This window comes from Methylovorus glucosotrophus (genome assembly GCF_009858335.1).
In the GTDB taxonomy this organism is placed as follows: Bacteria; Pseudomonadota; Gammaproteobacteria; order Burkholderiales; family Methylophilaceae; genus Methylovorus; species Methylovorus glucosotrophus.
The window spans coordinates 57,672-115,025 of record NZ_VMSE01000002.1; the positions used below are offsets into that span (position 1 = coordinate 57,672).

General features: G+C 57.2%; 51 protein-coding genes, 1 tRNA gene and 2 riboswitches (2 of these 54 running past the window's edge). Of the genes, 25 read left to right on the forward strand and 27 right to left on the reverse strand.

Annotation, left to right across the window (positions count from 1 at the left end; all coding sequences use genetic code 11):
- The 6 genes from FNL37_RS11235 to FNL37_RS11260 all read left to right on the forward strand — a co-directional run.
- Positions 1 to 64: the end of an energy transducer TonB gene (locus FNL37_RS11235; protein ID WP_159356243.1), read on the forward strand. It extends 788 nt beyond the left edge of the window; only the last 64 of its 852 coding nucleotides appear in the window; its start codon lies off the left edge, out of view; the stop codon is at positions 62 to 64.
- Between the two features lie 68 nt (positions 65 to 132).
- Entirely contained in the window at positions 133 to 843 is a 711-nt protein-coding gene (locus FNL37_RS11240) for a MotA/TolQ/ExbB proton channel family protein (protein WP_159356244.1), read from the forward strand.
- Complete coding sequence (locus FNL37_RS11245) at positions 843 to 1,250, forward strand: ExbD/TolR family protein (protein ID WP_013440940.1); 408 nt, start codon at positions 843 to 845, stop codon at positions 1,248 to 1,250. The genes FNL37_RS11240 and FNL37_RS11245 overlap by 1 nt, the downstream gene beginning before the upstream one ends.
- A gap of 13 nt (positions 1,251 to 1,263) precedes the next feature.
- A complete protein-coding gene (locus FNL37_RS11250) occupies positions 1,264 to 2,070 on the forward strand; it encodes an ABC transporter permease (protein ID WP_159356245.1) in 807 nt (268 codons plus the stop codon).
- A 13-nt stretch (positions 2,071 to 2,083) separates the two neighbouring features.
- A complete protein-coding gene (locus FNL37_RS11255) occupies positions 2,084 to 2,878 on the forward strand; it encodes an ABC transporter permease (RefSeq protein ID WP_159356246.1) in 795 nt (264 codons plus the stop codon).
- 40 nt (positions 2,879 to 2,918) lie between these two features.
- Entirely contained in the window at positions 2,919 to 3,950 is a 1,032-nt protein-coding gene (locus FNL37_RS11260) for an ABC transporter substrate-binding protein (RefSeq protein WP_159356247.1), read from the forward strand.
- 65 nt (positions 3,951 to 4,015) lie between these two features.
- On the opposite strand, the gene FNL37_RS11265 is transcribed toward FNL37_RS11260, so the two are convergent.
- The 5 genes from FNL37_RS11265 to FNL37_RS11285 all read right to left on the reverse strand — a co-directional run bounded on the left by FNL37_RS11265 (position 4,016) and on the right by FNL37_RS11285 (position 12,153).
- A complete protein-coding gene (locus FNL37_RS11265) occupies positions 4,016 to 4,657 on the reverse strand; it encodes a peroxiredoxin (RefSeq protein ID WP_159356248.1) in 642 nt (213 codons plus the stop codon).
- Positions 4,658 to 4,772: 115 nt separating this feature from the next.
- Positions 4,773 to 5,798 carry an ABC transporter substrate-binding protein gene (locus FNL37_RS11270; RefSeq protein WP_015829140.1) on the reverse strand — a complete coding sequence of 342 codons (1,026 nt, stop codon included), beginning with the start codon at positions 5,796 to 5,798 and terminating at the stop codon, positions 4,773 to 4,775.
- A 198-nt stretch (positions 5,799 to 5,996) separates the two neighbouring features.
- Complete coding sequence (locus FNL37_RS11275; RefSeq protein ID WP_159356249.1) at positions 5,997 to 7,856, reverse strand: ABC transporter ATP-binding protein; 1,860 nt, start codon at positions 7,854 to 7,856, stop codon at positions 5,997 to 5,999.
- Positions 7,849 to 9,633, reverse strand: a complete 1,785-nt coding sequence (locus FNL37_RS11280) for an ABC transporter ATP-binding protein (RefSeq protein WP_159356250.1) — start codon at positions 9,631 to 9,633, stop codon at positions 7,849 to 7,851. Before FNL37_RS11280 ends, FNL37_RS11275 begins: the two co-directional genes overlap by 8 nt.
- A 69-nt stretch (positions 9,634 to 9,702) precedes the next feature.
- Positions 9,703 to 12,153 carry a TonB-dependent receptor gene (locus FNL37_RS11285; protein ID WP_159356251.1) on the reverse strand — a complete coding sequence of 817 codons (2,451 nt, stop codon included), beginning with the start codon at positions 12,151 to 12,153 and terminating at the stop codon, positions 9,703 to 9,705.
- Positions 12,154 to 12,656: 503 nt separating this feature from the next.
- On the opposite strand from FNL37_RS11285, the gene FNL37_RS11290 reads away from it, so the two are divergent.
- From FNL37_RS11290 to FNL37_RS11310, 5 genes are all read left to right on the forward strand, one after another.
- Positions 12,657 to 13,349, forward strand: coding sequence for a class II aldolase/adducin family protein (locus tag FNL37_RS11290; protein WP_159356252.1), 693 nt, complete (start codon positions 12,657 to 12,659; stop codon positions 13,347 to 13,349).
- 62 nt (positions 13,350 to 13,411) lie between these two features.
- A complete protein-coding gene (locus FNL37_RS11295) occupies positions 13,412 to 14,011 on the forward strand; it encodes a nitroreductase family protein (RefSeq protein ID WP_159356253.1) in 600 nt (199 codons plus the stop codon).
- 221 nt (positions 14,012 to 14,232) lie between these two features.
- Complete coding sequence (locus FNL37_RS11300; protein WP_015829146.1) at positions 14,233 to 15,294, forward strand: LLM class flavin-dependent oxidoreductase; 1,062 nt, start codon at positions 14,233 to 14,235, stop codon at positions 15,292 to 15,294.
- Between the two features lie 10 nt (positions 15,295 to 15,304).
- Positions 15,305 to 16,477, forward strand: a complete 1,173-nt coding sequence (locus FNL37_RS11305) for an LLM class flavin-dependent oxidoreductase (protein ID WP_013440957.1) — start codon at positions 15,305 to 15,307, stop codon at positions 16,475 to 16,477.
- A 397-nt stretch (positions 16,478 to 16,874) separates the two neighbouring features.
- Positions 16,875 to 18,236 carry a sensor domain-containing protein gene (locus FNL37_RS11310; protein WP_159356254.1) on the forward strand — a complete coding sequence of 454 codons (1,362 nt, stop codon included), beginning with the start codon at positions 16,875 to 16,877 and terminating at the stop codon, positions 18,234 to 18,236.
- A 137-nt stretch (positions 18,237 to 18,373) separates the two neighbouring features.
- Here the strand turns inward: FNL37_RS11310 and FNL37_RS11315 are convergent.
- Positions 18,374 to 18,449, reverse strand: a tRNA-Phe gene (locus FNL37_RS11315).
- 151 nt (positions 18,450 to 18,600) lie between these two features.
- On the opposite strand from FNL37_RS11315, the gene cobT reads away from it, so the two are divergent.
- The 5 genes from cobT to FNL37_RS11340 all read left to right on the forward strand — a co-directional run bounded on the left by cobT (position 18,601) and on the right by FNL37_RS11340 (position 24,507).
- Positions 18,601 to 19,644, forward strand: coding sequence for a nicotinate-nucleotide--dimethylbenzimidazole phosphoribosyltransferase (gene cobT / locus FNL37_RS11320; RefSeq protein WP_159356255.1), 1,044 nt, complete (start codon positions 18,601 to 18,603; stop codon positions 19,642 to 19,644).
- 6 nt (positions 19,645 to 19,650) lie between these two features.
- On the forward strand, positions 19,651 to 20,412 hold the full coding sequence (gene cobS, locus FNL37_RS11325) for an adenosylcobinamide-GDP ribazoletransferase (protein WP_159356256.1): 762 nt from the start codon (positions 19,651 to 19,653) through the stop codon (positions 20,410 to 20,412).
- The gene (gene cobC / locus FNL37_RS11330; RefSeq protein WP_159356257.1) at positions 20,397 to 20,993 is read left to right on the forward strand and encodes an alpha-ribazole phosphatase; all 597 of its coding nucleotides are present in this window, start codon (positions 20,397 to 20,399) and stop codon (positions 20,991 to 20,993) included. The genes cobS and cobC overlap by 16 nt, the downstream gene beginning before the upstream one ends.
- A gap of 18 nt (positions 20,994 to 21,011) precedes the next feature.
- Entirely contained in the window at positions 21,012 to 22,514 is a 1,503-nt protein-coding gene (locus tag FNL37_RS11335) for a tetratricopeptide repeat protein (protein WP_159356258.1), read from the forward strand.
- Positions 22,515 to 22,581: 67 nt separating this feature from the next.
- Entirely contained in the window at positions 22,582 to 24,507 is a 1,926-nt protein-coding gene (locus FNL37_RS11340) for a tetratricopeptide repeat protein (RefSeq protein WP_159356259.1), read from the forward strand.
- A gap of 95 nt (positions 24,508 to 24,602) precedes the next feature.
- Here FNL37_RS11340 and cobD read toward each other — a convergent pair whose 3' ends face one another.
- The gene (gene cobD / locus FNL37_RS11345; protein WP_159356260.1) at positions 24,603 to 25,583 is read right to left on the reverse strand and encodes a threonine-phosphate decarboxylase CobD; all 981 of its coding nucleotides are present in this window, start codon (positions 25,581 to 25,583) and stop codon (positions 24,603 to 24,605) included.
- Positions 25,576 to 26,511 carry an adenosylcobinamide-phosphate synthase CbiB gene (gene cbiB / locus FNL37_RS11350; protein WP_159356261.1) on the reverse strand — a complete coding sequence of 312 codons (936 nt, stop codon included), beginning with the start codon at positions 26,509 to 26,511 and terminating at the stop codon, positions 25,576 to 25,578. Before cbiB ends, cobD begins: the two co-directional genes overlap by 8 nt.
- Before the next feature lie 14 nt (positions 26,512 to 26,525).
- Between cbiB and FNL37_RS11355 the strand changes: the two genes are divergently transcribed.
- The gene (locus tag FNL37_RS11355) at positions 26,526 to 27,998 is read left to right on the forward strand and encodes a cobyric acid synthase (RefSeq protein ID WP_159356262.1); all 1,473 of its coding nucleotides are present in this window, start codon (positions 26,526 to 26,528) and stop codon (positions 27,996 to 27,998) included.
- A 32-nt stretch (positions 27,999 to 28,030) separates the two neighbouring features.
- Here the strand turns inward: FNL37_RS11355 and FNL37_RS11360 are convergent, their stop codons facing one another.
- From FNL37_RS11360 to FNL37_RS11370, 3 genes are read right to left on the reverse strand one after another with little or no spacing between them, the layout of a single operon-like run.
- Positions 28,031 to 28,249, reverse strand: coding sequence for an RNA-binding S4 domain-containing protein (locus tag FNL37_RS11360; RefSeq protein ID WP_013440967.1), 219 nt, complete (start codon positions 28,247 to 28,249; stop codon positions 28,031 to 28,033).
- Between the two features lie 2 nt (positions 28,250 to 28,251).
- Positions 28,252 to 28,779, reverse strand: coding sequence for a bifunctional adenosylcobinamide kinase/adenosylcobinamide-phosphate guanylyltransferase (gene cobU, locus FNL37_RS11365; RefSeq protein ID WP_159356263.1), 528 nt, complete (start codon positions 28,777 to 28,779; stop codon positions 28,252 to 28,254).
- 2 nt (positions 28,780 to 28,781) lie between these two features.
- Complete coding sequence (locus FNL37_RS11370) at positions 28,782 to 29,591, reverse strand: cobalamin-binding protein (protein WP_159356264.1); 810 nt, start codon at positions 29,589 to 29,591, stop codon at positions 28,782 to 28,784.
- A 263-nt stretch (positions 29,592 to 29,854) separates the two neighbouring features.
- On the opposite strand from FNL37_RS11370, the gene FNL37_RS11375 reads away from it, so the two are divergent.
- Positions 29,855 to 30,391, forward strand: coding sequence for an RDD family protein (locus FNL37_RS11375; protein WP_159356265.1), 537 nt, complete (start codon positions 29,855 to 29,857; stop codon positions 30,389 to 30,391).
- An 18-nt stretch (positions 30,392 to 30,409) separates the two neighbouring features.
- Here FNL37_RS11375 and bluB read toward each other — a convergent pair whose 3' ends face one another.
- The 10 genes from bluB to FNL37_RS11425 all read right to left on the reverse strand — a co-directional run bounded on the left by bluB (position 30,410) and on the right by FNL37_RS11425 (position 43,659).
- Positions 30,410 to 31,060: a 5,6-dimethylbenzimidazole synthase gene (gene bluB, locus FNL37_RS11380; protein WP_159356266.1), complete on the reverse strand. Its 651-nt coding sequence runs from the start codon at positions 31,058 to 31,060 to the stop codon at positions 30,410 to 30,412.
- The gene (locus tag FNL37_RS11385; protein WP_211371968.1) at positions 31,057 to 31,440 is read right to left on the reverse strand and encodes a DUF2149 domain-containing protein; all 384 of its coding nucleotides are present in this window, start codon (positions 31,438 to 31,440) and stop codon (positions 31,057 to 31,059) included. The genes bluB and FNL37_RS11385 overlap by 4 nt, the downstream gene beginning before the upstream one ends.
- A 9-nt stretch (positions 31,441 to 31,449) precedes the next feature.
- Entirely contained in the window at positions 31,450 to 31,878 is a 429-nt protein-coding gene (locus tag FNL37_RS11390; RefSeq protein WP_015829172.1) for a MotA/TolQ/ExbB proton channel family protein, read from the reverse strand.
- Between the two features lie 99 nt (positions 31,879 to 31,977).
- The gene (locus FNL37_RS11395; RefSeq protein WP_159356267.1) at positions 31,978 to 36,324 is read right to left on the reverse strand and encodes a cobaltochelatase subunit CobN; all 4,347 of its coding nucleotides are present in this window, start codon (positions 36,322 to 36,324) and stop codon (positions 31,978 to 31,980) included.
- Positions 36,321 to 37,610, reverse strand: coding sequence for a cobyrinic acid a,c-diamide synthase CobB (locus FNL37_RS11400; RefSeq protein WP_159356268.1), 1,290 nt, complete (start codon positions 37,608 to 37,610; stop codon positions 36,321 to 36,323). Before FNL37_RS11400 ends, FNL37_RS11395 begins: the two co-directional genes overlap by 4 nt.
- Positions 37,604 to 38,215: a cob(I)yrinic acid a,c-diamide adenosyltransferase gene (gene cobO, locus FNL37_RS11405; protein WP_159356269.1), complete on the reverse strand. Its 612-nt coding sequence runs from the start codon at positions 38,213 to 38,215 to the stop codon at positions 37,604 to 37,606. The genes FNL37_RS11400 and cobO overlap by 7 nt, the downstream gene beginning before the upstream one ends.
- Positions 38,212 to 38,781, reverse strand: coding sequence for a hypothetical protein (locus FNL37_RS11410; protein WP_013440979.1), 570 nt, complete (start codon positions 38,779 to 38,781; stop codon positions 38,212 to 38,214). Before FNL37_RS11410 ends, cobO begins: the two co-directional genes overlap by 4 nt.
- A 120-nt stretch (positions 38,782 to 38,901) precedes the next feature.
- Positions 38,902 to 40,776 carry a TonB-dependent receptor domain-containing protein gene (locus FNL37_RS11415; RefSeq protein WP_159356270.1) on the reverse strand — a complete coding sequence of 625 codons (1,875 nt, stop codon included), beginning with the start codon at positions 40,774 to 40,776 and terminating at the stop codon, positions 38,902 to 38,904.
- Positions 40,777 to 40,883: 107 nt separating this feature from the next.
- Positions 40,884 to 41,089: riboswitch (cobalamin riboswitch) on the reverse strand.
- A 178-nt stretch (positions 41,090 to 41,267) separates the two neighbouring features.
- Positions 41,268 to 41,831 (reverse strand): hypothetical protein, encoded by a 564-nt coding sequence (locus tag FNL37_RS11420; protein WP_159356271.1) that lies wholly within the window; start codon positions 41,829 to 41,831, stop codon positions 41,268 to 41,270.
- 97 nt (positions 41,832 to 41,928) lie between these two features.
- Positions 41,929 to 43,659 (reverse strand): TonB-dependent receptor domain-containing protein, encoded by a 1,731-nt coding sequence (locus FNL37_RS11425; protein WP_159356272.1) that lies wholly within the window; start codon positions 43,657 to 43,659, stop codon positions 41,929 to 41,931.
- 282 nt (positions 43,660 to 43,941) lie between these two features.
- Positions 43,942 to 44,157: riboswitch (cobalamin riboswitch) on the reverse strand.
- 86 nt (positions 44,158 to 44,243) lie between these two features.
- Between FNL37_RS11425 and FNL37_RS11430 the strand changes: the two genes are divergently transcribed.
- Positions 44,244 to 44,474 carry a hypothetical protein gene (locus FNL37_RS11430; protein ID WP_013440983.1) on the forward strand — a complete coding sequence of 77 codons (231 nt, stop codon included), beginning with the start codon at positions 44,244 to 44,246 and terminating at the stop codon, positions 44,472 to 44,474.
- Positions 44,471 to 44,776: a cell division protein ZapA gene (locus FNL37_RS11435; protein ID WP_013440984.1), complete on the forward strand. Its 306-nt coding sequence runs from the start codon at positions 44,471 to 44,473 to the stop codon at positions 44,774 to 44,776. The genes FNL37_RS11430 and FNL37_RS11435 overlap by 4 nt, the downstream gene beginning before the upstream one ends.
- 292 nt (positions 44,777 to 45,068) lie before the next feature.
- On the opposite strand, the gene FNL37_RS11440 is transcribed toward FNL37_RS11435, so the two are convergent.
- Positions 45,069 to 45,428 carry a DUF2237 family protein gene (locus FNL37_RS11440; RefSeq protein WP_013440985.1) on the reverse strand — a complete coding sequence of 120 codons (360 nt, stop codon included), beginning with the start codon at positions 45,426 to 45,428 and terminating at the stop codon, positions 45,069 to 45,071.
- A 139-nt stretch (positions 45,429 to 45,567) separates the two neighbouring features.
- Between FNL37_RS11440 and FNL37_RS11445 the strand changes: the two genes are divergently transcribed.
- Positions 45,568 to 46,029, forward strand: coding sequence for an EVE domain-containing protein (locus FNL37_RS11445; protein ID WP_015829179.1), 462 nt, complete (start codon positions 45,568 to 45,570; stop codon positions 46,027 to 46,029).
- Between the two features lies 1 nt (position 46,030).
- Complete coding sequence (locus tag FNL37_RS11450; RefSeq protein WP_159356273.1) at positions 46,031 to 46,594, forward strand: pyridoxamine 5'-phosphate oxidase family protein; 564 nt, start codon at positions 46,031 to 46,033, stop codon at positions 46,592 to 46,594.
- 92 nt (positions 46,595 to 46,686) lie between these two features.
- Here the strand turns inward: FNL37_RS11450 and FNL37_RS11455 are convergent, their stop codons facing one another.
- Both FNL37_RS11455 and ilvA read right to left on the reverse strand, forming a co-directional pair.
- Entirely contained in the window at positions 46,687 to 47,757 is a 1,071-nt protein-coding gene (locus FNL37_RS11455; RefSeq protein WP_013440988.1) for a cytochrome D1 domain-containing protein, read from the reverse strand.
- A 237-nt stretch (positions 47,758 to 47,994) separates the two neighbouring features.
- Entirely contained in the window at positions 47,995 to 49,506 is a 1,512-nt protein-coding gene (gene ilvA / locus FNL37_RS11460) for a threonine ammonia-lyase, biosynthetic (protein WP_013440989.1), read from the reverse strand.
- Positions 49,507 to 49,574: 68 nt separating this feature from the next.
- Between ilvA and rpiA the strand changes: the two genes are divergently transcribed.
- The 3 genes from rpiA to ppx all read left to right on the forward strand — a co-directional run bounded on the left by rpiA (position 49,575) and on the right by ppx (position 52,743).
- The gene (rpiA, locus tag FNL37_RS11465) at positions 49,575 to 50,231 is read left to right on the forward strand and encodes a ribose-5-phosphate isomerase RpiA (protein ID WP_013440990.1); all 657 of its coding nucleotides are present in this window, start codon (positions 49,575 to 49,577) and stop codon (positions 50,229 to 50,231) included.
- Between the two features lie 181 nt (positions 50,232 to 50,412).
- The gene (gene phoU, locus FNL37_RS11470) at positions 50,413 to 51,120 is read left to right on the forward strand and encodes a phosphate signaling complex protein PhoU (RefSeq protein ID WP_013440991.1); all 708 of its coding nucleotides are present in this window, start codon (positions 50,413 to 50,415) and stop codon (positions 51,118 to 51,120) included.
- A 132-nt stretch (positions 51,121 to 51,252) separates the two neighbouring features.
- Positions 51,253 to 52,743 carry an exopolyphosphatase gene (ppx, locus tag FNL37_RS11475; protein ID WP_159356274.1) on the forward strand — a complete coding sequence of 497 codons (1,491 nt, stop codon included), beginning with the start codon at positions 51,253 to 51,255 and terminating at the stop codon, positions 52,741 to 52,743.
- A 129-nt stretch (positions 52,744 to 52,872) separates the two neighbouring features.
- On the opposite strand, the gene ppk1 is transcribed toward ppx, so the two are convergent.
- The 3 genes from ppk1 to FNL37_RS11490 form a co-directional block, all read right to left on the reverse strand.
- On the reverse strand, positions 52,873 to 54,957 hold the full coding sequence (gene ppk1, locus FNL37_RS11480; protein WP_159356275.1) for a polyphosphate kinase 1: 2,085 nt from the start codon (positions 54,955 to 54,957) through the stop codon (positions 52,873 to 52,875).
- 98 nt (positions 54,958 to 55,055) lie between these two features.
- Positions 55,056 to 55,328, reverse strand: a complete 273-nt coding sequence (locus FNL37_RS11485; RefSeq protein ID WP_015829185.1) for an oxidative damage protection protein — start codon at positions 55,326 to 55,328, stop codon at positions 55,056 to 55,058.
- A 139-nt stretch (positions 55,329 to 55,467) separates the two neighbouring features.
- A protein-coding gene (locus tag FNL37_RS11490) for a TonB-dependent receptor (protein ID WP_159356276.1) crosses the window boundary here: on the reverse strand, positions 55,468 to 57,354 show its 3' portion. Its footprint extends 183 nt past the window's final position; 1,887 of the gene's 2,070 nt are visible here — the last part of the coding sequence; the start codon falls outside the window, past its right edge; its stop codon occupies positions 55,468 to 55,470.

A 57,354-nucleotide genomic window follows, 5' to 3' on the forward strand; every position in this document is an offset into this window, starting at 1 on the left:
GCGCGGTAGCACCCCGGTGGATGGTTGGGCCACCGTGCCTATCGAATTCCGGCTGGCCAAGTAAGTTGGTCGCCAGGTTACGCATTTATTAAATATCGCTAAATTAAATATTGTTAAGTTAAGGAAATCATTATGGCAATCAGTTCATCAACCTCCCTCATCGTCGATAGTGTGCTTTGGACACTGGTCGCATTTTCTGTGGTCACTTGGACGCTGCTGGCGGTGAAAGGCGTACAGAATTTCCGCGCCGGCTATCAGAACAAACGTTACAAGAAGGCATTCTGGGCGGCGCCGGATTTACTCTCCGCGGCGGAAATCAACGACTTCAAAGGCCCAGCTGCCCGCGTGGCACAGGCAGGTTTCAATGCCCTGCGCGATGCCGATACCCCAAGGCAGCATGACCTGGAGCACAGCGGCGAGCGTCAGGACTTGCTGGAGCGGTCCTTGCGCCAGCAGATCCTGAAAGAGCGTCGCAGCCTGGAAAGCGGTCTGGCCATCCTCGCCAGCATTGGCAGCACCTCACCGTTCGTCGGCCTGTTTGGCACGGTGTGGGGCATCATGCACGCGCTGACCGATATCGGTCGTCTTGGCACCGCCAGCCTGGAAGTGGTGGCCGGCCCTATCGGTGAAGCACTGGTTGCTACGGGCCTGGGTATTGCGGTCGCCGTGCCTGCCGTGCTGGCCTATAACTTCTTTACCCGCCGCCTGAAGCTTGCAAGTGGCGATCTGGATGATTTCGCCGCTGACCTCATCAACCTGTCACGCAAGGTATCGTTCCGCAACAGCAACAAGCCCGACGTGGCATCGTCCGTGGTCAATATCAAGAAAGAGGCATTCGCATAATGGCATTCTCTACAAGTAACGACGCCGATGAGGTATTGAGCGAAATCAACATCACACCGCTGGTGGATGTGATGCTGGTGTTGCTGGTGGCTTTTATCGTCACCATTCCCGTGCTGAATAACGCGATTACGGTCAATCTGCCGAAAACCGCGCCGACCCAGCCTGCCGAGCAGAAAAAAGCCGTGAGCCTGAGTGTGGATGCCCAGGGCAAGGTGTTTATCGACAAGCGCGAGCTGGCGGTGGCTGATGTCGAGCGCGAGCTGAAAGCATTGCACGCTGCCGACCCAGACCTGAGCTTGCACCTGAGCTCGGACGAGTCGGTGAATTACGGCACGGTGGCCAAGGTCATGGCCGCGATTGAGCGGGCAGGCATTACCCGGCTTGCTGTATTAACCAACGCAGAATAGCGGGCGCAGGCAGATGAGTATCGGTATTCGGGCCGCCATTGGCCTTAATCGTGTGGCCGGGCGCGTGCATTATCGCAAGCTCAAGCTGGCAGCGTTTGTATCGCCCGTCCTGCTGGTGCTGCTATGGGGCTGGGTCAGTCACCTGCAGCTCATTTCCCCGCAGCTGCTGGCATCGCCACTGGAAGTCGCCAGTACCTTTCAGGAGCTGCTGGCATCCGGTGAGTTGCAGGAGCATCTCAGCAAAAGCCTGTCGCGGTTGGCTTTTGGTTACAGCCTGGGGGCATCGGCCGGGCTGCTGTTTGGCATCCTGATGGCCTTGTCCAAAAACGTGGGGGCGCTGTGCGCTCCGCTGTTTCATGGCATACGCCAGATTCCCACCATCGCGCTGATCCCGATTTTCATCCTGCTGCTAGGGGTGGATGAAAGCTTCAAGATTGCCATTGTCATCAAGGCCTCGTTCTTCACGGTGGCACTGGCTGCCTATGAAGCTACCCGTGGTGTCTCTGTTAACTACCTGGAAGTGGCGCGGGTATACAAGCTGCCCTGGACCACACTCTATGGCAAAGTCATTATCCCGGCGATTTTCCCGCCGGTGCTGACGGGGTTGCGCATTGCGTTTGCCCGCTCATGGACCGTGCTGGTGGCGGCCGAGCTGCTGGTGGCGGATAGTGGCCTTGGGCAGATGATGCAGATGGGGCGCGATATGTTCCGCCTGGATATTGTGCTGGTCGGCGTCGTGCTGACAGGCGTGATCGGTTTTTGCATAGATCGCAGTTTTAAATGGGGCGAAGCCCATCTGGTGCGCTGGCGCGTCGCCTGAGGAGTAGGTAGTCATGCGTTCAATTTCTTCTTTGTTTTCCCGGATAGGCCTGGGCCGTCGCGCGGTCGGCCTTATCCTGCCAATACTGCTGCTCCTGGGCTGGCAATATATGTCCACTCGCGGCGCCTCGTTTGCCTATGCTTTTTCGTCGCTGTCGCAAATGCAGGAAGCCCTGCGGGAGCTGATCGCCAGTGGTGACCTGCAGGTCAATCTGGCGGCGAGTTTGCAGCGGGCGCTGACCGGGCTCGCCATCGGTGGTTCGTTTGGCCTGGTGCTGGGGGTTTCCATGGCCAGTTCCCGCATCGTCGATACCTCGGTGGGGCCGCTTTACCATATCCTGCGTCAGGTGCCACTGATGGGGCTGGTGCCGGTATTCAGCCTGTGGCTGGGCAATGGCGATACCGCCAAGCTGTTTATCGTGTGCCTGTCGGCGTTTTTCCCGCTGGTGCTGGCCACTTATGAAAGCCTGCGCCAAGTGGATGGCAAATTTCTAGAAGTGGGTAATGTGCTCAGGTTGAGCCGAGTCCAGCAGTTCCGGCATATCCTGCTGCCCGCTGCTTTGCCCAATATTTTTACCGGCGTTTCGTTCGCGTTGGCCATGGCATGGCTGTCTACTATCGGCAGCGAGATTCTGTTCAATGCCGGGGCTGGACTGGGCAATCTGATGATGAATGCCGAAATGGCCTCGCGCATGGATATCTTGGTGGTCGTGACCATACTGATCGGCGTGGTCGGTTATCTGCTGACTTTTGTGCTGTATCGCATCACAGCCCATCTTTTCCGCTGGCGCAAAGTCGCTAACGAGTAACAAGCCCTTAACAACAGCACCATAACAACAATAATTCACCATGACACACACCACCGAGTTTACCTACACCCGCTCCCCTGTTCCGACGCCATTGGGGTTGGCGATACAACTGGGCCTGCTGGAGCGGGAATTTGCCGGGGATATTGCTCTTCGTTCCCTGATCGAGTCAGACAAACCCTCTGACCTGGTCTCGCACTTTGACCACCGGCTGCCCAATCTCTTTCGGCAGGGCGGCAATACCCCCGCCATCTGGGCCAAGGCCAATGGCAGCGACACCCGGGTGATCGGCATCAGCTGGACTGACGAATATCAGGCCATCATCACGCTGCCCGGTTCCGGCATACGCACGGCGCATGATCTCAAGGACCGCAAGGTTGGTATTCCCATCCACCAGATCGCCAGCGACTACAACCGCGCTGCCGCGCTGCGGGCTTTTTATGTGGCGCTGGAACAGGCGGGTCTCGGTCTGCGCGATATTGAAGTGGTTGAGCTGCCCGATTCGGCTTATATCACCGTGAATGATATTGATCGGCCCGGTGGCTGGGGCCATGCGCGACACGGCTATGTCAACGAGGTGTATGCCCTGGTGCGCGGCGAAGTGGATGCGATTTACGTCAAGGACGTGCGCGGCGCCGAAATCACCCATCTGCTGGGCGCGCATATTGTGTTCGACCTCGGCTTTCATCCTGACCCGTATATTCGCATCAGCAACTGTGCGCCGCGGCCCCTCACCGTCAATGCCGACACCATTGCCCAGCATCCGGATGTGGTGGAGCGTTTTTTACGGCAAGTCGTGACTGCCGGCCTGTGGGCAAAAAAGAACCGCGAAGAAAGCCTGCGCCTGATCGGCCATGAAACCGGCTGGTCGGAAGCCTGGCTTGATAAAGTACTGGGGCCTGACTTTCACCAGAATCTGGTGATCACGCTGAACCAGCAAGCCATCGACGGCCTCACCATCGCCAAGCAGTTCCTGCTGGAGCATCACTTCATCGAACAGGATATCGACATCGCTGTCTGGATTGACCCCCTGCCGCTGGAGCGGGCGCATGACAATGTACGAAGGATTGCCTGATGTGCAGAACCTTCGTAATAAAAAAGCCTGCAAATGCAGGCTTTTTTATTGGGTAATGGCTTGTATTACTTGTTGGGCTGTGGTGTCAGGCGCAGATAAGGTCTGACGGTTTTGAAACCTTTGGGGAACTTGGCTTTGAGGATATCCGGATCGGTGAGCGAAGGCACGATCACGACGTCTTCGCCGTCTTTCCAGTTAGCGGGGGTTGCCACGCTGTGGTATTCGGTCAGTTGCAGCGAATCGATCACGCGCAGGATTTCATCAAAGTTGCGGCCCGTGCTGGCGGGGTAGGTGATGGTGAGGCGGACCTTTTTGTGCGGGTCGATAACGAATACCGAGCGCACGGTGGTGGTGGCGCTGGCATTGGGGTGGATCAGGTCGTACAGGGTAGAGACCTTGCGATCGGCGTCGGCCAGGATAGGGAAGTTGACCGTGGTGCCCTGGGTTTCGTTGATGTCCTTGATCCAGCCATGGTGAGACGCTACCGGGTCAACGGAAAGCGCGAGCACTTTGACATTGCGCTTTTTGAATTCGTCGGCGAGCTTGGCGGTGGCACCGAGTTCGGTGGTGCACACTGGCGTGTAATCGGCCGGGTGCGAAAAGAGAATACCCCAGCTGTCGCCCAGCCATTCGTGGAATGAGATGGGGCCGATGCTGGAATCCTGGGTAAAGTCGGGGGCGGTGTCGCCCAATTTGAGAGAAGCCATGTATACCTCCTTGACGAGAATAGCCCACACCGGCCATCAGGCCAGCGCGGGCTAGTGAATGGAACGAATTAATGACAGTAATTCGATCTGGTACCGCGATCAAGCTGAGCCGTGATCATGCGGCTTTCTGCTTGCGGGTGCGCAACAGCTCATCCAGCGGACCAGGCGCGATCCAGTCTGCCACGTCAAAGTCAGCCTTGAGGTAGCCCCATTTGAACAGGAAATCCTTGTAGGCACTGAGGCCGGCAATGGAGAGATCGTCCAGCGAAGTACCTTGCTTGAGATGGATGTCGTTGCCATAGGCTTTGCGTACCCACTCGTCCGTGGAGTGCGATTCCTTGGCGATGTAGCTTACGGTGTCGGCTTCATGTGCGGCAGCCCAGTCGGCCACATCCAGAATCTTGCTCAGGAAACGCACTACCAGGTCGGGGCGCTCTTGCAACAGGGCGTTGTCGACGGTAATCGGACGTGGCGCGCTGTTGTTGGCACGGGCGATAGGATCAGGATGGTTGCGTACATCATAGAGCGTGGTGACGCCATGCTTGTGGGCTTCTTCTACGCCGCGCGCGCCTTTGACGTAAATGGCATCGACCTTGCCGGCTTTCAGGGCTTCAAACTCGGTGGCATAGGGCGTGTGGCTGGAGGTCCAGCCCACACCGGCGCCGCCCTGTGGCACGGGCAGGTCTACAAACTGGATATCGTCGGCGCTGAGGCCTGCAGCTTCAAGCGAGACGACAATGCCGCGCAGCGCGCTGGCGCGTTGGTGGTCGATGCTGATGTCGTTCAGTGGCAGTGCAATGCGCTTGCCTTTCAGCTCAGCCACGCTGGTGATGCCGGAGGTGGGCAGGGTAACCACCAGTTGCGCTTCATCCACCCAGTTAAGGCCGATGACGCGGGTGTCGGTGCCATTGGCACGTGCCCAGATGGCAGGCACGCTGCCGCCCTGGCGGAAGGAGTGCGGCAGGCGATGGTCGTAGTGAGACTCGCGCAAATCGGCGTCTGTCACTTCCTGCAGGGTTTTGATGGTGATGTGGTCGGGGGCGAATTCCTGGGCAAACCAGTTTTCACGCGCGGCCAAACCCAAAGGGGTAGGCACTGGGCAGCGTGTGTACCAGATGCTATCGATAGCGGTAACAGACATGAGAGCTCCTCGTGATAAAGATGCGTAGTTAAAAGATCAATTTAAATGCGTGACAGGTATTTGCAGTATCCATACCAGCACGTGACAGGCCTGCCGAAAAAATATTAGCCATTTAAATCAATAGCTTGGTTTGAATGGTCAGCGCATGCCGCTGTTGCAGTGACTCGCAGTCAACAGGCGGCATGGCAGTTCTGCTTCCTAGGCAACAGAGCGCAAGCTGTCAGGCTCGGGCACGGAGGCTTCTTCATACGCCTTGTACAGCTGGCTGTAGGCGCCACCCTTGGCGATGAGGGTGGTGTGGTTGCCGATCTCCTTCACTTCGCCATGCCAGATCACGGCAATGCGGTCGGCATCGCGAATCGTGGCGAGCCGGTGGGCAATGACGATGGCGGTGCGGCCTTCGCACAGGCGACGGAAAGCCACCTGCACGCGGCGTTCGGTATGAATATCCACTGCCGAGGTGGCTTCATCCAGCACCAATACCGATGGGTTGCCGAGATAAGCACGTACCAGGCACACCAGCTGACGCTGACCGTGGCTGAGGAAGGTCCCGAGCGGCCCGACTTCGGTCTGGTAACCCTGTGGCAGCCGTTCCAGTACCTCGTCGGCGCCGAGATCGCGTGCGGCGCGAATCAGCTCTTCATCGCTGAAATCAGGCGCCGCCAGCCGCAGGTTGTGCAACACGCTGCCGGAAAACAGCACGTTATCCTGCAGCACGACCCCGACTTTGCGGCGTAGCACTTGTTGCGGATACTCCCGCACATCCACATCATCCAGCAGCACGGCGCCGCCCTGCACTTCGTAAAAGCGCGTCAGCAACTGCACCAGCGTACTCTTGCCATGGCCGGTTGGGCCGACGATGGCCAGCACTTCGCCTGCCGCCACCTGCAGGTTGAGGTGACGAATCACCGGGCGGCTGCCGTCCTGCTGGTAGCCAAACACCACATCGCGAAATTCCACGCTGCCGCGTGGCAGCAAGGGGTTGCGGGGGGTCGCCGGATCATTGATTTCGGGCTCGGTGTCCAGCATGAGAAAAATCCGCTGGGCAGACGAGGCGCCCGAGGTGTAGCGTTCCAGGAGCTCATTCAGCTCCTGCAGCGGTCCCAGGAAAAGATGCACATAGAACAGACTCTGTGCGAGCTGGCCTACTGTCATTTCGTGCTGGGCAATGCCCAGGCCACCGGCGAGCAGCAGGGCCGCCTGCCCCACGGTGCTGAGCAGCTGGGTGGTCGGCAGGAACCAGCCCGTGCGGATATTGCCCTTGACCAGCGTCTGGTTGAAGTCATCCACCAGCGCGCTGTAGCGGGCTTCGTTGGCGTCTTCCTGTACGGTTTGCTTGATGATGCGCACGCCGGAAACAGTCTCTACCAGGTGCGCGGTAAACCGCGCGCGTGCTTCGGCCACTCGCGCCCAGTTGTGTTCCGAAATGCGCTTGAACAGCCAGGTGCCCAGGATCAGCAATGGCGTGATGCTGGCGAGGGCCAGCAGCAGCTTGGGCGAAATCCACCACAGGGCAAACGCCGCGCCCACCAGGCGCAGCACCGCAGACAACAGCTCCGGCGGCCCCTGGATCAGCAGGGGTTCCAGCGCATCTACATCGCGGTCGGCGCGCGAAATGATACGACCGGCCTTGGTGCTATCAAAATAGCGGATGCTGAGCGCCTGAATATGACGGAATACCCGCACGCGTAGGGCGTTGAGGATGTGAATGGCCGTCGAGCCCGCGAGGTATTGCGAGACTGCGGCGAAGGCAAAGCGCAGCGCCCAGGTGAGCCCCATGCCCAGCGCCATCCATACCAGCAGCGGTGTATTGAGTACTAGCCCTTTTGCGGTCTGGATAAAGCCGTGATCGATGACTTGGCCAACAAACCATGGCCGCAAAAAGATGATGCCGACCAGTATTACCTCAATGCCGATAATGGCGGCAATACGGCCTTTATACGGCGCCAGCAGCGGTAACAAACGCCAGAACATATTGCGGTCCAGGCTCTTTTTGGCGAGCTTTTGCTCCAGCTCAATGTCATTCAGGGCGCGCTCTTGGCGCAGGGACTCAGCCATGATGGACTCCTACCAGTTCGCGATATTCCGCATGATGTTCAAGCAAATGGGTGTGCTGGCCTTCGGCCACGATACGGCCTTTGTCCAGCACGGCGACACGGTCTGCCAGCAGAATGGTGGACAGCTTGCTGGCAATCAGCAGCACGGTCACCGCCTGGCCGCTGGCATCGCGCAGGCGGCGAATGTTATCCAGCACGCGGCGCTCGGTCAGCGCATCCAGTGCGCTGGTGGCATCGTCCAGAATGAGGATGCTGGGATGCGCCAGGAAGGCGCGGGCCAGGCTGATGCGCTGGCGCTGCCCGCCAGATAGGGTAATGCCGCGATCGCCGATGCGGGTCTGCAAGCCATCCGACAGCGAGTCCAGCACATCGCGTGCGGCCGCCAGCTCCAGCGCTTCCAGCAGCTCGGCTTCGCTGGCCTGCGGTCTTGCCAGGCGCAGATTGGCCTCCAGCGTATCGGAAAACAGAAAGCTTTCTTGCGGCACGACATGGATGCGTCGCCGCAACTCATCCAAGCGGAACTGGTGGACGTTTTGCCACCCAGACGATGCAGAACCAATATCCACACTGCCATGGCTCGCATCCAGCAGCCTTGGCAGCAGAGCGGCCAGGGTGCTTTTGCCCGAACCGGTAATGCCGACCAGCGCCAGGATTTCCCCCGGGGCTGCGCTTAAATGGCAATGCTGCAAAATGGCGTTGCCACCGGCGGCTTGTACGGTGACATCGTGCAAACGGAAACCGAGCGCTACTTTGGGGATGCTGTCATTACCGCCCACGATGGTCGGTGATTCGTCCAGCAGCTCCCAGATGCGGCCAGCGGAAGAGCGGGCATCGGCAAATACCTGCATCACGCGGCCGATAGGCTCAATGCGGAAAATCAGCGTATTGGCGACCAGCAGGGAGGCAATGAGCGCACCGACTTCCAGCTGGCCTTGCTGGATCAGCCAGGCACCAAAACCCAGAATCCAGACCTGGGAAAGCGCAACCAGCGTTTGCGGCAGTGGCGTATGAACCGCCGCGTAGGCCAGCGCTGTGTGGGCATGGCGCACAAAGGTCTGCACGAAGCCCTCAAAAGCGCCAATGCGCGAGGATTCCAGGGCAAACGCCTTGATCACGCGCACGCCGTTAATGCCTTCACTCAGTTCCTGATTCACCTGGTCATACGCCTGGCCCACGGCGCGATCCAGCGTGACCAGTTGATCGGTCTGGCGAATGAAAATGGCAATACCTGCCAGCACGAAAGCCAGCGTGCCCAGGCCCAGCCACACGTTGTAAAGGCAGAGCAGGCCGATGGAAACCAGTATCCACACACTGGCCTCAAACACCTGGCGCCAGAAGTTGATCAGCGCATCGCGCACCTTGTCGGCATCGCGCGTGGTGCGGGTGACCATTTCGCCTACCCCGTGCTGCAGGTGGTAGGCGAGGTCCAGGCGCTGCACCTGCACCAGAATGCGCTCGCGCAGCAGCGAAAGGAGATCCTGACCAATGATCAGCGACAGCACGCCGGCAAAGTATTGCAGGATGCCACGGCCGGTAGCGACAGCAAGAATAATGGCGATCCAGTACCAGGCCACGGCAAGATCATAGTGGCCATTGGGCAGGAGCTTGATGGCTGTCCCGTCATGCACGGCTTGCACGGCATGGCCGATCAGCCAGAGTTGCCAGGCCATGCCGGCGTTCACCAGTAAAAACAGAAGGGCCGTCAGGCTGAAGCGCCATGGCATGGTGCGATATAGCCACAGGCAGCGGAGTAGCGGATGGGTGGGGGAGATGGACATAGTGCCTCGCATAAAACGTAAAAAGCGGATACCCGGCACGTGGCCGGATATCCGCTACAGGGGCTCTGTTTAGAAACGCAGTGTCAGCGATACACCAGCAGTACGGGGTGCGCCATAGATAGCGGTGGAACCGGTTGCAGGCGTGGCTGGCAACGCATGTGCCAGATACTCCTTGTCAAACAGGTTGTTCACGTACCCGGTAATGGCCAGACGATCACCTTTGGTGCTCCAGGTTACGCGTGCATTGACGATGGAGTAGCCTTCCTGGCTCAGCAGTTTGTAATAGGTGTTCTGCGCGGTGTTCTGTGCATTTACAAAGTAATATTGCTGACCGGTATAACGCCAATCCAGACTGGTCACGATCTTGTTGTCGTTCGCCAATGGAATGCGATAGTTGGCTGACAGCAAGGTATTCAGGTTGGGGGTACGTACCAGATCGTTGCCGTCGTAGTTGGTGGTGCTGTTCTGTACCTGCAGTTTGTCGAACTCCCCGGATTGCAAGCCGATATTACCGATCAGGCGCAGATTGCTGGTCGGCAGTGCCTCCACTTCAAACTCCGCGCCTTTTACCGTCGCGCTATCCGCATTCTGCAGATACGATACGGTGGTAGTGGCACCCGCAGGCAAGCCCACCACGTTCACCTGAACATCCTTGTAATCGTAGTAGAACAAGGTCGTGTTGAAATTCAGACGACCGTTCAGCCATTCGGATTTGTAGCCGATTTCATAGGCATTCAGCTTTTCCGGTTTTACTGTGTTCAGGGCAGCGGTCGCTGTCGCGGCCGTATTAAAGCCGCCAGACTTTTCGCCGTGCGCAAACTTGAAGAAGGTGCGGCTGGTGTCGCTGATCTTGTATTCCGGCGTGAAATCGTAGGTAAACGAATCCCAGCGTTTTTCCTGATGTGCATCGAAGTTGGTCACGAGGCCAGTCGGATTGTTGTAGCTGCCGATGTAGCTATTCCACCATTGACCCAGGTTGTCCCAACTGGCAGCGGTAATGCCAGCACCAGAGGCCGAGCGGCGGCTGATGTCGACTTCTTTCTTTTCGGTCGACCAGCGCGCGCCCACGGTGGTCTTGAAGGCGTCTGTCCAGTTATATGTAGTGCTGCCAAACAGCGCGAAGCTGGAAGCCTTGTGATCGTAATCGGTGTAGCTGAAGTTGTTCAGAGCGTTGGTGCTGGTGCCGATGTAGGCTGGCACGCTGCCATTAGGCAAGCGGGCGGCAGCGCTGTAGGAACTGATGTCTTCCTTGAAAAAATGTGCACCCGAGAGCCAGTTCCAGCGGTCTTCACGTGGTGACGCGAAGCGGAATTCCTGTGAATACTGCTTGCTGTCGGCCTTGGTATAGCCACGGGAGAGTTCCAGTGCGCTGTTGTCAGCATCATTCAGCACGGTCTGATCCCAATCTTCGTATGCTGAAATGGACGTGAGCGAGTACTTGCCCAGATCCCATTTCAAGGTCAGCGATGCGCCATTCTGGGTTGAGTCGCCGCTGTTTTCGGCATTCGAGCTAACATCCTTGCGGCTGGTGCTGGGGACATAACCAAAGCGGAAAGCACCGCCCGGGCCGGCACCAATCACGGTCTGAATGCTGCCATCGGTTGTGTAGTCGCGACGGTGCACATTGAGCAGGGCTTCCAGATTATCGGTCAGCTGGAACAGCAATTGACCGCGCACGGCGGTGTCCTTGATCGCGCCATCGCGTTGGCCAGTGAATTGGTTGCGGAAGAATCCATCGCTGCTTTGATCATAGAAAGACAAACGGCCAGCCACGCGCTCGCTGACGATTTCGCCGCCGACGGCCCCTTCAAAAATACGCGAGCCGTAGTTGCCGATATCGGCCTTCACATAATTTTCACCCGTATTGAACGAAGGCTTTTTGCTGATGATGTTGACCGCGCCGCCAGTGGTGTTCTTGCCCCACAGCGTGCCTTGGGGGCCGCGCAGGACTTCAACCCGGTCGAGGTCAAACAGCGGGAAGCCACTAGCAGTGGCATTGCTGATATAGACATCATCCAGGTAGATGCCTACCGGGCTGGCCATGTCGATCTGTTGCTGACCGGAACCCACACCACGAATCCACCAGCGTGGGCGACCATTGAACTGGGTGTTGGCGGAGGCATTGGGCACGTAGTTGAGTACCTCGCCTGCGGATTTGCCTATGCCTTTGTCCTGCAACTCCTTGCCGCTTAATACGGTGATGGCGGTTGGCACCTTCTGTGCGGTTTCTTCACGCTTGTTGGCGGTCACCACCACGCTGCCCAGGGAAGCTTCACTTTCGCCCTGGCTATTCACGGTGGCTGGCTGGGCTGCTGCGGTAGTGCCGGTGTCGCTTTTGCCATCTTCGGCGGATTTGGTCTGCGCCGTAGAGGCGTCATTGGCTGGCGTGGCATCAGCGGCATAGGCCTGGCTGATGACCAGGCTGCCAATGAAGACGCTGCTCAACGCACGCAATAGAGGTTTAACGATAAAGCGCGTTTGCGCCGGCTGATCTGATGGGCTGCTCGTTGTTATGGTCATGTTGTTTCCTGTTAAGTGCAAATAAATAAACGACGACATGGGCTAGCGCAGAATCTGTGCCAGCGGTGGATGGCTGTTTGGAATTAACGCTAACTGATTGTTGTAAAAAGATTTAAATGCACAGGCGTGTCGCACTTGTTCACTTGCTGCTGTTTTTGCAGCAACAATTTCTGGTGGGTCTGTTGCGTTTACTGTTGGCAGGGCAACAACGGACCTTCATGTGCCTGCAGGAATCTCCGGACACGAAAAAATCGCGACTGTTGCTCCAGCATCAGCAGTGGTGGAGAAAGTGTTGCGTGCTGCACAAACGCATGAAGAGGGCGCTAGTGAATACCGATGAAAATGGAGAAAAAAAGACCACGCGGAGAGGCTAGTCGATTGAAAAATAAGAGATAGACGTATGGCCCCAATATAAATGCCATGGGCTGGCACAAGCATTGCCAATGCATCGGAGGTCTGGCTATCACGCCATTAATAAAACCTCTTAATGTAAAGGAGACCCCATGTCTAACCCGCTGTCCGAGATTGACCTGATTTCATACGTGGAAGATGCCAAAGCCGATGCCATTCATGCCTTTGGTGTGCTGAGTCGCAACGGAACCCTGTCTGCCAGCCTGACTTACCATGTCACCCACCTGGTGCCAGGGCACGACAAATTGCTGCATATCCGCTTCCCAGGCGGCCTGGCGCGTGATCAGTCGCCCAGCATTGCCATTACCGAGTTCGCCCAGCATCCCGACCATATCCTGCGTGAATCGCGCCTGGACGCTGATACCGTCATCCATGCCCATACCAATTTCCTGTCGGCGTGGTCGCTGGCGCACAAGCCATTTCCGATTTTGTATGTGGCCGCGGCCCGCCATCTGGCCGCCCGCGAGATTCCCAATCATCTGGACCGCACGCGCAGTGTTTACGACGTTATCAAGGAGCGGCTCGATCAGCATCCTGAGCTCGCACCACCACCTGCATTGCTGGAGTCGAATGGCGGCGCCAATTTCTGGGGCAAGGGGATTATCAAAACCTCGGAGTTGATCCTGTTTATTGAAGAGGCTGCGCGCTATCAGGCGATTGCCGAACAGATCGGCGGCGCACAGCTGTATACCCCGGGGGCGCTGGAGTTGCAGTGGCAGCGTACTGGACTGCTGGATAAAGCCAAATCCTATACCGGGCGCTACCTGGCCGATATCACTGGCTAAGCACGTGGCCGGGGGTACGCGCTCCGGCCCGCCATCCACTTGATAAGCATGAAAGCAAACACATGAGTATTTCCCGTAGTTCGACCTATCCGATTGAACCGGTTTTTCTGCAGCGCTGGTCGCCGCGCGCATTCACCGGCGAGGCTATCTCCGAAGAGACATTGCTGGCCCTGCTTGAGGCGGCGCGCTGGGCACCCTCGGCCAATAATGCCCAGCCATGGCGTTTTATCTATCTGCTGCCGGATTCGCCAGATTGGCAGGGGCTGCTGAACACCCTGAATGAGAACAACCGGCGCTGGGCGCCGCAGGCTTCGGCATTTCTGGTCCTGCTTTCCAAGACGACACATATACGCCCTGGCGCCAGTGAGCCTGCTCCTCTGTATAGCCATTCACTGGATGCGGGTGCCGCCTGGGCTTATCTGGCTCTGCAGGCTGAGGCCAGCGGCTGGAGCACTCATCCTATCGGCGGCTACGATAGCGCTGCCCTGCAGGTATTGCTGGGGGTGCCGGAGGGCTATCGTCTGGAAACGCTGGTCGCGGTAGGGAAAAGGGGACCCGCCGAGGGGTTGCCAGACGATTTGCGCAGCCGGGAGCAACCCACGCCGCGTCGTCCACTGACGGAGATCGTGGCCAAAGATCGCTTCAGCTTTGCCACTACCTAGCGTGACGAAGCCTGCCCAACGCGACAGTTGGTCAGGCAACAGTCCGTTGCTGTAGCAGCAGCTGGCGTGTTGCCACAGCACCAGCTGCCCACACACTGCTGAATTTAAAACAGTACTAAGTTCATGGTTTTTATGTGTTTTTATTGGCGGGTGAGGGTGGGCACGCATCCTGCAATATCCAGTTGTCGACCACAGTGTCAACTTTCAACAAGGAAACCGACATGACTATCCAGTTTTACTGGCAGGTGCCTACGCGCGGAGATGGGCGTTTGGCGGATGCTGCTGTCAAGCTGCGCGGCGAGCGTAGCGATGACCAACCTTATTTCACGGCAGGCGTGACGGATCCGCGCGGCCGCCAATTCAATTATTACGACCATCTGCATCAGATTGGCAAAGCGGCCGAGCTAGCCGGCTTTGATGGCCTGCTGGTGCCCAACGATCCGCAAGGCGAAGAATCCTGGATCGTGGCTGGTTATCTGACGCGTAATACACGCCGCGTCAAGGTATTGGCGGCTTTTGATTCGGCCCGCGGTTCTGCCGTGTATGCCGCCAAGAATGCCGTGAGTTACCAACGCTACAGCAACAGCCGGTTTGCCTGGCAGATTGCGACGCCTGCGGATGCGGCCGAACGGCGTGCCAATGGCGACTTTATTGATGATGCGGATATTCCACAACGTACGGAAGAGTTCGTGACGGTGGCGCGGCATGTGATCACCGAGACCGGCTACAGCTTCAAGGGGCGTTTCTTTGAAGTGCTGGAAGGTGGCTTTAAAGGGCCTCTTTCCGGCCAGGCGGTACCACAGGTATTCCTGACTGGGCAAACCGAGGCGGATCTTGCGGTATCGGCCAAGCTGGCGGATGTGCATGTATTTGAAGCGCTGCCACTGGCGGAGTTGAAACCGCATCTGGAGCGCTTGCAAGAACTCTCTGCCAAAGCCGGTCGTCCGGTGCAGGCAGCGTTACGCATTGATTTGCTGGTACGTGAAACCGCTGCAGAAGCCGTGCACGATGCCGCCCGTCAGGCGCGGCAGCAAGGGCAAACGGCCCTGCCAGACCAAGCCGGTCTGTGGCCTTTGCAAACGCCAGGCGCCGGTGCGGCACGCGCCACCCTGGTGGGCGATGCCGATCAGGTCATTGCTACCCTGACGGACTATGCCGCTGCCGGTATTACCGTGTTCCAGCTGGGCGCGGTGCCCGCGCTGGAAGAAGCTTACCGCATAGGCGAACAGGTGCTGCCCACCCTGCGTGCACGCCTTGGTTTAACTCAACAACAGGCCGCCTAAGGAGACGATAATGGCGATTGATATTTTCTGGCGTATTCCTACGCATGGCGAGCCCAGCTCACTGCGCAACAAACTTCACCATCGCGGTGACTGGTCGCAGCAGGAGGGGGATCACATTGTGCATCGCGGCCTTGCCGGCGGCGGTAGCGATGGCTTCAACAGTCTGGACTATATTGCCGAGGTGGCGCGCGCTGCCGAAATTTCCGGCTTTCATGGTGGCTTGATTCCCTCATTCCCCATGACCGATGAGCCATGGGCGATTTCGTCTTTCCTGGCACGCGAAACCAGCACGTTCCGCTTCATGATCGCGTTTCAGCCGGGCTTCCTCAACCCGGTGACGGCGGCCCGCATGACGGCCAGCTTGCAACGTGCGAGTAATGGCCGCGCCCTGTTCAACATCATCACCGGCGGCGGCGGTCCCGCCCAACTGTGGTGGGGCGATGTCGCGCCGCATGATGACCGCTATGCGCGCACGACCGAGTTCCTGGATGTGCTGCGTGGCTTGTGGAAGGGAGGCAGCTACTCTCATCACGGCAAGTTCTATCAGCTGGAAAATGCGGCATTGCCGGAACAGCTGCTCGGGCAGGATTTCCCTGAGATTTACTTCTCCGGTTCCTCGGATGCGGCCTTGGTCTCGGCTTCCCAGCACGCTGACTTTTATCTTTCCTGGCTGGAGCCTTTTGACCAGCTCAAGGAGAAATTCGACAAGGTAAAAGAAAAAACCGACAAGCTTGGTCGCAAGGTGAAATGCGCCGTGCGGGTGGATATTGTGGCTCGGGCGACGGAAGAAGAAGCCTGGCGCGAAGTGCGGCGCGGCTTTGAAAACCTGAGCGAGGCTGATAAGGAGCGCTATGCCCGTTTTGCCCAGCAGACCGGCGATTCGGTTGGCGCCAACCGCCAACGCAACAACACGCCGAAGACGCTGGATAATTACCGTGATTTCATCCTGCATCCCAATATCTGGTCCGGCTTCAGCCTGCTGCGGGGTGGTCAGACCAACGGCATCGTGGGGAGCTACGAGCAAGTGGCAGAGCGTCTTGATGATCTGGTCAAACTGGGGGCGGATGCCTTTATCCTCGCTAGCACGCCACATCTGGAAGAGGCTTACCGCGTTGGCGAAGAAGTCCTGCCACTGGTGCAAGGCCATGGCGCCAGAAATTCGATACTGCGCGCGGTAGGGTAAACGTCTCAAGCAGGCAAGTTGCCCCAGCAAAAAGCCCAGTCATGACTGGGCTTTTTGCTGGGTGCGGCCGTTATAGAAAAGAGTGCTCGGGCCGCATTTGCAGAACTTTTACCTTGTGCAATATGAAATCTCGTCATCACCTGTGGTGTTCGCTGAGTGCTTGGGATATTTTTCTGTTTTATGCGTAACGAGATCAGTATTCCGGGGTCTGATCATAGTAAATAAGCGAAGGCAAAATCAGCAAAGGCAGATCAGCCCTCGCCATCCCCGGTGAGCATGTGGAGTGACACATCATGTTTTTTTGGTCGCTATCTGTGCATCCGTCTTTTTCTGGCGTTGTGCCACAACGCTTTATTAGTCTTTCTTAAGTCTGCTTTTAGTGCATGATGAAGTCTCTATGGAAATAAAATCCCACGATCTCCTGGCCAGCTTTATGGACCTCCTGATGGATGCCGTCCTGGCGGTGGATGTCGATGGCAAGATCGTCGTCGCAAGCGCGGCTTGCGAACGTGTGTTTGGTTACACCCCGCAGGAAATGGTGGGCAGGAATATCTTCGCCATGGTGGTCCCGGAAGACCTTGACCGTACCACAGAGACTGCGCGTGAGGTCATGTCCGGCAATCCCTTGTTGTATTTTGAAAATCGCTATATCCGCAAGGATGGGCAGATTGTCGACATTATGTGGACGGCGCGCTGGTCGCCTGAAGACCAGCTGCGCATCGGCGTCGCTCGCGACATTACCGAGCGCAAGCGCGCCGAGGCGTTGCAGGCTGCGCTCTATGCCATTTCAGAGGCGGCGTATGCGGCGGAAGACCTCATCTCGCTGTTTCAGCGCATTCATCATATTGTCGGCAGCTTGCTCCCTGCGGACTGCTTTTCGGTGACGCTCTACGACGAGGACAAGGATCAGTTAATGTTCCCCTACCTGGTGGATAATCTGCAATGGACCGAGCAGCCCTCCAAACCTGCCGCCGGTACCTTGTGCGCCGAGATTATACGGAGTGGCCAGCCTTTGCTGCTGACGGCAGAAGACATTGCTGCGGGGAGCGCTCTGGTGAAAAACGCGCTTGAGCCGCATGTGCTGAGTTGGCTTGGTGTCCCCCTCAAATCGCAAAAAGGCATGATAGGCGTGCTCACGATAAAGCGCTACCTGGGTGGCATCAGCTATCAGCTGAAAGATCAGGAGCTGCTGCAATTTATATCCACGCAGATTGCTACCGCCATTGAGCGCCAGAAGATGCAGGCCAGGTTGCAGCAGTTGGCCCAGTATGACGCCCTCACTACTTTACCCAATCGCGAGTTTCTCACCCATAAACTGGAAGCAGCACTGAGCTCTGCCGAGCGCGAGCAACGCCACTTGGCCCTGTTGTACCTGGATCTGGACAAGTTCAAGCAGGTCAATGACAGCCTGGGACATGACGCTGGCGATACGTTGCTGCAGGAAGTGGCGGCTCGTCTCAAGCTCAGCATGCGCGAAACTGACATGGTGGCGCGCCTGGGTGGGGATGAGTTTGTGGTGTTGCTGCAGGATATTTCTTCGCCGGATCAGGCGGCGATGGTGGTGGAAAAAATACGCGGAGTGCTGGCCCAGCCATTTGAGATTGATGGGCATCGCCTCGCCATTCGCCCCAGCATTGGCATCGCTCTTTATCCTGATCATGGGCAGGACAGGCATGCCTTGCTCAAGCACGCTGACAAAGCCATGTATCAGGAAAAGCATGGCGAGCGGAATGCAGCAGCCAAACCTCAAACGGCATGACGATGCTTAACCCCTGATGCGGGCTATCAGGCACTCGCCGGTGAACGAGGCGGTAGCCTCTCAAAAAAATACTTAAAAAATAAAAGCGGGTGGGAGCAGAAATGAAAACGCCCAACTAAAAGCTGGGCGCTTGATATTGGTGGCCGGGGGCAGAATCGAACTGCCGACACGCGGATTTTCAATCCGCTGCTCTACCAACTGAGCTACCCGGCCGGCGTTTTTGAGCACTCGGCTCGCAAACAAGACGCGCATTATAGCAAACTTATTTCAGCTGTGTCATTGCCAATCTGCGCTCACGCAAAGAATTTAAGATATTTTGCCGCCCTGCCATTAAAATGGTGCCAACTCATTGTTAGCCGTTCTCATGCAAATTCCTGATATTCAAACGCTGGACCGCGGCCTTTCTGCGGCCCTGCAGCACAAAATTGACCAGAAAACCAAACCATTGGGCGCCCTTGGCCGTCTGGAAGGGCTCGCCCTGCAGCTGGGGCTGATACAGCAGCGTCTGGATCCGGTGTTGCGTCAGCCGGTGATGATGGTATTTGCCGCGGATCATGGCATTGTCGCGGCGGGCGTCAGTCCTTATCCGCAGGCGGTGACCATGCAGATGGTGCTGAATTTTCTGCAGGGTGGGGCCGCAATCAATGTGTTTGCCCGCCAGGTGGGCATGGATATCCGTGTGGTGGATGCCGGTGTGAATCATGATTTTGCGCCGCACCCCATGCTGCTCTCGCACAAGGTGGCGATGGGCACGCAGAACATGCTGCAAGCACCTGCGATGTCGGAAGCCGAATGTGAAAAAGCCATCAATATTGGCAGACAACTGGCGCATGCCGAGATTGCGAAAGGCAGCAACGTGCTGGCGTTTGGCGAAATGGGCATAGGCAATACCACGGCGGCAGCGGCCCTGATGGCGGCGCTGTGCCAGCTGCCTGCCCAGGCATGTGTTGGCAGGGGCACAGGGCTGGACGATGCGGGCCTGCAGCGCAAAGTGGATGTGGTGGAACAGGTGCTGCAACATCATGCTCCGCACCTGCACAGTCCTTTATCCGCCTTGCAGCATGTGGGTGGGCTGGAGATCGCCATGATGGCAGGCGCCATGCTGGGCGCGGCAGAAAAGCAGGCCGTGATACTGGTGGATGGCTTTATCTGTACCGCCGCCATGCTGGTGGCAAGTCGTATCGCCCCGGCTGTGCTGGATTACGCGGTATTTACCCATTGCTCTGGCGAGCAAGGGCATCGGCGTCTGCTACAGGCCCTGCAGGCGGAACCTTTGCTCGACATCGGTTTGCGGCTAGGTGAAGGCACCGGCGCCGCGCTGGCATATCCACTGTTGCAGGCCGCGGCCAATTTCATGAATGAAATGGCCTCGTTCGAATCCGCCGGTGTGGATGGCAAGAGCGCTTAAATCGCCGTGAAGTTCATCCATCCATTTTTGCTGGCACTTGGGTTTTTCAGCCGCATTCCCGTCCCCTCCAAGCCGGATTTCAAGCCTGCTGACATGGCCGGGATTTCCGCGTTTTTCCCGTTGGTGGGCTGGATCATCGGTACTGGCATGGCCGCGGTGTATATCGTTGTGCATCAGCTGCTACCGCATGGGGTCAGCATAATTTGCATGCTGGCAGCCGGTATATGGCTCACAGGAGCTCTGCATGAAGATGGCTTGGCCGATACAGTGGACGGCCTGGGTGGCGGCTTGGATCGAGAGCGTGTGCTCACCATCATGCATGATTCGCGAGTGGGAAGTTACGGCGTGCTGGCTTTGGGCGTGATGCTTTTACTCAAATTCAGTACCTTGTCCGCCATGTCTTCAGGGGTGATGTTATGGGCCGTATTGGCAGGGCATAGCGTGAGCCGCCTGGCGGGCGTATGGCTGATGCAAACCTTGGAATACGTGCGTCCGCAGGGCAAAGGCGGGGGCATGACCCAGCCACTCTGCAAGCGAGCACTGGCATTTGCCATGCTGACAGGCTTGCTGCCTTTGCTGGGCGCCGCCTGGTGTATTCCACTTTGGGATTTGCCACTGGTGCTGCTGGCAGTGGCCCTGGTGTGGTGGTGGTTTCGCGCCGTGCTGCAGCGTCGCCTTGGCGGCTACACCGGAGATTGCGTAGGCGCCATGCAGCAGTTGACTGAAATCATGTTTTATCTGGGAGTGTTGGCATGTCTAAGCCAGTGATGGAATTGTATCTGGTGCGGCACACCACGCCGGATATCGCACCGGGGATCTGCTACGGGCAGTCGGATATCGGCGTCAAGCATACCTTTGAAGAAGAGGTGACGGCACTACGGCCTAAAATCGCCCATATTGAAGCCGCTTCCTTCCATAGCAGTCCATTGCAGCGTTGCCTCTTGCTGGCGCAAGCTGTGGCTGGGACCAAGCACGAAATTCAGCAGGATGCACGTCTCAAGGAACTCAACTTTGGCGATTGGGAACTGCAATCCTGGGACGACATTCCCCGTGGCCTGCTGGATGAGTGGGCGGACGAACATGTCAAACTGGCGCCGCCCAATGGCGAATCTTTCCATGATCTCTCGCAACGTGCGCAGGCCTTCGTCGAGCAGCTGGCGAACCAAGGCACGGGCGTGCATGTTGCCTTCACGCATGCCGGGGTCATACGCGCCCTCACCGGATTTGCGCTGGGTTTACCCCTCAGTAACGTGTTTAGACTGCACATCGACTATGCTAGTGTCACGAAACTGATGATTGATCTTGACCGTGACCGGCCGCTAATGCGCGTCGGCTTTGTTAACCGCTGAGCCCCGTAACCTGACCTTATGTCTACATCGTCCACCCCATCCAGTCAGAAAAAAAACGCCGGGGCGGGCGAACTGGCGACCCTGGCAAAACGCGCCGACCAGGCCCTGGCGCAGGGGAATTACAAACTTGCGCTGGAACAGTACAACCAGATGCTGGCGCAGCAGGCAGATAATCTGGCCGCGCTGGTGGGGTGTGGGCGGGCGCTAACTTCTCTCAAACAATACGAATTTGCCATCGCGCATCTGGATTATGCGCTGGCTGCCGCGCCGCAAGACGCCGCTATCCATCATTACCGTGGGCTCGCCCTGCAAAAGGCGCGTCGCTTTGATGAGGCTATCGCTGCCTTGCAGACGGCCATCGAGCTTGAGCCTGATCAGCCTGCGCTGTACCTCAATCTTGCCAATACCCTGGCAGACGCGGGAGATGCCGAGCTGGCTCTGGCGTTTTATGACCAGATCATTGCGCAATATCCCTCGGCGCTGGCATTTAATAATCGTGGCAACCTGCATCTGGATCAGGGGCGCTTTGCCCTGGCCATGCAGGATTTTAACGAGGCCATTGCCCGACAACCCGATCAGCCCCGGTTCTTCTGGAACAAAGCCCTGCTGCATTTGTTGCTGGGGGAGTACGAGGCGGGCTGGAAACTCTATGAATATGGATTTCACACCGAAGGCGAAGCACGTGGCCTGATGCGCAGGTTCGATCAGCCGCGCTGGCTCGGCGATACCCCGTTGGCGGGCAAGCGCTTGCTGCTGTGGGCAGAGCAGGGCTATGGCGATACCATCCAGTTTAGCCGCTATGCGCTGCTGGCCATGGAGCAGGGTGCGCAAGTGATTCTTGAAGTGCAGCCGCCCTTGCAGGCGCTTATTCAGACTATGCATCCGCAGCTGCAGGTTGTTGCCGCCGGGCAAGCCCTGCCGGCATTTGACCTGCATAGCCCCTTGCTCAGCATGCCCCTGGCATGGGCCAATGCCGGGCAAGCCGGTGTGCCTGCTTACCCCGCCTATTTGCATGCCGATGAAAGGCTGAAGGCGGGCTTTTCGCATGCCTCTGGTAATAAACCACGCGTAGGTCTGGTGTGGTCTGGTTCTACCACGCATAGCAATGACCACCGGCGTAGCCTGCTGTTGCAGAGCCTGCAATCCTGGCGCGATTTGCCGATAGCGCTGCATTGCTTGCAGCTGGACGTGCGTGAGGCAGACCTGACTGTCTTGGCCGAATGGCCCGGGATGCATCTCTATACCAGCCGCCTCAAGGATTTTAGCGATACAGCTGCCTTGATCAGCACGCTGGACGTGGTGATTTCGGTCGATACCGCCGTCGCGCATCTGGCAGGAGCCCTGGGCAAACCCTTATGGGTGCTCTTGCCATGGATACCGGATTTTCGCTGGCTGCTGGATAGTCCACATAGCCCTTGGTACCCCACGGCACGGCTTTACCGGCAACCGGTAGCCGGAGATTGGGCGAGTGTGGTGGAGCAGGTGAGGATGGATCTGCTAGCCTTGGGCAGTCCGTCATAAGCGTTCACATAAAAATGAAGAAGGATGCGGCCGAAAAACGGCTTGCTGAAAACAGGGAGTCAACTGCATGAAAAATAAACGGCCCGCTGCGCCCCCGCAAAAACAGCCGCCTGCCGGTGTTGAGCCGCTGGAGGTTGGCTTGCGCCGCGGCATGCAGCTGCAAACCGCGCATGACTGGCAGGCTGCCGAAGCGGTGTATCAGCAACTGCTCACCCGTTTTCCGGAAGACAGCCGTTTGCTTACCTTGTTGGCCAGCCTTTATTTGCAGACTCAGCGTCATGAACCATGCATTGAGTTCTGCATGCGTCTCTTGAGCGCCAACCCGGAGCAAGCCGATATCTGGGCCATGATAGGCGAGGCATGTTATGCGCTGGGACGCTATGAAGAAGCGCTCACTGCGCTGGAAAGCGTATTGCAACTGCGCGAGACCGATGCTGCCAGTGCTTTCCTGGCAGGCAATGCCTGCATGATGCTGGGCCATGCAGAATCCGCCCAGGCATATTACCAGCGTGCCCTCCAATACCGCCCGGACTACGCCGAGGCCTACCATAATCTGGGCATTATTCTGAACCAGCGGCGGCAATGGCAGGATGCACTCAGCTTTTTCAATAAAGCGATTGATCTGAAGCCAGACTACCTGGAAGCCTATACCAGCTGCGGCAACGCCTTGATTGAGCTCGGTAAGCACGATTTTGCCATCGCCCATTTTGATCATGTACTGCAAGTACAAGCGCAAAATCCGCTGGCCTTGAATGGGCGTGGCGTTGCCCTCAAGCACCTGCGTCAGCATGCGCTTGCACTGGCAAGTTTTGACGCTGCCCTGGCGGCGCGCCCCGGGTTTGCCGAAGCCACATTGAATCGCGCCAATGCATTGCTGGCTCTCGACAGGCATGAGGAGGCGCTGGAGGCCTACGGAGCTGCGCTTGCCTTGACTCCGCATAACCCGCAGGTCTATTCCAACCGCGGCAATGCCTATCTGGATCTGGGGCAATACGATGCCGCCCAGCAGGATTACAACCAGGCCCTGCAACTGGAGCCGGACAACGCCACCGTGCTGTGGAACAAGGCCCTGATCTGCCTCGTGCATGGCGATTTTGAACAGGGTTGGCATTTGTTTGAACACGGCTGGGAGGCGGAAGGCCCGCCGCGCGGCTACCGCCGTGTATGCTCACAACCGCTGTGGCTGGGTGATGCCCCCATCGCAGGTAAGCGCCTGCTACTGACTGCCGAGCAGGGCTTGGGCGATACCGTGCAGTTTGTGCGCTATGCCAGGTTGGCGGCAAACGCCGGAGCGCAGGTCATTCTTGAGGCACCGCCAGCCTTGGTCAATCTGCTCAAGACCATGGGGCCGGACTTTACCGTGGTAGAGCGCGGCACGGGCTTTGAGGCGTATGACCTTTATTGCCCCTACATGAGCTTGCCGCTGGCGTTTGAAACCACACTGGCTACCATTCCTGCCCATATCCCATATCTGGGCGTGCCAGAAACAGCGCATCGATTTGAATTCCCCGCCCTTGCAGGCCAACCGCAGCGCTTGAAGGTGGGTCTGGTCTGGTCCGGCTCCGCCACTCATATGCGCGATGCCAAGCGCAGCATCCCGCTGCAAAGCCTGGCGCCACTGATGACGCTACCGGTGGAATTCCATTGTCTGCAAAAAGAGCTGCGGCCAGCGGATGAAGCTGTCATGGCGAGCCTGCCCATACAAGACCACCGCGCTGCGCTGCAGCAGTTTGCCGATACAGCCGCCCTGATTGATGCAATGGATGTGGTGATTACTGTCGATACCTCCGTGGCGCACGTAGCGGGCGCCATGGGCAAACCGGTATGGGTGTTGCTACCCTTTGTGCCGGATTATCGCTGGTTGCTGACGCGGGAGGATAGCCCCTGGTACCCCACCGCCAGATTGTTCCGTCAGGCCCAGCGGGGAGATTGGTCGGCAGTCGTCGCTCGCGTGGGTCAGGGCTTACAGGCCTTGCGGACGCACGCTGAGTGAAATCCGGCAGGGGAAATTGCTCTTCAGTAGCGGTATCCCAGCGCATGCCATGGCCTAGCGTGGGTATGGAAGTAAGTCTGCGCTAAGCCCTGATATTACTTGCTTGCCCAATCGGTAAGTGCGCGTTGCAGCATATCCCAGCCTTCAGGGGGCGGTAGCCCAAGCCGGATGGCTGATGGTTGGGCAAATAGCCGCGTCCAGATACCATGCTGCGCCAGATGGGCATGCAGCTCGATAGCACGCGGGTCTTGCCAGTAGCTGAAGAGCGCAGTGCTGCCAGTGGGCGAAATCCTTGCGGCATTCAGTAGCCCATGCATTCTTTCTATGTCTAGCTGCAGGCGCTGGCGTTGCGCATGTTGCCAGTCATGGTCGGCCATGGCGGCTGTGGCGATCAGGCGCGCCGGGCCACTCAGCGTCCACGGCCCCAACCATTCCCGTAATTGATCCAGTAAGTCTGGCGCGGCGAGCACCATGCCCACGCGTGCCCCAGCCAGGCCAAAAAACTTCCCCAGAGAGCGCAGCACTATCAATCCAGGTTTTGCGGCTTGCGCGCTGATGCTGTTTTCCGGTGTTGCGTCCATGAAAGCTTCATCCACGATCAGCCAGCCGCCCGGCGCCAGTGCCTGTTGCCATGCATGTAGTTGCGCAGGCGGGCACAGGCGCGCAGTCGGGTTGTTGGGGTTGCACACCACCAGCACGTCCACGTTTTGCAGTTCGCTCATTTCGGGCAAGTGATCACGCTCGGTGACGGTATGGCCATGTTGGCGCCAAGCGTGGGCATGCTCGGCATAAGCAGGAGTGAGTACCCATACACGGCTGCGTGGGCGCAAATGCGGCAGCGCCTGAATGGCGGCTTGCGAGCCTGCCACCGCCAGTACATGCTCTTGCTGGTAATAGCGGCGTGCGGTGTCCAGAAGTGCATCGTTTTCTATTGGCAATCGTTGCCAGAGCGCAGGGCTGATAGGGGGAATCGGGAAGGCGTGTGGGCTGATGCCGGTGGAGAGGTCCAGCCAGGCTTCCATCGGGCGATCGTAGTCTATGCAGGCTTGCTGCAGGTTGCCGCCATGCTCAAGCATGCAGCAGTTTCCAGATCAGCCAGATCACTAAAACGCCCGCGCACCACAGCATCATGCTGCGCTTGATCAAGGCTAGCGCAGCCGGAATATGCGCTGGCTCGGCCGTTGCTCCCAGCCCCAACGTTGGGCGATCTTTCCACACGCCATGGTAGGGCGCGCGGCCACCCAGTTTGACTTGCAGCGCGCCAGCGCCAGCCGCCATCACGGGCCCGGCATTGGGGCTGTACCAGGTGCGTGCCTGGGTGAACCAGCATTTGAGTGCCGACCAGGTATGGCCGCAAAGCGCATAAGCCAGCGCCGTCAGCCGGGCTGGAATCAGGTTGAAGACATCATCAAGGCGGGCGGCAGCCCAGCCAAAATAGCGATAGCGTGGCGTGCGGTAACCCCACATGGCATCCAGGGTATTGGCCAGCCGGTAAGCCACCACGCCTGGCCCGCCCAGCAGCGCAAACCAGAAAATGGCGGCAAAAATGGCGTCATTGCCATTTTCCAGCACCGACTCCACAGTGGCCGAGGCAATCTGCCCACGGCTCAGTTTTTTGCTATCGCGGCTGACCATCATGCCAACGGCTTCACGTGCGCGTACCAGGTCGCGTGCCTGCAGCGCCTCAAAAACCTGCATGGCGTGCAGGTGCAGGCTACGGGCGCCAATGGCGAGGTAAAGCAGGATAACGTCGATGACCCAGCCCAGCGGATGCCAAGTGATGAAGATGGCGACCAGCACCGCAGGCACCAGCAGTATCAGCCAGGCCAGCAAGCCCGCAATGCGACCGGTAAACGCACCTTGCAGATGATTCATGGCGCGCTCAAGCCGCGCTGCCAACGTGCCAAAGCCCACCAGGGGATGCCAGCGGGTGGGCTCGCCCAGCCGCCAGTCCAGCAGGCAGGCGGCGATAATCAATAGGGCTGGGGTTGGCAGCCAACTCATGGAATAATGGACCAATGGCATCCGTTCAAACATTCATGGTTCAGGGTACGACTTCCGATGCGGGCAAAAGCACGCTGGTCGCGGGGTTGTGCCGGGTATTGTATCGCAGGGGCGTGCGTGTCGCGCCGTTCAAGCCGCAAAACATGGCGCTCAATTCGGCGGTGACGGTGGATGGCGGCGAGATAGGCCGGGCGCAAGCCGTGCAGGCCCAGGCCTGTGGCCTGCCGCCGCATACCGATATGAACCCCGTGCTGCTCAAGCCCAATAGTGATACGGGCTGCCAGGTGATCATTCATGGCCGTGTGGTCGGCAATCAGGAAGCCACGCGCTATCACGATTACAAACCCACGGCCATGAAAGCTGTGATGGCCTCATGGCAACGCCTGTGCCAGCAATATGAACGTGTGGTGGTGGAAGGCGCGGGCAGCCCGGCCGAGATCAATCTGCGCCAGAACGATATTGCCAACATGGGCTTTGCAGAGGCGGCGGATTGTCCGGTACTGCTGGTGGCCGATATTGATCGCGGTGGCGTATTTGCGCACATTGTCGGCACACTGGCCTTGCTCAGCGAATCCGAACGCCAGCGTGTTATTGGCTTTGTCATCAACCGCTTTCGTGGCGATATTGCCTTGCTGCAACCCGGCCTGGATTGGCTGGAGCAGGAGACTGGCAAGCCGGTGCTGGGCGTGCTGCCCTATCTGCACCAGCTGCATATCGAAGCAGAAGACGCCGTGCCGCGCGACGTCGCGCTCAAGGACGACATCCGCCTGCGTGTGATCGCGCCCGTGCTGCCGCATGTGAGTAACCACACGGATATGGATGCCCTGCGCCTGCACCCGCATGTGCATTTCGAATTCATCAGCATGGGCGAGCCGGTGCCGCCGGCTGACCTGATTATTCTCCCCGGCAGTAAAAACGTGCGTGGCGATCTGCAGACGTTGAAAGCCCATGGCTGGGAGACTGCCCTGGCGCGCCATTTGCGCTACGGCGGCAAAGTGCTGGGCATTTGCGGCGGCTTCCAGATGCTGGGGCAACACATTCACGACCCGCACGGGCTGGAAGGCGATGCCGGCTCAGACCCCGGTTTTGGCTGGTTTGACATGCAAACCACGCTGCATACGCATAAAAAACTGGCGCAGGTGGCCGGTCGCTTCAGCTTCGGTAATCAGGCGGAAGTGACGGGCTATGAAATTCATATGGGCGTCAGCGAAGGCCCCGCCATGCAACAGCCCATGTTGTATATCGGCGACGCGCCGGAAGGCGCCATGTCAGTGGATGACCAGATAGCAGGCACTTACCTGCATGGCCTGTTTGACCAGGCCTCGGCGACCAGCGCCCTGTTGCAATGGGCAGGGCTACCTGATCTGGAAGCGCAGAAAATCGTGCTGGAATATGACTACATGCAACTGCGGGAAGATGGCCTGAATCGCCTGGCCGATGCGCTGGAACAACATCTGGATTGGGCGCGGCTCTCGCCCTATTTGTAGCACCCGCTCAGCCTGCGCGGCGGGTAACTCCATCAAGCCGGGTCTGCCGCCAGCACCTGTATGGTCTGCTCCATGCACTCCACCACTTGCCCCGCGCGTATCTTGGCGGTCTTGCGACTTTCCGGCTTGCCATCCACCGTTACCAGACCATCGGCCACCATGGCTTTGCCCTGGCCGCCAGAGTCGGCAATGCCGGTCAGTTTCAGCAGGTTGCAAAGCTCAATGAACTCGCCTTTGAGTGTAAATTCCATGATTATCCTTTTAATGTAAGTGGCAGCCCGGCGGCGACAAAAGTCACCCGCGGTGCAATGGCGGCAATCGCCTGGTTCAGCCTGCCTTGTTCATCCTGAAACTGGCGGTTGATCTCGCCCAGCGGCACGATACCCATGCCCACTTCATTGCTTACCAGCAAGATTTCGCCGGGCAATGTCGGCAGGGTTTCCAGCAATTCTCGTTTCTCCTGCTGCCAGTCTACGCCTTCCGGCGGCGCACAGTCCGGGCATATGCATTGCGCCAGCCACAAGGTCAGGCAATCCACCATCAGGCAGCGGTCGGCCGCCGCATGTTCGCGCAAGGTAGCCGCCAAGCCAAACGGCTTTTCCACCGTTGGCCAGTGCGCCGGGCGCTGTTTGCGATGATGCGCGACGCGCTCGCCAAATTCGCTGTCATATACCTGCGCGGTAGCGATATAAATCACCGTCTTGCCGCTTTGCTCCGCCAGCTTTTCGGCGTAGAGGCTTTTGCCAGAGCGGGCACCACCGAGGATCAGATGGGTAGACATGCTTAACTCCAATGCTTTTGATGGGCCTGCCGCGCGCCCCATTGCTGAATGATCTCCTGCAACTGCCGCAAGCCATGTTGAATCAGGCTAGGGCCGGGCTGCAGAATATCCGCTGATTTTATCTCACGCAGCCAGCCCTGCTGCACGGCGGGGATAGTATCCCACCCCGGCCGCGCCATCACTTGTTCCGGCTGAAATTTTTTACCGCACCACGAGCCGATGATGATATCCGGCTGCCGCTCCACCACCTGCTGCGGGTCCGCAATAATCCGGTCCTTGGCGGAGGGAAACTGCGCCAGCTCGGCAAAGGCATCCTCGCCCCCCGCCAATGCAATCAGCTCGCCCACCCAGCGTATGCCGCTCATCATGGGCGCATCCCATTCCTCAAAATACACCCGCGGCTTGCGCGGCAGATAATCCGCCGTCTCACGCACCGCATCCATCTCCTGCTGCAAGCGCGCCACCAGCGCCTGTGCCTCGGCGGCCTTATCCACCAACACACCCAGGCTCAAGATCATCTGCAACACCTGCGCCAGCGAGCGCTGGTTATACACATGTACCTCCACCCCCGCCCGTATCAGCGCCGCCGCAATATCCGCCTGCAGGTTGGAAAAGCCAATCACCAGATCCGGCTCCAGCGCCAATATCTTGTCCAGCTTGGCACTGGTAAACGCTGAAACCTTGGGTTTCTCGCGCCGCGCCGCCGCTGGCCGTGTGGTAAAGCCGGAAATCCCGACAATACGATCCTGCGCGCCCAGAAGATAAAGCGTTTCAACGGTTTCGGTAGTGAGGCAGACGATGCGGTGGTACATAAAAAGCCTGTGCGTGAAGATTGTAGTTTGTCGGGGATGCTGCGTGGTTAAGGTCTCCAGATACCGGAGGGTATGCCACACAGTGCGGTCCCGGGGGCTACTTAATCCCCTCTTTCGTGACTCACCGCACCGCGCCGGCAGATGGCCTGGAACATAATCCCTGCGGGATATTGGCGGTAGCTGCCAGTGTTTCATGCCTTTGCTGGACCATTTTAAAACGTATTCAGGGCCGGCCTTCAATTAATTTTACTCAGGGAGCGTAAATGTTTTGTTCTAAATGTGGAGAGAAAAACCAGGAATTTGCCAGCTTTTGTTCTGCGTGTGGTACCCAGCTGAATTCGACGTTTCAGGATCCTCAATCCCAGAGTTATGGAGGATTTTGGTACCGGACTATTGCGTTTTTGATCGACAATATTGTGATCGGTTTAGGAAGTGTTGTTCTGCTGGTCGGCATGTTCTATGGTTTATTCATCGGTAGTTCAGCCTCCGAGGAGGAAAACGTATTTTTATACGAAGTCATGGCCTATCTTCTGAATATTCTGGTGACCTGGCTTTACTTCACCGTCTTTGAAGCATCAGCATGGCAGGCAACACCGGGCAAACGGATGTTGGGGCTAAGAGTGACGGATGCCAGCGGCAAACGCCTCGGAATGGGCCGTGCTAATGCCCGCTATTGGGCCAAATTGCTTTCCTGCCTGTTGCTTGGTATTGGATTTCTCATGGTTGCCTTCACCAGCAAAAAACAGGGCTTGCATGACCTGATCGCACGTACTTATGTGTTGAAGACGGAGAGTGCCTGAGGCCTCCCGTTCGCGCCATTATGCTTTTTCATCCCATTGGTTTTGCATCAGCATCTCACTCAAGGGCTTCGCCTCTGCCCATCCCTCCTCAATCAGCATGGGCTGCGCGTAAAACATGGGCACATGGCCCAGGCATAGCACGGCGACCGGCTTCGCGCCTTCTGGCATGTTGAGCAGTCTGGCGAGTTGCTCGGGGTCGAAGATAGAGACCCAGCCCATGCCGAGGCCTTCGGCGCGGGCGGCGAGCCAGATGTTCTGGATGGCGCAGGAGACGGAGGCTAAGTCCATCTCGGGCAGGGTGCGGCGGCCGAAGACGTAGCGTTCGCGGCCATCGCACAGCGCGGCGACGATGACTTCGCCGCATTGCAGTATGCCTTCTACTTTCAGGCGTAAAAATTCGGCTTCGCGTTCGCCCAGGGCATGCGCGGTTTGCTGGCGCTCTTGCTCCACCAGGGCGTGTATCTGCTGGCGTAAGGCGGACTGAGTAATGCGGATGAAGCGCCAGGGTTGCATGAGACCGACGCTGGGGGCGTGGTGCGCGGCGTTGAGCAGGCGTTGCAGGGTGGCGGGGTCTACCGGGTCTGGCAAAAAATGGCGCATGTCGCGCCGCTCGGCGATGGCGCGGTAGATGGCGGCGCGTTCTTCATCGCTGTAACGAAAGTCGCTCATTTTGCGGTTCCTTGCGGTGAGGCTGAGGGTTGAGTGGTGGCGGATGGGTTGGCTTGCTCAATCAGCAGCAGTTTGCCGGTTTTTTCATCGCGGTAGACCTGGCCGACGGATTGATAACCGCTGCCGGGGTTGCCGGAAACACTGGGTGGCGCGGCGATTTCGCGGCCGCGCTCCAGTTCCTTGGCGGGTTTGATCATGGCCTGGCCACCGGCGCTGAGCGCGGCGAGCAGGCCGCAGGCGAATACCAGCATGACATCGACCAGATTGACCAGGCTGGCGCGTGGGTCTTCATCGTCATGGTCAAAGCGGCTGTGCAGGCGGCGTTTGGCCGGGCGGGATGCAGCGGCGGGTTCCGTATTTATAGTAGGGCTTGTTTTCATGATAGGCCTTCAGCTTTCCAGCGATTCCAGCACATCTTCATACCAGCGGCGGCGCAGCTTGCCGATGACGAGGCCGGCAATACCGGCAATTAAGCCAAGTACGGTGGCATCAAACGCGGTGGTGACGGCTTGCGCCAGTTGCGCCGGGTTGCCTTGACCCAGCGCGGCGAGGCCGGGCCCGAGGGGGATAATGGTGGCCATCAGCCCCAGCATGGGCGGAATGCGCGCCAGCAGATCGGCGCGTTCCAGCCGGTGGCGGGCGGTTTTGATCACGGCATCGCTGGCCGACTGGCGCATCTGGCGCAGGCCAAACAGCCGCTCGCCGATGGCAATGCCGGATTCCAGCACAGCGAAGGCGACCGAGGCGATCAGAATGGCGATCACCGGCGTGAGCAGGCTGGTAATGGCCGCGTGCAGATTGTTCATGTCAAACAGCATAAATCGTCCTTTTTACAATGTGATGCCGGGATGGCTGCCATGGTGATGACGCATCCTGCAATGCGGGGTAGTCATCGTCAGCGTTGTATATCCCACCGATCAAGCCTGCGGTTGCTTGCGCATGCCCAGCCAGATACCCAGACCCAGCGCAGGCAGCAGCGCCAGCAACCACCACCCGAGATGCAATTGCACGGATTTCACCGCGACTTCATACATGGTGGGTGCGGCTTGCACCGGCGCCGGAGGTGTTTTGGCAGCGGGCGCCGGTTTTTGCGCGGCCTTGCTGGCCGGCTTGTTGGCGTTCACTGGCTCGGGTTCTGGTGTCGCATCCGGCAGACGCGGAGCGTTGGCCTCAGCCTGTGCAGTGGGGCCATAGGTATTCAGGCCGTCCCCGCGCGCTTTGGATAATACCTGCTGCAAGGCTTGGTTATCCTGGCTGCTGAGGTGGCCGGCGAGCCACGACCACATGGGGTGATTGGGCGCGGTGTGACCGCTGCCGGGCAGGCCGTTTTTGCTGACTAGTTGTGTGAGCTGGCTGCCGAGCTGGCGCACGGTGGCGTCATCGGCATGCCAGTAGCCTTTTTGCGCGGCAACCAGCATGATCGCCAGCATCTGCGCCTTTACATGGGCGTTGTGCTTGTCTTCCAGGAATTTATCCAGCCCCAGCCCGAGGCCATCGTCCACATACACGCGCTTCACTTCGTCCCAGGCCCAGTCCTTGATGATATCGGGCCGGGTGACTTGCCAGCCCCACAGGTTTTCCATGAACTCGGTGCCCATGGTGCGCGCGCCGGCATAGCCATGATCCATCAGCGGGCGTATCCAGTTCGGGTTCAGGTAGCGGCCGCGCATTTCCATCAGCAGGGCGGTTTCCAGCGGATCGTCGCTGACGTTATTGGGATCGCTGTGATTGAGAATGCGCGCCGCCGGACGCTGGCCGGTGACCTGCTCAGTAGCCAGCGAGAGGCCGCCCAGATAATCAAACGCATCGTTGTTATCCATCAGGCCATACAGGTTGGATGCGCGTCCATGGTAGGTGTTGGCAATGCTGCCCAGCGCGGTGGAAAACACAGCGTGCGCGGGCTGGCCTTGGGCATCCAGCCCATAGGCATGGCCCATGCGGGTGAGGTAAGCGTTGCCCAGTTCGCTGCGGTCTTTCCAGCTGCCGGAGCGCTCGGTGAGGCGGTTGATGCCGGTGCCATAGGCGCCGGGGGCATCGCCAAAGATACGCCAGGCGGCTTCACGTCCGGCTTGCGCCAGCGGCATACCCTGGGTTGCCAGTGCCTGGGTGCGGCGCAGCCAATGCAGTGCCACGCCATTGCTCTCCAGCGATTCACCGGCTTCCTGCCGGGCTTCGCCCAGCGGAGTCAGCGCGGCATCCAGCGCATCATTGAGTTCAGGGTGCTGCTGGCGTATGCGCGTTGCCGAGGCCGCGAGCGCCATGCGGCCAGCGGTGTCTATCCACTGCATCAGGTTGGGGTAAAGGTCACGAAACAGCCCCGAGGTGGTGACGATGACATCGTGCCGCGCCACGCCGGGGGTGAGCTGCATTTTTTGCACAATGCCGCGCGCATTCCACTCCGGCTCGGTGCCCATCAGCCGCAGAATAAAGCTCACGATCACGCCTTCATCGCGCACCGCATCGGAGGCCCAGAGAATCACGCCTTCACTATCCTGGATGCTGTCGCGCTGCTTGACCTTGTCGGCCATGGCGGCGCCCATCTGAAAGCCCAGGCGCGTGGGCAAGACATCGCCATCCAGCGCATGAAAATTGCGGCCAGTGGGCAATGATTCTGGCGAACGCAGCGGGTCGTTGCCTTTGCCCGGCGCAATAAACCCGCCATCCAGCGCATGCAAAAAGGCATGCATTTCCAGCCCCGGCGAGGCGGCAAGTGCATCGCGCGTGGCCTCACTCACCTTGTGCTCCTGCCCGCGGCCCATGGAGTTCAGCATCAGTTGCAAGGACGACTCCGACCAGGGGCGGCCGAAGATATGCAGGCCATGCGGCATGAACTTCTCCTGCAGCTTGGTCAGGTAATGGCCGACTTCATGTGCCAGCAAATCATCGTCCGTCTGTTCAAAGCCGATGCCGCGCACCTGCAGCACATCGGCCATGCTGGCTTCCAGCTCCGAGCGCAGTTGCAGGGCTTCTACCAGCCGCCGCATTTCACGGGCGGCTTCGATTTTCATGGTGTCCGAGCTGGAGGATTCGTAGGTTTCCACTACCTGCCGCAGTTCCAGCAAGCGGTCATACAGCGGCGTGGCGGTGAGCGGTGGCGTCAGGTGATCTATCATCACCGCCAGCCCGCGCCGCTTGGATTGCGTGCCTTCGCCCACGCCATCGACGATATACGGATAAATGCCGGGCAGATCGCCCGCGATCAGGCGCGAGTAGTCATTGGCCGAGAGGCCCACGGCCTTGCCGGGCAGGAATTCATAGGTGGAATGGCGGCCAATGTGCACCAGCGCATCAGCACCGAAATCGGCTTGCAGCCAGTGGTAAAAACCCAGGTACTGATGCGGTGGCGGAATGGTGGTGTTGGCATGCAGCAATTCTTCATCCACCTCCCAGCCGCGTGGCGGTTGCGGGCCGATAAAAATATTGCCGAAGCGGATGCCGGGAATCAGCATGTTGCCGTTATGCACCATGACCTTGCCCGGTGGCTGACCCCAGCCGCGCAGGCCTTCAATACCCAGCGCGGCGAGGCGGGATTTGTCCTCAGTGAGCTTGTTGCAGTCGGTGTGTTGATCCAGGCATTGCTCGTAGCCGGTTTGCAGGGCGGCAAGCTGGCGCAAGGCTTCATTGCGCTTGGGATGGTCCGCGCCTTCCAGCAGGTGGCACAGCTCATGCATGGCTTTATCGAGGCGCGTGCGGCCAATGGCGATTTCTCCGGCTTGTTGCGCGGCGACGATATCTGCGTGCAATCTTCCGAGCGGGCCTTCCGTCATCTCGCCACGCACGGCGGCGGGCAGGGTGGCAAACCAGCGCTGGTAACTTGCCGCATCCATATTGGTGACGTGCTGCTGCATCTCGGCCAGGGCGCCGTTGTCTTCCGGCAGGTTAACGCCGCGTTGCTGCATGATATCGAGCAGCGCCTCGGGCGAGGCTGGCAATTCGCCGGTGGTGTAGCCCGCCTGTTGCAGCGCATGCAGCATGTCAAACAGGCTGGCGGGCACATCAAGATTATCGGCCCCGATATTCTGGCGGCCTGGCGGGTGGTTGTAGTAAATCAGCGCGACTTTCTTGTCGGCATTCGGTTTGTCGCGCAAGGCTTGCCAACGTATAGCCCGCGTCACCAGCGAGCCGATTTCGGCGGGTAGCATCTGTGGCAGCTTGAGTTCCACACCGGTTTGTTTGTCCAGCGTGGCGGGGCCAGCGGACGCGACCACGATAGGTTGCGAGCTGCCCTGAATCTCCGGCATGGCCACGCGGTATTGCACCGAGTTGATCGGCAGGCCATCCTCCGAAAGCTGCCAGGCCGAGGCGGTGCGGTCGGTGAGCCGTATGGCCTTGTAGACCGGCACATCGAGCTGCGACAGCAGGCTGGTGACGGCCTCACGCCCTTCGGCGGCGCCGACCACAAAATCCTGCAGCACTACCAGCCCGGCAGGCTTGGCTGGGGCTACCAGGGTTTTCAGCTGGGCGATGGCATCGCGCGAGCTTTCGCCCCAGCGCGCCATCAGCACCAGGCATTGCAGTTTGCGGCGTGCGCTGTCCTGGCAGATGGCATCAGCGGGTTGCGGGTCGCTGGTATTGAGGTCGAGCACCACCAGTACCGGTGCGGCATTCAGACGCAGGGCCGTTGGCGCGATTTCCTTGCCCTGCAAGCGGTAAACCATGGCAGGCTGCGGCTTGGGTAATGGCGCTGTGCCACGCGGGTGTAGCCAGTAGCGGATGAAGGCGGCCTGGTTTTCACTGCCACCGGCTTGCCACAGATCATGCATGGCCAGCCATTGTGCCGCCGCCGGATGGTTGCGCGCGGCGCTGGCAATCTCCGGGGCGAGATTGTTCTGGGTGAGAGTCAGCGCTGCCGCATCCTTGAAGCGGCTGACGGGTTCGCCAGCAAAGCGGCTGCGCATGGAAAGCCCGCTTTCGCCATTGAGTGCGATGAAGTTGCGGATATCGCTACTGCCAGCGCGATCCAGCCGGACTTGCAGCCGTTGCGCGGCTTCGCCATAGACGGCGATGGCCATCACGGCATCGGCATTTTTCAGCCAGCGATCCAGCGTTTTGTCGTCCGCCGCCAGCACTTGCGATTGCGTGCGCAGCAGGATTTTATCCTTGCCGTTATTGGCAAGTACCACGTGCGCCGCATTGGCTACTGCCGGTGCGGTGCGATCAGAGACGATGCCGAACAGCGTGGCAGCGGAAGCAGGCGGGCTGGAAAGGGTGAATGCCGCAAGCAGCAGGCCGCCAAGAGTGTAAGCAGGCAGCCGGGCCATCATGCGGTGAAGAGGGCGGCGGCCGCTTGTGGGTTGGAGGGGAAGTAAAAGTGCAAATAGCTCGCGGTGAGGCTGCCATGGCGGTAGATGGCTTCGCCGGGTTTTCCGCGCTGGGTGATGGCGCTTTGCATAGGTGGCAAGGTGGTTTCCATGCGGGAGTAATGAAAGGTGTGGGCGTTGAGGCGCCCATCGGCAAAGTCGGCAAACTGCACGCCCAGCCCCTGAAAGCGCGGCTGCATGCTGGTGCTGCCAGGCAGCAGGCCAAACATCGGCGTGGTATCAATCGCGTCACTGAGTGCCATCATGCCGCCGCATTCGGCCAGCATGGGCATGCCCGCTTGCCAGGCTAGTTGCAATGCCTCGCGCATGGCGGCATTGGCGCTGAGTGTGGCGGCATGTATCTCGGGGTAGCCGCCAGGAAACCACAGGGCATCGGCGGCGGGCAGCGCCTGATCATGTAGCGGTGAGAAAAATTCGAGGCGGGCGCCCAACTCGCGCAGGCAATCCAGATTGGCAGGATAAATAAAACAGAAGGCCGCATCGCGCGCGATGGCGATGGTTTTGCCCGCCAGCGGACGGAAGCTATCGGCTGGGGTGTGGGCTGGCGCAGCGAAGTCGGTAGCCGGGGGTAGCGGCAAGATGCCATCGGGCTGCGAGGCCAGCAGGGCCTGGGCTGCAGCGCTGATGCGTTGCTCCAGATCCTCAATCTCGTCGGCGCGATGCAGGCCGAGGTGGCGTTCTGGCAATGAAAAGTTGTCGGATTTTGGCAAGGCGCCTAGCCATGGAATATCGGCTGGCAGGCTCTGACGCAATAAATCCGCATGGTGGCTGCTACCGGTGCGGTTGCCGATGACACCTGCCGGAATCAGCGCCGGGCGATAGCGATAAAGCCCGGCTGCCAGTGGGCCAAAAGTCTGCGCCATGCCAGCAGCATCTACCGTCAGGGCGACGGGGATACGAAAGCGCTCGGCGATATCGGCGCTGGATGGCGCACCATCGTATAGCCCCATTACGCCTTCAATGATGATCACATCGGCATCGAGCGCGGCCTGATGCAGCCTGGCCTGGATATCGGCCTCGCCATTCATGGCCAGGTCGAGGTTGTAAACGGGATGACCGGTGGCGGTCGCCAGGATCATGGGGTCAAGAAAGTCGGGGCCGCATTTGAAACCACGCACCCGCAAGCCACTATCGCGCCAGGCGCGGGCCAGGGCGGCGGTAACCAGTGTTTTGCCCTGATTGGATGCCGGGGCGGAAACCAGCAGGGCCGGGCAGGCCGCCGCTACCACTCCACCCCCGGCATGGCTTGCACGCCATTTTTAAAGGCATGCTTCACCATATTCATTTCGGTGACGGTATCGGCCTGCTCTATCAGCTCTGGCGGTGCCGCCCGGCCGGTGACGACCACGTGCTGCATGGCGGGCCGCGCGGCAATGTCCGCCAGCACATCGGCCAGCTCCAGGTAATGGTATTTGAGCACGATATTGAGCTCGTCCAGAATCACCACGCCGACACTGCTATCTTGCATGGCTTGCTGCGCCTGGGCCCAGCCTTGTTTGGCAGCGGCAATATCGCGATCGCGATTTTGCGTTTCCCAGGTAAAGCCTTCGCCCATGACATGCCAGGTAACATTTGGCTGGTTGCGGTAAAAGGCCTCTTCGCCGGTGTCGGAACGGCCTTTGACAAACTGCACCACCACCGCGCGCTGCCCATGCCCCAGCGCGCGTGCTAGCAGACCAAACGCTGCGGTGGATTTGCCTTTGCCATTGCCGGTATTCACCAGCAACAGGCCGCGCTCTACCCGGGCGGCCTCAATCTTGGCATCGACCACTGCTTTTTTGCGCGCCATGCGATCGGCATGGCGCTGGTTCAGCCCCAGGTCTTGCTCACTCATGCGGCTTGCTTGGCATCAGCGCGCACCAGCTTGATCACGATGTGGATGATGGCGGCGGTGGCGATGTAAAACGCCAGGGTTTGCAGGGAAGATGGATAGTACTTGGTCAGGCGTGGCAGGAACTCCATCAGTGATGGATCGGCATAGCGACCAGAGAAGAAGTAGAAACCACCGCTGGAGAACAGGTGGCAGATAAAGCTACTGACCAGCACAGCGCCGCTCAATGTGAACAGGGATTTGATGGCAAAGCTGTAGTGCTTGGCGAACCAGCGACCGCCCAGCCACAGGGTGCCGTAAGCCGGTACCAGGAAGCCATAAGCCGGGCTGGTGCAGAAATCACTGCCGCCACTGGCGCTGACTGAGGCGAAATCGAGACCGGCGGCGAGGCCCATGAAAACCGGAAATACCCACATTGGGCGCAGATAAACGCCCAGCATGAAAAAGACGGCCCAGGATGCGCTGGGCAGATGGTTGACGCTGGCAAAGTGATTGCCACGCGTCATGATCATGAGTGCTGCGAGCAGTAAGCCGACGATAAGCTGTTGCTGTTTGGTGAGGTTAAGCATGAGAGATTGCCTTCTGGTTAAAGTATTTAAGAAACGGAACATTTCAATATTTTAAATGAAATGTTCCCTTAACATTGCCTCTTGCATGGCCTATCGTTTTGCCGCTGCTCTTTGCTCGCCTTAAAGCGCAGGCGAATAACGCAGGGTGACAAACAGATTAGTACCAAAGGTTCCGTAGTTCTGTGCCAACTCATACTCGCGATCAAACAGATTGTTGACGCGCGCATTCACTGACCAGTCCTGGTTGATGCGGTAATTGGTAAACACATTTACCAGGGTGTAACCGCTCAAGCGATTGGTGTTGGCAGCATCATCAAAACGATGGCCGGAGCTTTCGATTTCACTGCCAAATTGCCAGTCGCCCCACGTTTGGGTTAAGCCCAGCGCGCCATGCTCACGGGCGCGGCGTGGCAGCCAGTTGCCGGTATTGGCATCTTCCGCGCGCTGGAAGTCAGCATTGCCATACACTTGTGTGCGGTCCCAGTTGCCGTTATAGCTCAGCGTCAATCCTTTGAGCTCGGCTTCGTTAACATTGAGCGGGGTTAATACTGTCCCGACGCGAGTGTTGACGATCAGGTCATCGACATTGTTTTTGTAGTAAATGGCACCCAGACGATGATGGCCTTGCGTATATTGCAGACCCACTTCGCGGTTCTCGGCTTCTTCGGGCTTGAGGTTGGCATTGCCAACAAATCCAGATTGCAGAGGGCTATATAGCTGATTGAATGTAGGCGCACTGAACGCGGTGCCATAGGAGGCGTGTGCACGCCATTCCGCGTTGATCTGGTAACCATAGGCCAGACTGCCGGTGGTTTTATCCCCAAATTGCGAATTCTGATCCAGGCGAGCGTTGGCCTGAAATTGATGACTGCCGAGTTTGTACTGCCAGCCCGTCAGATATGACTGAATATTGCGTTCATCCTTGGCAAATGTGGTGGTTCCTTCCACTTTTTGCTCGCGACGCTCGGCACCCAGGGTAAATAAGCCTATATCCGTGGTGATGTCGTTTTGCCATGCATATTGCGTCTGCGTGGTCTTGAATAGCGAACGGACTTTCAGGGTATTGGCTGTGTTGGGGCTGAATGACTCCAGATTGTCCTCACTCTGGCCGACGCTGAAATTGCTCAGCCAGTTTTCGGTGAACTGATTTTTGCTGTAAATCGAGACCAGGTTTTGACGGCGGTTTCCATAAAAATCAAAGCGGTTTCTAGGGTTGGCGAGGGGGGTAATGTTGCCGCCATCGTAGTGATTGGTGCCTTCGTTCAACCAACCTTGTATGCCGAGTTCGTGGTTTTCGCTGAAGTGCTGGGCCAGCTTGAGTGAGACATTGCGGTTGCTGTAACCATCGTCGTCCGGGTTATACGTGATCAGGGTTTTATTCGCAATTGCAGAGACGCCATTGGTGGAACTGGCGCCGGCCTGCACGCTGAAACTGGTGTTTTCTACGCGTCCAGCAATTCCTGCCGTGGCGCTGCTGCTGCCATAGGTGCCCAGGCCCACGCTCGCATTCAGGCGCGGTTTGCCTTTGCCGGATTTGGTAAAAATCTGGATGACGCCGCCGATGGCGTCTGCGCCATACAAGCCGCTGGCCGGGCCGCGCAGGATTTCGACACGCTCAATCTGGTCGAGTGGAATGTTTTCAAGTGCTGTAGTGCCTGTCGTGGCAGAGTTCACACGCAGACCATCAATCAGCACCACAGTATGTGTGGCGTTGGCACCACGAATAAAGACATCAGCAGATTTGCCGGTGCCGCCATTCTGTACGATCTGCACGCCGGGCTGCATGGCGAGCAGTTGCACCAGGGTCGTCTGACCGGCTTTCTGAATCTGATCCTGGGTAATCACGGAAATATCGCCCAGCGCATCGCTGACTTTTTGTTCGGTGCGGGCGGCGGTGACGACGATGTCTGACAGCGTGGTATCGGCCGCCAGTGAATTGAATGAATGCGCAAACAAAGGCGCAAACGCGATGGCGAGTGCAGAACGGTGAAGCATGGAATTTTCCTTATGCTGTTCCCGGCAACGCTTGCGCCTGTGGCGTGGTAATCAAGACAGAGTGGAGAACAGCTGAAGCGAGTCTGGTGACGCTGCAACCCCGCAGCAATCCCTTGAATCATCAGGCCGGTCTCCGGGCTCATACGTTTTGTTAATCCGCCTTCCCATGGCTATGCACAGTGGCGTGTAGGATCAACCACACGTAATTACCGTTGCGGGGGCAGCACAGGGTTTGTTTGTGAAAACGCACCTGTTTCCCAGTTTCACCTCATCGCAGAATAGCGACTTCGGCACCTGAACAACTGCGTGAATTATATGCGATGTCGCCGAAAATAAACAGGCGGGGAAATGCGGTTGAGGAAAAGCGAGGAACGAATGTTAGGCGTTTGGAGATACACTTTTTGCCAGCTTGTATGCATGCAGCCCAGCAGATTGCCGGGCTGAGAATGTTGATGGACTGACGTGGGGCGCTACACGCTACCCGACAAAGATTAAAGCGATATGCGGCTGGGAGCGGCGATACGCAATTTGAATAAACGGGCTGCCAGCCAACCAATCGCCACATACATCAACGCGTAGCCTACATAGGGCATGTAATACTTGGCTACGCGGACGCTAAATTCGGTAATGGTCAGGCTATCCACTTTGTCTGAAAACGCAAACCAGAATGCATTGGATACCACAAAAGCAATGCTGGTGGAGCCCCAGGCAAACAATGCAAATGGCAAGATGGAAAATGGCTTGTCACTATCCGCCAGTAACCGTCCCGCGCCCCATACCAGGCCATAGGTGGGAATCAGGCCCCAGTAACCAGGCGACATGCAGTAATCCGACACGCCTTGCCAGCCCATGGCATACCCATCCATGCCAAATGCCGCAATCAGCGCCAGCCCCAGCCAACCGGTGTTCGTAATCAGCAAGCCGCCCATGAACAGCACCGCCAGCGTGGCGTCAGGCAGGTAAACATCATTGCCGAAATGCTGGGTGCGAGTGGCGATGATCAAAAGAATCAGGATAGCGCCCACCCAGAAAGACTGCTTGTTGTGCTGCGGCATTTCGTCAAAACTCCGTTGTGCTTGCTTAGTGCCTTGGATTGTAACCTCAAACTGGTAGATTTAAAAAAAGACCCTCCATAAATGAAGGGCCTGAACTTTATTTTGAAGGCGAGTAACGTACACTGATGAAGAGATTGGTCCCAGGGGTACCGTACGGTGGTGCAGTAGGGGTGAAGGTCGTAGCGGTTGTTACCAAGGTGTAGTCTTTATCCAGCAAATTATTCAGTCTTGCATTCAATGACCAGTCTTCATTGATTTTGTATTTTCCAGTGAGATTAACCAGGGTGTAACCAGCCATAACGATTTGGTTCTCAGGATCATTGAAGCGCTTGCCACTGGCGATTACTTCTGTCCCGATCTCAAACTTTCCCCATACCTGCCCCAGCCAGAGAGAGCCATATTGACGTGCCCGACGGGCAATCACTTTTCCGGTATCTTCATTCCGTGGATCTTGTACATCTGCGCTTGCTCGCAGGTGATAATTTTCTATCCAGCCCTCATAGCTTAATGTGGCGCCTTTAATTTTGGCGGAGCCTACATTGCTGGGAAAATCTGTCAGGGTGCCATTTGTACCCACCAGCAGGTTGTCAATTTCGTTATGGTAGGCCGTCAAGCTGATACGGTGATGTCCTTGATCGTAGACAACGGCCGCTTCGGTATTGCGTGATGTTTCAGGTTTAAGGTTGGGGTTGCCTTGATAGGTATAGCCAAATCCATAATCCTGAAATGGAAGATATAAATCATTAAAGGTCGGTGCCCGGAAGGCTGTACCAAAGCTTCCATTCACGCGCCAGTAATCATTAAGGCGATACCCATATCCTATGTTCCCGGTGGTATGTTCCCCAAATTGGGAGTTATTGTCTCGGCGTAAGCCAAACTTGAATGCATGGGCATTTTTCTCAAGCAGATAGCTTGCAAGGTAGCCATTATTAAACCGTTTGTCGACGGTGTAGCTGCCATTCCCATCGACCTTGTCTTCTAGTCTGTCATAGGCAAGAGTTAATGTGCCCAATGGCAAGCGCAAGTCATTCTGCCAATAGTGTTGGCGCTGCTTGGTGCGCAACGAGCTGACGCCGAAACTGCCGACGCTGTAAAGATCGTCCTGGCTTTCGCCTATGCGGAACTGGCTCTGCCAGTATTCGGTGATTTTGTTTTTGCTGGTAAGGGCAAAGCTTTGTTGACGCAAATCCTGATTGGCAGGAAAGTCATTACCGTCAAAGTCATAGTGACCATTTGATGTGTATACCTGAGCACCAATTTCATGACCTTCTGCCAGAGTGTGGCTGATGTTGCCATTAAAGCTCAGATTGCGAAAACCATCGTGATCTTGATCTCGTCCGGATTGGGTCCTGAATGACGAAATACCATCTGTGGTGAGCGACGCGACGCTCGCAGCATAGCGAGTATCGCCCACGGAGCCACTCAAGGCCGCAGATGCCTGTTGTGTGTTGTTGCTGCCATAACCTGCAGATGCTGACAGACGGGGTTCGCCTTTGCCCTGTCGGGTAAAAATCTGTATTACACCGCCGATGGCATCTGCTCCATACAGGCTTGATGCCGGGCCACGCAGGATTTCAATGCGTTCAATTTGCTCAGGCAGAATTTGGCTCAGCGTGGTGGTTCCTGTTGTCGCTGAGCTGACTCGCATGCCATCAATCATTACGACTACCGCTTGTGAACCTGTGCCGCGCAGGTGGATATTGGTGGTGGCGCCCAGGCCGCCATTGGATTCTATTTGAATCCCGGGTTGGGTGCTTAGCAGTTCTGCCAAAGTGGATTGACCGGCGCGCTCAATTTCTTCGCGGGTAATGACGCTGACGTCTGCCAATACATTCTCGCGGGATTCTGCGATGCGACTAGCAGTGACCACGACTTCATCGGTGTAAATGGAGGTGGCCTCCGCGTATGCGCCCGTCGTAAACAGCAAGCCTATCGTACTTGCCAGTATGGTTTTGTTCATGAATACCCCTTTGTGTGCATGCGACCCCGCATGCGAGAAATAAAAAGGGAATACCGTGAGGGAAGCTGTTGAATCTATCCGGAACGAAGGCGCAATATGAAATTAAGTTATCTGCGATTCGCTGCGAAAACCGTCACCCCGCGGTATTGCCTGCTTGTGAGCTATCGGGCCGGTCTCCGGGCTTATACGTTTTGTTCATTCGCCTTCCCATGCATGTGCACAGTGGCTTGTTGAATGAACCGCACGTAATTACCGTTGCGGGGGCAGCACAGGAATAGTTGCTCGATTAATCGTCAACGCACCTGTTTCCCAGTTTCACCCGGTTTGCAGAGCAGCAAATCGGGCACCAGATAACGTGCATAGGATTATACGGGATGCAAAAAATTTCACCAAAGCGAGATTAAAACTTAACGTGTTGTAATACTTTCAAAAATGCTCGTTAGCAGTTGACCATGCAAGCTTTTTACAATTATAGTGCCGATATGGAATCCGATCTGAAAGCCCTCGAAGACAAGGTAGGTGAGCTGGTGCAGCTTTACCATGCCGTGCGTTCGGAGAATCTGCAATTGCGTCAGGAGCTTGCCCAAAGCCGTGATGAATCGCGCCTTTTGAAAGAGCAAATGTCCAAGGCTGGTAGCCGGATCGAGGCTCTGTTAAGCCAATTGCCAGAAGGTAGCCTATGAGCGAAGTGCGTGCAGTTGATGTCAACATCATGGGGCGGGAGTTCAAGGTTTCCTGTACGGATGATGAGCGTGAAGGATTGATTTCAGCCGTCACGTATCTTGATCGCAAGATGCGTGAAATTCGCGATACCGGCAAGGTGATTGGCATTGAGCGTATTGCGGTGATGGCCGCCCTCAACATGGCGCATGAGCTTTTAACTACCCGTAGCGGCGGCTTTGACATCGGGGATTTGAAGCGTAGAATGATGTCCATGCAGGAACAGATTGACGAGGCGATTGCCGAGCAAAACAAGTTGTTCTGATCAAAAATTTTCTTTTGCCATGTCTGTCATGGCGCCAGTTTGTTCCCTGCGGTATTGTTTAGGTCATAAATTCCTTGAACTAGTCTTTGGCATCGGTTTCGGTGTGTTGATTCACTGTTGAGCGCGCTCCTAATGTGGGTGTACCTGATGTGTTCCACGCTGTTACCACTTGAACCTTTTGGTTCAGGATGCTGGCCTGGGTGATGCTTGCGGGGAACTCCCACATTGCAAAAAGCACGTGATTCCAATGGAACCCCGTGCTTTTTTTATGGCGATATCCTGCTGGTTTGGGTTATCGCAGTTCGTGGTATTTCAAATCCCCCAGACTCACAATCTCCAGCGCACGCTCGTGCGTGGCTTCCAGGATCACCGGCGGCGCAAACCCTGCCTCTGCAGCTTCATGCCAGCGGGCGGCGCACAAACACCAGCGATCACCAGGTTTCAAGCCTTCAAATCCATATTCAGGTCGTGGCGTGCTAAGGTCATTTCCCCGGGATTGGGAAAATGCCAGAAACTCTTCAGTGACTTGCGCGCAGACAGTGTGACTGCCTGTGTCTTCGGGGCCGGTTTCGCAGCAGCCGTTACGGGTGAAGCCGGTCAATGGTTGAGTGCTGCAGGATTGCAGCGGGGTACCTAACACGTTTTTTGCCATGGTGCAGTTCCTGTATCAGTGCTTGGTGTGGGTATACTCCTCGATCTTGAAATGCAGAACCGAGAAGCTGGTTGGGCTTTGACGTTACGCCATTGAGTTGGATTATCATACGTAAAACTGAACGTCATAGAGAAGAAAAATGCGATATTGGTTAATGAAGTCTGAGCCCGGCGATGTGTCGATTGATGATCTTGCCGGTTTTCCCAATCAAACGGTGGACTGGTATGGCGTCCGTAATTATCAGGCACGCAATTTCATGCGTGACCAGATGAAGGTCGGCGATGGCGTGCTGTTTTACCATTCCAACTGTGCCGAGCCAGGCATTGTCGGTATCGCCGAAGTGAGCCGGCTTGCCTATCCTGACCGGTTGCAGTTTGTTGAGGGGCATAAATATTATGACCCCAAGGCAACGCCAGAAAATCCCCGCTGGTTCAATGTGGACGTCAAGCTGGTGCGTAAAACCCGTCTCTTGAGCTTGAAGGAAATGCGCGAAACACCGGAGCTGGAAAGTCTGCGCATTCTGCAGCGTGGTAATCGTCTTTCCATCACCCCGGTAGATCCGCGCGAATGGAATTTCATCATGAAGCTGCTGGAAGCCTAGCATGAGCAAGCAGTTTGATGCGCTTGGCCAGGAGCACATGGAGTTCATCTGGCAGCAACCCATGTTCTTTGTGGCTACTGCCGCGCCGGAAGGCCGGGTCAATCTCTCGCCCAAAGGTTTGGATTCATTGCGCGTGCTGGATGCCAACACCGTGGCCTGGCTGAATGTGACGGGCAGCGGCAATGAAACGGCTGCGCATCTGCTCGAAAACCCGCGCATGACACTGATGTTTTGTGCGTTTGAAGGCAAGCCGCTGATTTTGCGTCTGTATGGGCAAGCGCAAGTGGTGCATCCGCATGACCGTGCCTGGAATGACTGGGCCGCCCGCTTTGAGCAGCTGCCGGGAACACGCCAGATTTTTATATTGAAAGTTGATCTGGTGCAGACTTCGTGCGGCATGGCCGTGCCCTTGTTCAGTTACCAGGGCCAGCGCACCCAGTTGACGCAATGGGCAGAAAAACAGGGCGAAGCAGGCATGCGACGTTACTGGCAGGACAAAAACCAGCGCAGTCTGGATGGCAAACCAACCGGGATTTTTGGCCCGGATCTGTTTGATCCCATTTAACCGCTTTTTCACACCTCGCGTGCAAGCGTGAAAAAGAAAAAAGCCCGCAATTGCGGGCTTTTTTGTACTGATCGAAACTGCCAGTCAGTGATTTAAGGCTGATCCAGGCTACCCATGGATTTAGGGTAAGTGACCAGGCCCCAAGGCATATCCTTGTCGGTCACGCGTTTTACGACATCCAGCGTCGTCGCATCAAATACCACCACTTCGTTGGATTTGCCGCATGCCAGCAGAATCTGCTTGTCATCTGGGGTGAAGCTGAAGTGCCAGCAACGATCACCGGTGGTAACAGACTTCACCTTGCTGTAGGTCTTGGCATCGTAGACTTCCAGGGCTTTTTCCTTGGAGGTGGCGACATAGATGTGCTTGCCATCGCGGTCATAGGCGATGCCGTAAGGACCCTTGCCGGTATCTACAGTCTTTAATACCTTGAACTTGTCATCCAGCACGACAAACTTGTTGCCGAACTCCAGGGTGGCGACATAGGTTTTGCCATCAGGGGAAACCTTGATGCCGCGTGGGCGTTCGCCGTATTCCTTGGTCTTGACGGTTTTCAGCAACTTGCCTGTGGCAATGTTGTGGACGGTGATGGTGTTGTCAGCCTCATTGGTGATAATCAGCTTTTTGCCATCCTTGGAGAATTCAATGCCTTCGGTTTCCGGGCCGCCGACAATCTCACGGATTTTCTTGCCTTTTTTCAGATCCACAATGGCGATGCGGGCTGGCTCGTCATCATCATCGTCATCTTCCTTGGCTGCGGGTTCACCTGGTTTTGGTGGTGGGCCGCCTTTGGAGCTGGGCTCAAAGGATACAAAGGCGAGGTCGCCCTTGATGCGGACAAATTCGGGGTTTTTGCCGATGTCGATATGCTGCACCAGCTTGCCAGTGGCGGTATCGATCACGGAGATATTGCCATTTTCCTTGTTGGCGGTGATGAGCAACTTGCCATCCGCCGTGACGCCCAGGCCACGTGGTGCCTTGCCCTGAATGTCGATGGTTCTGCTGGTTTCCAGCGTATCCAGATTAATGACGCTGACACCGGCATCCTGATTGGTCACATACGCGATACCTTTGTCGGCCATTGCCGCATGGCTTGCCAATAGTCCGCTGGCTGCCAGGATCAAGGTGGCGCTAAACCTCATGACGAGGGGGGTAGATTTCATGCTGACTCTCTCCTTCTTACGTGGTGGTTGACGTGCTTTTTATGATCTGTTGTAGGCAACGTCAAAATGCATAGGTTCATTGCCGTGCAGCATGCCTGGGGGCATTGCACGGGGCCGCTGACATCCATGCAAAAATCGTGCTGGAAAATTAATTCGAATTATTTCAGCAACTTGAAGAAATCCCCCAAAGAAACTGGCTGTAAGCAACCACCACTTTGGTTGCTTACAGCCAAAAGCCTAGCCTAAAAATAATTCATAGGCGGGGTTGTGGCTTTCATTCCAGTAGGGGTAACCCAGGTTCTGCAGGAAGTCGGCAAATGCCTGCTGGTCTTCAGGCGGAACCTGCATGCCGACCAGCACGCGGCCGAAGTCTGCGCCGTGGTTGCGATAATGAAACAGGCTGATGTTCCAGTTATGCCCCATGGTGTCGAGGAAATTCATCAACGCGCCGGGTTTTTCGGGGAATTCGAAACGGTATACGCATTCATGCTTGGCTTGCGGGGCATGACCGCCGACCAGATGGCGCAGATGCAGCTTGGCCACTTCATTGTCGGTCAGGTCCAGCGTGGCCAGGCCATGCGCCTGCAGCATCTCGACCAGTGCCCGCGACTCCGCCGGATCCTGAATGGCAATGCCGACATAGATGTGGGCGGCCTGTGGATCGGAGTAGCGATAATTGAATTCGGTAATGCTGCGGCCACCCAGCAGGCGGCAGAAGGTTTTGAACGAGCCTGGTTTTTCCGGAATCGTCACTGCCAGCACGGCCTCGCGCTTTTCGCCGATTTCGGCGCGCTCAGCGACAAAGCGCAGGCGATCAAAATTGATATTGGCGCCAGAGGCAATGCCAATCAGCGTTTTGCCTTGCAACTGGTGACGCTTGGCGTATTCCTTAAGTCCGGCGGTGGCAAGCGCACCAGCAGGCTCCAGAATCGAACGCGTGTCTTCAAACACATCCTTGATGGCGGCGCATATGGCGTCGTTATCGACCAGTATCATTTCATCCACATACTCACGTGCCAGGCGGAAGGTTTCTTCACCGACCTGCTTGACGGCGGCGCCATCGGCAAACAGTCCGACCTGATCCAGCATCACGCGCTGGCCTTGATCCAGCGAAAGCTGCATGGCATTGGCGTCGCTTGCCTCTACGCCGATGATCTTGATCTCAGGGCGCACCTGTTTGACATAAGCGGCAATGCCGGCAATCAGGCCGCCGCCACCTACGCAGCAGAAGATGGCTTCGATGGGCTCTGGATGCGCATCCAGGATTTCCATGGCAATGGTACCCTGGCCTGCAATTACATAAGGGTCATCAAAGGGGTGTACAAAGGTCAGGCCTTGTTCCTGCTCCAGCTTGAGCGCATAGGCATAGGCGTCTGAGTAGGAGTCGCCTTGCAGCACGACTTCAGCGCCGCGATTTTTGACTGCATTGATCTTGATCATGGGCGTGGTGGTCGGCATCACGATCACGGCACGGCAATTGAGCTTTTGCGCGGCGAGGGCGACACCTTGGGCATGGTTGCCGGCTGAGGCAGTGATCACGCCACGTTGCAATGCATCGGCGCTGAGATGCGCCATTTTGTTGTAGGCGCCGCGCAGCTTGAAGGAAAAAACCGGCTGCATGTCTTCGCGCTTGAGCAAAACCCGGTTGCCAATTCTGGCAGAGAGATTGGGCTGAAACTCCAGTGCGGTTTTGCTGGCGACGTCGTAGACGCGCGCAGAGCGAATTTTTTCCAGGTAGTCGTTTTTCATTAGGGGGCCGGGCGTGTATGATTCAAGTTTGGACGTGATTATAAAGAAAACAGGTAGGTAAAAGTAAAATGGCAACACAAGACGAATTGAAACAACAAGTAGCGAAGGCCGCGGTTGAATACGTTAAGGGCGGCATTATTGGGGTAGGCACTGGCTCTACTGCCAACTTTTTTATCGATGAACTGGCCAAGGTCAAAAGCAAGATTGATGGCGCGGTAGCAAGCTCGGAAGCCACTGCACAGCGGTTGCGCGCCCACGGCATTGAAGTATTTGACCTGAATAGCGTGGATGGCATGGAAATTTATGTCGATGGCGCCGATGAAATCACTGAGCACATGCACATGCTGAAAGGCGGCGGCGGTGCTTTGACCCGCGAAAAAATCGTCGCAGCCTGTGCCAAGACATTTATCTGTATCTGTGATGCCAGCAAGTACGTGCCTGTGCTGGGCAAATTCCCGCTGCCAGTGGAAGTATTGCCCATGGCCCGCAGCCACGTGGCACGTGAACTGACCAAGCTGGGCGGTCAACCCAAGCTGCGCGACTTTACCACCGATAACGGCAACATCATTCTGGACGTGCATGGCCTGGAAATCCTCAACCCGGTTGAGATGGAAGCCAAGATCAACCAGATCGTGGGTGTTGTCACCAATGGTCTGTTCGCCGCGCGTCCTGCAGATGTTCTGCTGTTGGCCACGCCGGAAGGTGTGAAGACATACAAGCGCTAATGACGCGCCGCTGCTGAGAGGGTCTGGTGCCTGCGCCAGGCCACTCAGTCCGATAATTCGGGAAGATGAAGCGGTTGGGGGTTGTGCGGGCAGACATCAAACTGTCACATTCGCTGATTACACTACAGCGCTCACTTGATGACTGACCTGCGCTCTACATACTGAATAAAGGATCTGCGCTATGCAATTTGAACATACTTTCAAGCAATACGATGCCGAACTGGAAGCCGTCCGCGCCAAAGTGCTCCAGATGGGTGGCCTGGTGGAGCAGCAGATCGTCAATGCGCTGGATGCATTGGTGAATGCCAACGCCAGTCTGGCCGAAAGCGTCATTGCCAACGATCACCGCGTGAATGGTCTCGAAGTGCAGGTGGATGAAGACTGCAGTCATATCATTGCCCGTCGCCAGCCCGCTGCCGGCGATTTGCGCATGATCATGATGATGGTCAAGACCATTACCGATCTCGAGCGTATTGGTGACGAGGCGACCAAGATTGCCCGCGTTGCCCAGAAAATCTACGAATCCGACCGCATGTACACCCCACGGTTTGCTGAAATCAAAACCATGGTGGGCCTGGTGCGCGAAATGCTGCGTACTTCGCTGGATGCGTTTGCCCGCCTGGACGTCAGCAAGACTGTGGATGTTGCCCGTCAGGATGAGCAAGTCGATGAGCAATTCCGTGCCGCCATGCGTCAACTGATCACCTTCATGCTGGAAGATCCCCGTACCATCTCCATGTCACTGGAAGTGCTGTTTGTGGCCAAGGCGGTGGAGCGTATCGGTGATCATGCCAAAAACATCGCCGAATACGTGGTGTACATGGTAAAGGGCAAGGATGTGCGCCACACCAGCATGGAAGAAATGGAACGCGAAACGCTGCAGTCCTGATTCCGGGAGCCTGCATCGCAAACCCCGTCTCTCCAGATCACCGGAAGACGGGGTTTTTGTCTTGAGGTGCGCCAATCGGGCATTTCAGGATTTATACTAAGAATTCATCACCTCATATCTCCAAAGGTTGTTTTGGCTACACAAATACCGGCACCTACTGAAATTGCCGCAGTAGATCTAGGCTCCAACAGTTTCCGTCTGCAATTGGCCAAAGTGGTCGATGGTCATCTTATTTTTCATGACTCCCTGCGCGAAGCGGTGCGGTTGGGTGCTGGCCTGGGCAAAGACAAACGCCTGGATGAAGACGCGCAGCGTCGCGCCATCGAGTGCCTGAAGCGTTTTGGCGAACGCCTGCGCGGTTTGCCGCCGCATGCCGTCCGAGCAGTGGCAACCAATACCTTTCGAGTTGCCAAAAATGCACCACAGTTACTGAAAGAGGCCGAAGCGGCCTTGGGCTTTCCGATCGAAATCATCGCCGGGCGTGAAGAGGCCCGCATGATTTTTGTGGGCGTCAGTCATTGCCTGCCACTATGCGAACACAAGCGGCTGGTGATTGATATTGGCGGCGGCTCTACTGAATTCATTGTTGGCGAGGGTGTTGAGCCTATCCAGATGGAAAGCCTCTATATGGGCTGTGTCAGTTACAGCCTGCGGTTTTTCCCGGAAGGCCGCCTGACGGAAGACAACTTTGAGCAGGCTCGCATTGCAGCCGCGACTGAAATTCAGGCAATCCGCAAAAATTTCTCGTCATCCAACTGGCAGGAGGCGGTGGGCTCCTCCGGCACGGCACGTTCGCTGGGTGAAATCATTCGCCTGAATGGCCTGAGCGACGGCAGCATTACCTATGAAGGATTGCGTTTTATCCGGCAGCAATTGATCAAGGCGCGTGATATCAAGAAAATCGAGCTGGCCGGTGTCAGCGCAGATCGCGCGGCGGTATTACCGGGCGGCCTTTCCATCATGCTGGCGGCATTTGAGGCGCTCAACATCGACAAGATGACAACTGCCGACACCGCGCTGCGTGAAGGCGTGCTGTATGAGCTGCTGGGCCGCATTCATCATCATGACACCCGCGAAGCGACGGTGAGCAGCTTCATGCGGCGCTACCATGTGGATGCCGCCCAAGCCAAGCGCGTACACAGGCTGGCGCTGGATTTGCTGGCGCAGGTTAGTGACCAGTTGCGTATGGACGTGAGCAAGGCAGAAAACTACCTGACCTGGGCTGCCAAGCTGCACGAGATTGGCATATCCATTGCGCATAGTGGCTATCACAAGCATTCGGCCTATGTGATTGAGAATGCGGATATGCCCGGCTTTTCAAAAATGGATCAGGAGACCCTGGGCTTTCTGGTGCGGGCGCAACGCCGCTCACTTGCCAAGCTGGCGGTGCCCATGTTGTCGGACGATCATTGCCTGCTGGTGCTGATTTTGCGTCTGGCGGTGCTGTTCCATCGCAGTCGCCTGAGCGACCGGCAGCCCAAACTGGGTCTGAAAGGGCACGGTCAGCGCTTTGAGTTATCAGTGGAGCCAGGCTGGCTGAGTGAAAATCCGCTCACCGATGCCGAATTGCGTAATGAAGTGGATTACTGGCGCGAGATTGGTATTAGCCTGACTCTGGTGTGATGAGCAGTCGACTGGTTTGACTTGGCATTTAAGCTTGCAAGATTGGGCTGCTTTGAGCGCCACGCCTTCATCTTAACCTGAGGAAATTCAATATGCCCGGCAAGGTAATTCCTTGCCGGGCATATTGCTCTAAATCTCCGGTGGCAGGTCCTGCCCCAGCTCCTGAATCAGGAAGTTCTGAGCGCTGAAGGCGGTGCCGCGACGTGCCGGACGTAATTTGTACGTCCCGTCTGGCAGCATTTCCCAGGCGTTCATATTGTCTTTCAGATAAGGCTCCAAGCCTTCACGAATCACGCGCTTTTTCACCTTGGCATCCAGTATCGGCAGGCATACTTCAATCCGGCGGAAGAAGTTGCGGTACATCCAGTCGGCGCTGGCGAGGTACACATCCTCAGCCCGGTTATTGTAGAAGTAGAAAATGCGGGTGTGTTCCAGAAAGCGTCCAACAATCGAGCGCACGCGGATATTGTCCGATACACCGGGGATGCCGGGTTTAAGTGCACAAACGCCCCGTACGATGAGGTCGATTTCCACGCCAGCTGCCGAGGCGTCATACAACGCGCGGATGATGTCCGAATCCAGCAAGGCATTCATCTTGGCGATAATGCGCGCTTTCTTGCCGGATTTGGCTATCTCCATTTCGTTCTGGATGGCCTTGATCAGCCGTTGGTGCAGAGTGAATGGCGATTGCCACAGGTGGCGCAGCTTGCTGGCCTTGCCTAATCCTGTCAGTTGGGCAAACACATCATTCACGTCTTCGCAGATTTCTTCCTGGCAGGTCAGCAAGCCAAAATCGGTATACAGACGGGCGGTACGCTGGTGGTAATTGCCAGTCGACAAGTGCACATAGCGACGCAGTTTGTCATCTTCACGTCTAACCACCATGGCCATCTTGGCGTGCGTCTTGTGGCCCACTACGCCATAAATCACATGAGCACCGGCATTTTCCAGTTTGGCGGCCCAGTTGATGTTGGCTTCTTCATCGAAACGCGCCAGCAGTTCCACTACGACCGTGACTTCCTTGCCGCGGCGCGCCGCCTCAATCAGCGATTGCATCAGGGTGGAATCAGCGCTGGTGCGATAAAAGGTCTGCTTGATCGCCAGCACCGTAGGGTCTTCCGACGCCTGCTTGATGAACTCGATGACCGGGTTGAACGATTGGTAAGGATGATGCAAGAGCACATCGCCCTTGCGGATTACCTTGAATATGTCGGCTTCCTTGGCGAATTCCTTGGGTGCGCTGGGGGTGTAGCGCGCAAACTTCAGCTCTGGGCGGTCCACCCAGTCTGGTACTTGCATCAGCCGCACCAGATTGACGATGCCATTTACCTGATAGAGGTCTTCTGGCCCCAGGCCAAACTGGCCCAGCAGGAAGGATGACATGGCTGGTGGGCAACTGTCGGCGACTTCGAGCCGCACAGCGTCCCCATACTGACGGTGCGAAAGTTCGCCCTGCAGCGCGATGCGCAAGTCTTTGGTTTCTTCATCGTCCAGATTGAGGTCGCTGTCGCGTGTCACGCGGAACTGGTAGCAGCCTTTGACCTGCATGCCGGAGAACAGCTCATCCACATGCGCATGCAGGATGGAGGACAGGAAGACAAAGCCATATTCGCAACCTGCGATATCGCTGGGCAAGCGAATCACACGGGGCAACGCGCGCGGCGCTTGTACCACGGCAACGCCGGAATTACGGCCAAAGGCATCCTTGCCTTCGAGCTCCACCGCAAAGTTAAGACTCTTGTTCAGTACGCGCGGAAACGGATGCGATGGATCCAGCCCGATAGGCGTGAGGATGGGCATCAGCTCGCGGAAGAAATAATTGCGTATCCATTCACGCTGGGTATCGTTCCAGTGTCCACGACGCAGGAAGCGGATATCGAGCTGCGCCAGTTGCGGCAGCACGATGTTATTGAGGATGTTGTACTGGTGATCAACCAGCTCGTGGGATTCGCTGCTGATTTTTTCAAATGCCTGCTTGGGCATCAGGCCATCCGGGCCTACATGCAGCGAGTTGTATTTGATTTGCTCTTTGAGTCCGGCTACGCGAACTTCAAAGAATTCGTCCATATTGCTGCTGAAAATACAGAGGAATTTGAGGCGCTCAAGCAGTGGGACACGTTCGTCTTCGGCTTGGGCCAGCACGCGGCGGTTGAAGGCAAGAATGCCGAGTTCGCGATTTACAAAGTATTCTGGGCTCAATTTGAGTGGGAACAAAATTAAAACCTCACTCTACTGATGCAATATGACAAAACGATGACTCATGTGAAGGTTTTGTAAACACATGGGTCATCGCTCATGATGGCGTTTTTTAATTAATCTTTAGGTGGAACATAGCCAGAAGCGGTATCTGCCCCGCTGCCAAAAAAGTAGGCTTCGGTTTGCTGGGAGAGATATTTGCGTGCTTGCGGGTCCGCCAGGCTCAGCCGGTTTTCATTCACCAGCATGGTTTGTTGCTTGAGCCAGCCAGCCCAGGCTTCTTTGGAAACGTTTTCATAAATACGTTTACCGAGCTCCCCAGGGTAAGGGGGGAAATCCAGGCCTTCCGCGTCATGTCCCAATTTAACGCAATGTACAGTCCGTGCCATAAGTGTTCTATCTCGCAAATGCCAAAACGACATGATAACGCATGGGGTATGCCGGGGGTAGCTCTGCTTGGGCCTGGTAAGGCGCGGGAGGGATGGAAAGAGAGGGCGTGAGGCAGATGCTGCCCCACGCCCGATACGACTAGAATGCGCCGCGCAAGCCGACCATGATGGAACGGCCACCCATGGGGGCAATGTCCTTCAGGTAGGAAGTGTGATCACGAATCTCTTCGTTCAACAGATTGTAGGCCTTGGCAAAAGCCTCCAGATAAAACTTTGAGGGAATGCGATAGGTGGCTGTCAGGTTGACCTGGGTGTAACCATTGGTGGCCAGTTCTGCATCTGCCGTCCGGTCTTGCTTGAAGGCATGCAACACATCCAGCTTGGAGCCGAAGCGATCCAGCTGGTACAAAAAGCCGAAGCCCAGCTTGAGTGGCGCAATGCGTGGCAGTGGTTCGCCGGTATCACGGTTGGTGGCGCGCACATAATCGCCGCGCAGGGTCAGGTCGAGGTCGCCTGTGCCTTCGTATACGCGGAATTTGCCTTCGCCTTCCAGGCCTTTGAAAATGGCAGGTACCTGCAGAATTTGTGCCTCGGTGAGATCACCCCCCACCACGCCATCTTCATCCACTTGCCGCCCGGTATTGTTGAGCGTGATGAAATTGTTGAAGCGGGTGTAGAAGGCGCCCACGCTGAAACTGTTTTTGCCCTCTTTCCAGCGCAGTTGGGTATCCACGCCATTCGAGCGCTCCACATCCAGATTGCTGTTACCAATTTCGTATTGGGCGGTGGCGACGTGAGCGCCATTGGCATACAGCTCGTTGTAGCTGGGGGCGCGTTCGTTATGCGAGAGATTGCCTACCAGCGACCATGTGGGTGTCAGTGTATACAAGGCGCCAAATGCAGCGCTACGCGGTGCAAAATCACGCGAAACTGCCGGGCCAAATTTTCCGCCGCCATTCGAATCCACATCTACTTGCTCAGCACGGCCCCCAAGGCTTAATTTCAATGCATCCAGCGGCAGCTCTTCGTATACATACAGGGCTTTGCTGTCGGTGCTGTTTTTGGGAATGAAGGCTTCTTCGCCCAAGGCCTGGAAGCGGGAGTTTTGCAGTTGCAGCCCCACCACGCCAGACAGCGGCCCGATGTTGCCGTGGCGCGCCTCAATGGAAGTTTCCAGGCCGCGGTTACGGAATGTCGTGCCTACCGCGCCATCTTCGATTTCCTGATGCTGGTAATCGGTATGCGCCATCTTGACCTTGACTGCCTGCACGATATTGCCGAGATCGCGGAATTCGGAGGCGAAGTCCCAGCGTTGGCTGTCCATGTCGATACGGACATCTTTTTCTGCCACCGTGCCGTAATTGCTGTTGTAGTCAGAGAACGAAAGCCCGGCATAGCCATTACCGAAATTCACCGACGCGCCCAATGCGCCGCCATCGGAGCGTGCAGCACTATTAACCAGGCGGCCGCTGTCTTCACGCGCTGTGCCATCTGCTTCACTTTTACGACGAGAAACCGCATAGCCGGGTATATCCAGGTCGTCGGTTTTGCGTTCGTAGGCATCCGCGTGCAATGTCAGAACCCCATTGCCAGCATCAATGACGGCAGCGCCGCTCTTCTGGTTATCGGCGCCACCCAGGCGGACTTCGCCACGACCTGTCACGCCATCAATCGCTTCTTTGGGAATACGATGATCAATCGCGTTGACCACGCCACCAACGGCGCTACCGCCATACAGCAATGCGGCCGGGCCGCGTACTACATCAATCTGCTCAATGACTAAGGGATCCAATGCCACGGCATGGTCCGGGCTTAATGCAGAGGCATCCAGAATGCCGACCCCGTTTTGCATGATGCGAACGCGGTCATTATCCAGCCCGCGTATTACGGGGCGTGAAGCATTCGGCCCAAAATAACTGGAACTGACGCCGGGGATGGATTTCAGGGTTTCGCCCAGTGTGCTTTCCCGTTGCAGGGACAATTCGCGGCCGCTTAGTACTGAGACTGGTGTTACCAGCGCATCGGA

Bases quoted from the DNA above. Each gene is read 5' to 3' on its own strand.
- FNL37_RS11265 (WP_159356248.1), bottom strand. From the start codon at position 4,657: ATGGCTTCTCTCAAATTGGGCGACACCGCCCCCGACTTTACCCAGGAT.
- FNL37_RS11430 (WP_013440983.1), top strand. From the start codon at position 44,244: ATGCAAGCTTTTTACAATTATAGTGCCGATATGGAATCCGATCTGAAA.
- FNL37_RS11250 (WP_159356245.1), top strand. From the start codon at position 1,264: ATGAGTATCGGTATTCGGGCCGCCATTGGCCTTAATCGTGTGGCCGGG.
- FNL37_RS11290 (WP_159356252.1), top strand. From the start codon at position 12,657: ATGTCTAACCCGCTGTCCGAGATTGACCTGATTTCATACGTGGAAGAT.
- FNL37_RS11310 (WP_159356254.1), top strand. From the start codon at position 16,875: ATGGAAATAAAATCCCACGATCTCCTGGCCAGCTTTATGGACCTCCTG.
- FNL37_RS11455 (WP_013440988.1), bottom strand. From the start codon at position 47,757: ATGAAATCTACCCCCCTCGTCATGAGGTTTAGCGCCACCTTGATCCTG.
- FNL37_RS11305 (WP_013440957.1), top strand. From the start codon at position 15,305: ATGGCGATTGATATTTTCTGGCGTATTCCTACGCATGGCGAGCCCAGC.
- FNL37_RS11300 (WP_015829146.1), top strand. From the start codon at position 14,233: ATGACTATCCAGTTTTACTGGCAGGTGCCTACGCGCGGAGATGGGCGT.
- FNL37_RS11245 (WP_013440940.1), top strand. From the start codon at position 843: ATGGCATTCTCTACAAGTAACGACGCCGATGAGGTATTGAGCGAAATC.
- cobD (WP_159356260.1), bottom strand. From the start codon at position 25,583: ATGCTTGAGCATGGCGGCAACCTGCAGCAAGCCTGCATAGACTACGAT.
- bluB (WP_159356266.1), bottom strand. From the start codon at position 31,060: ATGAGCGACTTTCGTTACAGCGATGAAGAACGCGCCGCCATCTACCGC.
- FNL37_RS11370 (WP_159356264.1), bottom strand. From the start codon at position 29,591: ATGTACCACCGCATCGTCTGCCTCACTACCGAAACCGTTGAAACGCTT.
- ilvA (WP_013440989.1), bottom strand. From the start codon at position 49,506: ATGAAAAACGACTACCTGGAAAAAATTCGCTCTGCGCGCGTCTACGAC.
- FNL37_RS11440 (WP_013440985.1), bottom strand. From the start codon at position 45,428: ATGGCAAAAAACGTGTTAGGTACCCCGCTGCAATCCTGCAGCACTCAA.
- FNL37_RS11360 (WP_013440967.1), bottom strand. From the start codon at position 28,249: ATGGAATTTACACTCAAAGGCGAGTTCATTGAGCTTTGCAACCTGCTG.
- FNL37_RS11270 (WP_015829140.1), bottom strand. From the start codon at position 5,798: ATGTCTGTTACCGCTATCGATAGCATCTGGTACACACGCTGCCCAGTG.
- FNL37_RS11390 (WP_015829172.1), bottom strand. From the start codon at position 31,878: ATGCTGTTTGACATGAACAATCTGCACGCGGCCATTACCAGCCTGCTC.
- FNL37_RS11260 (WP_159356247.1), top strand. From the start codon at position 2,919: ATGACACACACCACCGAGTTTACCTACACCCGCTCCCCTGTTCCGACG.
- FNL37_RS11445 (WP_015829179.1), top strand. From the start codon at position 45,568: ATGCGATATTGGTTAATGAAGTCTGAGCCCGGCGATGTGTCGATTGAT.
- FNL37_RS11435 (WP_013440984.1), top strand. From the start codon at position 44,471: ATGAGCGAAGTGCGTGCAGTTGATGTCAACATCATGGGGCGGGAGTTC.
- cobO (WP_159356269.1), bottom strand. From the start codon at position 38,215: ATGAGTGAGCAAGACCTGGGGCTGAACCAGCGCCATGCCGATCGCATG.
- FNL37_RS11450 (WP_159356273.1), top strand. From the start codon at position 46,031: ATGAGCAAGCAGTTTGATGCGCTTGGCCAGGAGCACATGGAGTTCATC.
- FNL37_RS11420 (WP_159356271.1), bottom strand. From the start codon at position 41,831: ATGCCGCAGCACAACAAGCAGTCTTTCTGGGTGGGCGCTATCCTGATT.
- FNL37_RS11335 (WP_159356258.1), top strand. From the start codon at position 21,012: ATGTCTACATCGTCCACCCCATCCAGTCAGAAAAAAAACGCCGGGGCG.
- FNL37_RS11485 (WP_015829185.1), bottom strand. From the start codon at position 55,328: ATGGCACGGACTGTACATTGCGTTAAATTGGGACATGACGCGGAAGGC.
- FNL37_RS11340 (WP_159356259.1), top strand. From the start codon at position 22,582: ATGAAAAATAAACGGCCCGCTGCGCCCCCGCAAAAACAGCCGCCTGCC.
- FNL37_RS11280 (WP_159356250.1), bottom strand. From the start codon at position 9,633: ATGTCCATCTCCCCCACCCATCCGCTACTCCGCTGCCTGTGGCTATAT.
- FNL37_RS11410 (WP_013440979.1), bottom strand. From the start codon at position 38,781: ATGCTTAACCTCACCAAACAGCAACAGCTTATCGTCGGCTTACTGCTC.
- FNL37_RS11395 (WP_159356267.1), bottom strand. From the start codon at position 36,324: ATGATGGCCCGGCTGCCTGCTTACACTCTTGGCGGCCTGCTGCTTGCG.
- FNL37_RS11415 (WP_159356270.1), bottom strand. From the start codon at position 40,776: ATGCTTCACCGTTCTGCACTCGCCATCGCGTTTGCGCCTTTGTTTGCG.
- FNL37_RS11275 (WP_159356249.1), bottom strand. From the start codon at position 7,856: ATGGCTGAGTCCCTGCGCCAAGAGCGCGCCCTGAATGACATTGAGCTG.
- FNL37_RS11240 (WP_159356244.1), top strand. From the start codon at position 133: ATGGCAATCAGTTCATCAACCTCCCTCATCGTCGATAGTGTGCTTTGG.
- FNL37_RS11355 (WP_159356262.1), top strand. From the start codon at position 26,526: ATGGCATCCGTTCAAACATTCATGGTTCAGGGTACGACTTCCGATGCG.
- cbiB (WP_159356261.1), bottom strand. From the start codon at position 26,511: ATGAGTTGGCTGCCAACCCCAGCCCTATTGATTATCGCCGCCTGCCTG.
- cobC (WP_159356257.1), top strand. From the start codon at position 20,397: ATGTCTAAGCCAGTGATGGAATTGTATCTGGTGCGGCACACCACGCCG.
- FNL37_RS11385 (WP_211371968.1), bottom strand. From the start codon at position 31,440: ATGAAAACAAGCCCTACTATAAATACGGAACCCGCCGCTGCATCCCGC.
- FNL37_RS11255 (WP_159356246.1), top strand. From the start codon at position 2,084: ATGCGTTCAATTTCTTCTTTGTTTTCCCGGATAGGCCTGGGCCGTCGC.
- cobT (WP_159356255.1), top strand. From the start codon at position 18,601: ATGCAAATTCCTGATATTCAAACGCTGGACCGCGGCCTTTCTGCGGCC.
- FNL37_RS11375 (WP_159356265.1), top strand. From the start codon at position 29,855: ATGTTTTGTTCTAAATGTGGAGAGAAAAACCAGGAATTTGCCAGCTTT.
- cobU (WP_159356263.1), bottom strand. From the start codon at position 28,779: ATGTCTACCCATCTGATCCTCGGTGGTGCCCGCTCTGGCAAAAGCCTC.
- phoU (WP_013440991.1), top strand. From the start codon at position 50,413: ATGCAATTTGAACATACTTTCAAGCAATACGATGCCGAACTGGAAGCC.
- FNL37_RS11295 (WP_159356253.1), top strand. From the start codon at position 13,412: ATGAGTATTTCCCGTAGTTCGACCTATCCGATTGAACCGGTTTTTCTG.
- rpiA (WP_013440990.1), top strand. From the start codon at position 49,575: ATGGCAACACAAGACGAATTGAAACAACAAGTAGCGAAGGCCGCGGTT.
- FNL37_RS11285 (WP_159356251.1), bottom strand. From the start codon at position 12,153: ATGACCATAACAACGAGCAGCCCATCAGATCAGCCGGCGCAAACGCGC.